This window comes from Pseudomonas sp. SA233 (genome assembly GCF_054792385.1).
The window spans coordinates 2,746,278-2,803,948 of record NZ_CP096449.1 but is presented as its reverse complement, the minus strand read 5'-3'; the positions used below and the strand labels follow the sequence as shown (position 1 = coordinate 2,803,948).

General features: G+C 62.5%; 42 protein-coding genes, 2 pseudogenes and 1 riboswitch (2 of these 45 cut by a window edge). Of the genes and pseudogenes, 15 read left to right on the top strand and 29 right to left on the bottom strand.

Translation table 11 applies throughout. From position 1 onward, the window contains the following. The 7 genes from M1D87_RS13050 to M1D87_RS13020 form a co-directional block, all read right to left on the bottom strand. On the bottom strand, positions 1-529 hold the beginning of the coding sequence (locus M1D87_RS13050; RefSeq protein WP_061302352.1) for an HlyD family efflux transporter periplasmic adaptor subunit. The gene continues 659 nt to the left of window position 1, outside the view; only the first 529 of its 1,188 coding nucleotides appear in the window; it begins with the start codon at positions 527-529; its stop codon lies off the left edge, out of view. Continuing rightward, positions 519-2,681, bottom strand: coding sequence for a type I secretion system permease/ATPase (locus M1D87_RS13045; protein ID WP_123085885.1), 2,163 nt, complete (start codon positions 2,679-2,681; stop codon positions 519-521). Before M1D87_RS13045 ends, M1D87_RS13050 begins: the two co-directional genes overlap by 11 nt. Then, positions 2,671-3,942, bottom strand: a complete 1,272-nt coding sequence (locus M1D87_RS13040) for a TolC family protein (protein ID WP_039613506.1) — start codon at positions 3,940-3,942, stop codon at positions 2,671-2,673. Before M1D87_RS13040 ends, M1D87_RS13045 begins: the two co-directional genes overlap by 11 nt. Next, positions 3,942-13,064 (bottom strand): Ig-like domain-containing protein, encoded by a 9,123-nt coding sequence (locus tag M1D87_RS13035; RefSeq protein WP_461241471.1) that lies wholly within the window; start codon positions 13,062-13,064, stop codon positions 3,942-3,944. Before M1D87_RS13035 ends, M1D87_RS13040 begins: the two co-directional genes overlap by 1 nt. A 382-nt stretch (positions 13,065-13,446) precedes the next feature. After that, the gene (locus M1D87_RS13030; protein WP_123085626.1) at positions 13,447-13,758 is read right to left on the bottom strand and encodes a hypothetical protein; all 312 of its coding nucleotides are present in this window, start codon (positions 13,756-13,758) and stop codon (positions 13,447-13,449) included. 129 nt (positions 13,759-13,887) lie between these two features. Beyond that, on the bottom strand, positions 13,888-14,220 hold the full coding sequence (locus M1D87_RS13025; RefSeq protein ID WP_061302354.1) for a hypothetical protein: 333 nt from the start codon (positions 14,218-14,220) through the stop codon (positions 13,888-13,890). A gap of 298 nt (positions 14,221-14,518) precedes the next feature. Beyond that, the gene (locus tag M1D87_RS13020) at positions 14,519-14,674 is read right to left on the bottom strand and encodes a hypothetical protein (protein WP_158239717.1); all 156 of its coding nucleotides are present in this window, start codon (positions 14,672-14,674) and stop codon (positions 14,519-14,521) included. A 217-nt stretch (positions 14,675-14,891) separates the two neighbouring features. On the opposite strand from M1D87_RS13020, the pseudogene M1D87_RS13015 reads away from it, so the two are divergent. Next, a pseudogene (locus tag M1D87_RS13015) lies at positions 14,892-15,269 on the top strand (IS66 family transposase); the annotation flags it as partial. A 42-nt stretch (positions 15,270-15,311) separates the two neighbouring features. Here M1D87_RS13015 and M1D87_RS13010 read toward each other — a convergent pair. The 7 genes and pseudogenes from M1D87_RS13010 to M1D87_RS12980 form a co-directional block, all read right to left on the bottom strand. Beyond that, on the bottom strand, positions 15,312-15,800 hold the full coding sequence (locus M1D87_RS13010; RefSeq protein WP_123085625.1) for a hypothetical protein: 489 nt from the start codon (positions 15,798-15,800) through the stop codon (positions 15,312-15,314). A gap of 107 nt (positions 15,801-15,907) precedes the next feature. Then, the gene (locus M1D87_RS13005) at positions 15,908-16,177 is read right to left on the bottom strand and encodes a PAAR domain-containing protein (RefSeq protein WP_082044751.1); all 270 of its coding nucleotides are present in this window, start codon (positions 16,175-16,177) and stop codon (positions 15,908-15,910) included. Continuing rightward, entirely contained in the window at positions 16,174-17,862 is a 1,689-nt protein-coding gene (locus M1D87_RS13000) for a type VI lipase adapter Tla3 domain-containing protein (RefSeq protein ID WP_232881739.1), read from the bottom strand. Before M1D87_RS13000 ends, M1D87_RS13005 begins: the two co-directional genes overlap by 4 nt. Continuing rightward, entirely contained in the window at positions 17,859-19,874 is a 2,016-nt protein-coding gene (locus M1D87_RS12995; RefSeq protein ID WP_232881741.1) for a T6SS effector phospholipase Tle3 domain-containing protein, read from the bottom strand. The genes M1D87_RS13000 and M1D87_RS12995 overlap by 4 nt, the downstream gene beginning before the upstream one ends. Further along, positions 19,871-22,427: pseudogene (locus M1D87_RS12990) on the bottom strand (type VI secretion system Vgr family protein). Before M1D87_RS12990 ends, M1D87_RS12995 begins: the two are co-directional and overlap by 4 nt. Before the next feature lie 474 nt (positions 22,428-22,901). Beyond that, a complete protein-coding gene (locus M1D87_RS12985) occupies positions 22,902-24,713 on the bottom strand; it encodes a DAHL domain-containing protein (protein WP_232881743.1) in 1,812 nt (603 codons plus the stop codon). Further along, positions 24,710-25,636: a cytochrome-c peroxidase gene (locus tag M1D87_RS12980; RefSeq protein WP_232881750.1), complete on the bottom strand. Its 927-nt coding sequence runs from the start codon at positions 25,634-25,636 to the stop codon at positions 24,710-24,712. Before M1D87_RS12980 ends, M1D87_RS12985 begins: the two co-directional genes overlap by 4 nt. A gap of 172 nt (positions 25,637-25,808) precedes the next feature. Between M1D87_RS12980 and M1D87_RS12975 the strand changes: the two genes are divergently transcribed. Then, complete coding sequence (locus M1D87_RS12975) at positions 25,809-27,176, top strand: response regulator c-di-GMP phosphodiesterase, NosR family (RefSeq protein ID WP_232881745.1); 1,368 nt, start codon at positions 25,809-25,811, stop codon at positions 27,174-27,176. 130 nt (positions 27,177-27,306) lie between these two features. After that, a complete protein-coding gene (locus M1D87_RS12970; protein WP_123085623.1) occupies positions 27,307-27,972 on the top strand; it encodes an SOS response-associated peptidase in 666 nt (221 codons plus the stop codon). A gap of 131 nt (positions 27,973-28,103) precedes the next feature. On the opposite strand, the gene M1D87_RS12965 is transcribed toward M1D87_RS12970, so the two are convergent. Further along, positions 28,104-28,433, bottom strand: a complete 330-nt coding sequence (locus tag M1D87_RS12965; protein ID WP_232881747.1) for a hypothetical protein — start codon at positions 28,431-28,433, stop codon at positions 28,104-28,106. 531 nt (positions 28,434-28,964) lie between these two features. Then, a complete protein-coding gene (locus M1D87_RS12960) occupies positions 28,965-29,324 on the bottom strand; it encodes a DUF6713 family protein (protein WP_061552408.1) in 360 nt (119 codons plus the stop codon). Positions 29,325-29,522: 198 nt separating this feature from the next. On the opposite strand from M1D87_RS12960, the gene M1D87_RS12955 reads away from it, so the two are divergent. The 3 genes from M1D87_RS12955 to M1D87_RS12945 all read left to right on the top strand — a co-directional run bounded on the left by M1D87_RS12955 (position 29,523) and on the right by M1D87_RS12945 (position 32,835). Beyond that, complete coding sequence (locus M1D87_RS12955) at positions 29,523-29,837, top strand: site-specific integrase (RefSeq protein ID WP_232881749.1); 315 nt, start codon at positions 29,523-29,525, stop codon at positions 29,835-29,837. Between the two features lie 32 nt (positions 29,838-29,869). Next, positions 29,870-31,456 (top strand): ABC-F family ATPase, encoded by a 1,587-nt coding sequence (locus M1D87_RS12950; RefSeq protein ID WP_013972511.1) that lies wholly within the window; start codon positions 29,870-29,872, stop codon positions 31,454-31,456. A gap of 185 nt (positions 31,457-31,641) precedes the next feature. Then, the gene (locus M1D87_RS12945) at positions 31,642-32,835 is read left to right on the top strand and encodes an MFS transporter (protein ID WP_123085621.1); all 1,194 of its coding nucleotides are present in this window, start codon (positions 31,642-31,644) and stop codon (positions 32,833-32,835) included. Here the strand turns inward: M1D87_RS12945 and M1D87_RS12940 are convergent. Further along, positions 32,797-33,843: an alpha/beta hydrolase family protein gene (locus tag M1D87_RS12940; protein WP_123085620.1), complete on the bottom strand. Its 1,047-nt coding sequence runs from the start codon at positions 33,841-33,843 to the stop codon at positions 32,797-32,799. The two genes, M1D87_RS12945 and M1D87_RS12940, sit on opposite strands and share 39 nt — an antisense overlap. Before the next feature lie 200 nt (positions 33,844-34,043). Between M1D87_RS12940 and yghU the strand changes: the two genes are divergently transcribed. Further along, a complete protein-coding gene (gene yghU / locus M1D87_RS12935) occupies positions 34,044-34,886 on the top strand; it encodes a glutathione-dependent disulfide-bond oxidoreductase (RefSeq protein ID WP_013972508.1) in 843 nt (280 codons plus the stop codon). A 124-nt stretch (positions 34,887-35,010) separates the two neighbouring features. Here yghU and M1D87_RS12930 read toward each other — a convergent pair whose 3' ends face one another. Continuing rightward, a complete protein-coding gene (locus tag M1D87_RS12930) occupies positions 35,011-36,336 on the bottom strand; it encodes a sigma-54 dependent transcriptional regulator (RefSeq protein WP_123085618.1) in 1,326 nt (441 codons plus the stop codon). 342 nt (positions 36,337-36,678) lie between these two features. Between M1D87_RS12930 and M1D87_RS12925 the strand changes: the two genes are divergently transcribed. Beyond that, complete coding sequence (locus M1D87_RS12925) at positions 36,679-36,945, top strand: hypothetical protein (protein ID WP_013972506.1); 267 nt, start codon at positions 36,679-36,681, stop codon at positions 36,943-36,945. A 107-nt stretch (positions 36,946-37,052) separates the two neighbouring features. On the opposite strand, the gene M1D87_RS12920 is transcribed toward M1D87_RS12925, so the two are convergent. The 4 genes from M1D87_RS12920 to cobW all read right to left on the bottom strand — a co-directional run bounded on the left by M1D87_RS12920 (position 37,053) and on the right by cobW (position 43,577). Next, positions 37,053-37,619 (bottom strand): vWA domain-containing protein, encoded by a 567-nt coding sequence (locus M1D87_RS12920; protein WP_421091851.1) that lies wholly within the window; start codon positions 37,617-37,619, stop codon positions 37,053-37,055. A 101-nt stretch (positions 37,620-37,720) separates the two neighbouring features. Continuing rightward, positions 37,721-38,743 (bottom strand): ATP-binding protein, encoded by a 1,023-nt coding sequence (locus tag M1D87_RS12915; RefSeq protein WP_123085617.1) that lies wholly within the window; start codon positions 38,741-38,743, stop codon positions 37,721-37,723. A gap of 1 nt (position 38,744) precedes the next feature. Further along, positions 38,745-42,506: a cobaltochelatase subunit CobN gene (gene cobN / locus M1D87_RS12910; RefSeq protein ID WP_123085616.1), complete on the bottom strand. Its 3,762-nt coding sequence runs from the start codon at positions 42,504-42,506 to the stop codon at positions 38,745-38,747. 3 nt (positions 42,507-42,509) lie between these two features. Further along, entirely contained in the window at positions 42,510-43,577 is a 1,068-nt protein-coding gene (gene cobW, locus M1D87_RS12905; RefSeq protein ID WP_421091850.1) for a cobalamin biosynthesis protein CobW, read from the bottom strand. Between the two features lie 100 nt (positions 43,578-43,677). Continuing rightward, a riboswitch (cobalamin riboswitch) is annotated at positions 43,678-43,890 on the bottom strand. Positions 43,891-44,363: 473 nt separating this feature from the next. On the opposite strand from cobW, the gene M1D87_RS12900 reads away from it, so the two are divergent. Beyond that, complete coding sequence (locus M1D87_RS12900) at positions 44,364-45,383, top strand: branched-chain amino acid aminotransferase (protein ID WP_013972500.1); 1,020 nt, start codon at positions 44,364-44,366, stop codon at positions 45,381-45,383. 253 nt (positions 45,384-45,636) lie between these two features. Here M1D87_RS12900 and M1D87_RS12895 read toward each other — a convergent pair whose 3' ends face one another. After that, positions 45,637-46,065 carry a multidrug/biocide efflux PACE transporter gene (locus tag M1D87_RS12895; RefSeq protein WP_024087038.1) on the bottom strand — a complete coding sequence of 143 codons (429 nt, stop codon included), beginning with the start codon at positions 46,063-46,065 and terminating at the stop codon, positions 45,637-45,639. A gap of 92 nt (positions 46,066-46,157) precedes the next feature. Here M1D87_RS12895 and M1D87_RS12890 point away from each other — a divergent pair, with 92 nt between their 5' ends. The 3 genes from M1D87_RS12890 to M1D87_RS12880 all read left to right on the top strand — a co-directional run bounded on the left by M1D87_RS12890 (position 46,158) and on the right by M1D87_RS12880 (position 51,142). After that, the gene (locus M1D87_RS12890) at positions 46,158-47,012 is read left to right on the top strand and encodes a LysR family transcriptional regulator (RefSeq protein ID WP_123085615.1); all 855 of its coding nucleotides are present in this window, start codon (positions 46,158-46,160) and stop codon (positions 47,010-47,012) included. A gap of 180 nt (positions 47,013-47,192) precedes the next feature. Then, on the top strand, positions 47,193-50,375 hold the full coding sequence (locus M1D87_RS12885; protein WP_461241470.1) for a T6SS effector BTH_I2691 family protein: 3,183 nt from the start codon (positions 47,193-47,195) through the stop codon (positions 50,373-50,375). Beyond that, positions 50,372-51,142, top strand: a complete 771-nt coding sequence (locus tag M1D87_RS12880) for a DUF6708 domain-containing protein (RefSeq protein ID WP_232881836.1) — start codon at positions 50,372-50,374, stop codon at positions 51,140-51,142. The genes M1D87_RS12885 and M1D87_RS12880 overlap by 4 nt, the downstream gene beginning before the upstream one ends. A gap of 25 nt (positions 51,143-51,167) precedes the next feature. On the opposite strand, the gene M1D87_RS12875 is transcribed toward M1D87_RS12880, so the two are convergent. From M1D87_RS12875 to M1D87_RS12865, 3 genes are all read right to left on the bottom strand, one after another. Next, complete coding sequence (locus M1D87_RS12875) at positions 51,168-52,061, bottom strand: DUF2950 domain-containing protein (protein WP_123083679.1); 894 nt, start codon at positions 52,059-52,061, stop codon at positions 51,168-51,170. Then, a complete protein-coding gene (locus M1D87_RS12870; protein WP_123083680.1) occupies positions 52,058-53,521 on the bottom strand; it encodes a DUF3300 domain-containing protein in 1,464 nt (487 codons plus the stop codon). Before M1D87_RS12870 ends, M1D87_RS12875 begins: the two co-directional genes overlap by 4 nt. 245 nt (positions 53,522-53,766) lie before the next feature. Beyond that, entirely contained in the window at positions 53,767-54,426 is a 660-nt protein-coding gene (locus M1D87_RS12865; RefSeq protein ID WP_015270197.1) for a VIT1/CCC1 transporter family protein, read from the bottom strand. Between the two features lie 122 nt (positions 54,427-54,548). On the opposite strand from M1D87_RS12865, the gene M1D87_RS12860 reads away from it, so the two are divergent. Together M1D87_RS12860 and M1D87_RS12855 are read left to right on the top strand one after the other, a co-directional pair. Continuing rightward, complete coding sequence (locus M1D87_RS12860) at positions 54,549-54,800, top strand: hypothetical protein (protein ID WP_015270196.1); 252 nt, start codon at positions 54,549-54,551, stop codon at positions 54,798-54,800. A gap of 81 nt (positions 54,801-54,881) precedes the next feature. Next, on the top strand, positions 54,882-55,601 hold the full coding sequence (locus M1D87_RS12855) for a TorF family putative porin (RefSeq protein WP_123083681.1): 720 nt from the start codon (positions 54,882-54,884) through the stop codon (positions 55,599-55,601). Here M1D87_RS12855 and M1D87_RS12850 read toward each other — a convergent pair. Continuing rightward, on the bottom strand, positions 55,598-56,470 hold the full coding sequence (locus tag M1D87_RS12850) for a DMT family transporter (RefSeq protein WP_123083682.1): 873 nt from the start codon (positions 56,468-56,470) through the stop codon (positions 55,598-55,600). The two genes, M1D87_RS12855 and M1D87_RS12850, sit on opposite strands and share 4 nt — an antisense overlap. A gap of 108 nt (positions 56,471-56,578) precedes the next feature. After that, positions 56,579-56,989, bottom strand: a complete 411-nt coding sequence (locus M1D87_RS12845) for a RidA family protein (protein ID WP_123083683.1) — start codon at positions 56,987-56,989, stop codon at positions 56,579-56,581. Positions 56,990-57,200: 211 nt separating this feature from the next. On the opposite strand from M1D87_RS12845, the gene M1D87_RS12840 reads away from it, so the two are divergent. Then, complete coding sequence (locus M1D87_RS12840) at positions 57,201-57,524, top strand: hypothetical protein (RefSeq protein ID WP_123083684.1); 324 nt, start codon at positions 57,201-57,203, stop codon at positions 57,522-57,524. Between the two features lie 44 nt (positions 57,525-57,568). Here the strand turns inward: M1D87_RS12840 and M1D87_RS12835 are convergent, their stop codons facing one another. Beyond that, positions 57,569-57,671, bottom strand: the 3' portion of a protein-coding gene (locus M1D87_RS12835) for a PLDc N-terminal domain-containing protein (protein WP_013972488.1). The gene runs 110 nt beyond the window's last position; 103 of the gene's 213 nt are visible here — the last part of the coding sequence; its start codon lies off the right edge, out of view; its stop codon occupies positions 57,569-57,571.

Genomic DNA, 57,671 nt, shown 5'->3' with positions numbered 1-57,671 from the left:
GCTGGCTCTGGGCCAGGCTGATCTGCCTCTGGATCGCCTGGCTGCCTTCGAGCAGCTTGTCCCGCCGCGACTTGAACAGCTCGCGCTCGGAACGCGCCAGCGGCCCTTGCGGGTCGATGTCCGGCGGGAACTCGATGGCCGCCTTGCCCAGCACCTCGGCGTCCAGCCGGGCGATGGCCGCGCGCAGCACGCCGGCCTGGTTGGCCGACTCCTGGAAATTGGTGAGAAAGCGCGTCTCGTCCAGGCGCAGCAGCGGCTGGCCGACCTCCACCAGGTCACCCTCCTGCACCAGCAGGCGGTCGAGAATACCCCCTTCCAGGCTCTGGATCTTCTGGATGCGGCTGAACGGCACCACACGCCCATCGCCGCGCGTCACTTCATCGAGCTCCGCCCAGGCAGCCCAGGCAACGAACAGCAAGACGCTGCCGAGCAAGGTCCAGAGCAGCGGGCGATAGACCGGGTGAGTGGTCGCCAGCAAGGGATCGGCCAGCTGCCGGCGCAGCACTACAGAACTTTTTTCAGCTGCCATGGCCGGCTCCTTCGGCGACCTGCGGCGCCTGTACCTGGTTGCCCAGCACCACCTGGTTCAGCGGGCCGTCCATGATCACCTGGCCGTTGCGCAGCACCACTGCACGGTCCACCAGCGCCAAGACGCTTTTCTTGTGGGTGGTGATGATCAGGGTGCGCCGGCCCAGCCATTTCTGCAGGTAGTCGATGACCTGCTTCTCGCTGTTCTGGTCGAAGGCCGCGGTCGGCTCGTCAAGCAGCAGGATCGGCGGGTCCTGCAACAGTACGCGGGCCAACCCCACCGCCTGGCGCTGGCCGCCGGAGAGGCTGGCATTGCCCTGGATCGGCATGTCCAGGCCCAACGGGTGGGCGCGCACGAAAGTGCCCAGCCCCACGCCATCGAGGGCTTCCAGCAATTCCTCGTCGCCCAGCGCGGCGTTGGCCAGGTTGAGGTTTTCCCGCAGGCTGCCGTGGAACAGCGCCACATCCTGCGGCAAGTAGCCGATGCCGCGCTGGCGGTCGGCCGGGTCGAGCTGGCTGAGGGCGATGTCGTCCAGCAGCAGCCGGCCGGATTGCGCTTCGAGCAGGCCGCTGAGCAGCCGCAGCAGGGTCGACTTGCCGGCGCCGTTGCCACCGAGCAGCGCTACCCGCTCGCCGGCCTGGATATTCAGCGCCTGCACGTCGACCACCGGTGGGCTGTCGCCATGGGCCAGGCGCAGCGCCTCCAGGCGGTAATGCCCGTGGAGCCGGTCGCGGTGCACGAAGCGCTTGCCGGCGGGCCGCTCCTGCTCGGCGGACATCAGCTGGTCGAGCCCCTCCAGCGCCACCTTGGTATGTTGCCAGCGGCCAAGGATGGCGGCAGCCTGGGACAGTGGTGCGATGGCCCGCGAGGCCAGGATCGAACAGGCCACCAGGGCACCGACGGTCATCGCGCCGTCGCTTATCCGGTAGACGCCGAACACCACCACCCCGACATAGCACAGCTGCTGAACGATACTCGCCGAATAGCTGAGGGTCGAGGCCAATGCATGGGTCTTCATTGCAGTACCGGCCAGTTCCCCGGTGAGCGTCTCCCACTGCTGTTGGCAGCGGCCTTCGGCACGCGCGGCCTTGACCGTCTCCAGGTGTTCGAAGGCTTCCAGCAGCACGCTGTTCTTCAGCGCCCCCTCGCGCAGGTTCTGCCGCGACAGGTGCCCCAGCAGGCGCTGGGTCAGCAGCCCTGGCAGCAGCATCAGCACACAGGCCACCAGCGGCACCCAGACCACATGGCCGCCGATCACGGCAATGATCAACAGGAAGATCGCCACGAACGGCAGGTCGCTGATCAGTGCGGCGCTGGACGAAGTGAAGAACTCTCGGACCGACTCGAACTCACGCACCTGGGTGCTGAACGCGCCCATCGACGCCGGTTTGGCGGCGATCCGGGTGCTCAGCACACGCGCGAACAGCAGGCTCGACAACTGCAGGTCCAGGCGCTTGCCGAGAACGTTCAGCAGGTGCCCGCGAAGGATCCGCAATACCCCGTCGACGATGATCGCCAGGGCCACTCCGCTGGCGAGTATCCAGAGGGTATCGAAGGCCGCGTTGGGTACCACGCGGTCGTACACCTGCATGGCGAACAGCGCCGAGGCGACGGCCAGGACGTTGGCCACCAGGGCCGCCGCCGTGACTTCCGCATAAGAGCGCCAAAGCCGCTTGAGCGGCCCGAAGAACCAGTGCTCCGGCAGGCCGCTGGCGTAGTCGCCCACCCGCCCATCGGGGCGGTAGCGGCACTTGGCGAACACCGCCGTGCCGCTGTAAAGCGCCTCCAGAGCGGGCAGCACCAGGCCCTCACGGCCGCCGTCGCTCTGCGGCACCAGCACCTCGTACTGCTCACCCTCGATGCCAACCAGCAGCAGGCTGCGGCCATCGTCGAGCAACAGCAGGGCCGGCAGCAGGTAGGCGTCCATCTGCCGCAACGGCAGCTCCGCGACCCTGGCAGTGATGTCGGCGCGACGCAGGGCGCGGGCTACCAGGCGCAGCGGCAGGCGTCCGTGCTCCAGTGCCAGGCCGTCGACCAGCTCGGCGTCGCCCAGCGGCCGGCCCAATTGCCGGCACAGCAGCAGCAGGCCCTGGCGCAGCGGGTCGTCGTGGTTCAGGGTCACGACATTATCCGGGGATTGTTCAACTTCCATGATTCAACCGATTCTCCAGTAATGCCCCCAACAACCCGACCTGCGCGGCCGCTCGATACTCGATACGCTTGCGCTCTATGTGCAGATTGATCAACTGCCGCTCGGCCTCGAAGCGTTCGCGCTGCACGTTGAGCAAGTCGATCACGTCGCGTCGGCCGACCTCGAATTGCTCGCGGTACAGCTCGCCAACCTGCTCCGACTCCGTCACCTGCTGGCTCAGGGACTGTTCCCGCCACCGTAGCGTGTCACCGTTGTCGAACAGCGTCTGCAACTGCCGGCGGATGTCACGCTGCATCGCATCGGCCGTCCATTGCGCCGACTCCAGACGCTGTTGCGCAGCAGTCGGCCGACGGAAGTTGGAAAGCCCCTGGAAGGTATCCATACGAAAGCGCAGCGACATCACCGAGTCGCTTTCCGGACGACCGCCGATCTCCCGGCGCAACGCGGAGGCCTCCAGATTCAACTGCGGCAGCAACGAAGCCTTGGCCTCGCGGACTTGCGCCTCGGCGACATTGGCGTCCTCCAGCGCCTTGCGCTGCAACGGCGACTCACGGATCACCCGCGCCACGTCGCTGGCAGCCAGGTAGCGCTGCAGCGACATCGGCTCGGGCTCCACCAGTTCGGAGGGGTCCTGGCCAACCAGGATCGCGTACTGGTTGCGCGCGTCCTGCAGGTTGCCCTTCTCCAGCGACAGCTGTTCCTGGGCACGTGACAGTTCGAGGTTGGCGCGGTCCAGTTCGCTGCGGTCGGCGTATCCATCGCTGCCGCGCGCCTGGGTCATCTCGCGGATGCCGTCGAGGCGCTGGATGTGCTGGCGCACCGTCTCCACCCGGCGCTCCGAGGCAAGCACATCGAGGTAGGTCTCGACGATATCCAGCGCAGCATCGTCGCGCGCCACCAGCACCGCCTCGGACAGTTTGCGCCGGGTGGCGCTGGCGCTGTCGACCTTGCTCGTCACCCTTCCCCAGTCATACAGCATCTGCGATACGGTGACGTCGTAGACGACCTCGCCAACGTCGAACTCCTGCGGCCCCCCGGACATGGTGACGGAGGGGTAGTAACCACCCTTGGCGATCTCTACTTCGGTACCCGCACGGTCCGCTTCGGCCATCGCCGAACGCACCTGCGGGTGGATCGCCAACCCCGCCCGCACCGCCTGGTCGAGAGGGATGGCCGGCGCGGACAGCGGCAGCCCGAAGCACAGGAGCCAAAGGGCTCCCGCGCCACGGCGCCTTCCCTTGAGCACGGACAGGCCGCGCATCAGACCACGACCTGTACCGTGTTGTCCTCGATCAGCAGGGTACTGCTGCCAAAGTTATAGACGTCGTAGGTAATGCCGTTGACCTGCTGGGTGGTTCCTGTGTTCACGGCACCCACCACGTTGAGGGTGTCGTTGCTCTCGCCAGTGATCTGCAGGATGTTGTTGCCATCGGTGATGGCGTCGACCTCCGCCGCCGTCAATGTCAGCACGCTTCCCGAGTCGCCCTTGCCGAGGTCGATGCGCTCGATGTTGGAGAGCGTACCGACGCCGACGGCGTTGTAGTCAAGGTCGATGCCGTCGGCCAGGATCAGGGTGTCGAAGCCTGCACCGCCGTCGATGCTGGTGAAGTCGGTCGAGGTGATCTGGATGGCGTCGTTGCCATCGCCTGCCACTACCTGATCGCCGGTCCCCACGTTGAAGATCAGGTCGCTGCCATCGCCTCCATTGATGTGCTCCGAACTGCCGTCCGCCCCGGACATGACATCGTCCCCCGAGGTGCCGTTGACGTCGATCTGGCCGATATTCAGCGACAGCCCGTTAGGGGCAAGGGTGATGCCGTAGGCCGAGCTGTCATTGCCGTTGGTGTCGGTGGCGACAACGTTGAACGAGATCTGCGAGCCCAGGTTGAGGATATCGGTGATGTTCAACCCCAACTGGGTGAGGACGGTCGGGCTCAACAGGTTCAGCGAGAAGTTGCCAGAGCTGTCCGCCTGAATCGGCAGCAGCTCGACGTTCAGCGCCGGGGTGATGACACGGATCACCACGCTGGAGTCCGGCTCGGTGGTGCCGCTGAAACCGAACCGCGGGTTCAGCGGGTTGAGGCTGACATCGACGCCGAAGTTGCCGATGGTCACTGGCTGCTCGATGCTGCCGCCAACGCCAATGGTCGCCACATTGCTCGGGTTGCCGGCCGGATCCTCGCCGGTCACCGAGACCTGGGCATTGAGCAACTGGTCCAGGGTAAGGTCAATGTCCAGGTCGGTGAGCAGGTTCAGCGAAGCCAGCCCGCTGTTGTCGGCAGTCACCGTGGCGGTGGCGGTGACGCCGCCGATGTCCACTTCGACCGTCAGTTCGGTTCCCGGATCGGTGGAGATGGTCAGGATGCTGCCCACCAGCGACAACACCGGGGTCGAAGGCGGGATGGTGTCGACAGTGAACGGCACCGGGGTCGAGGCAGTACCGCCATTGATGTCTGCGGTGACGGTGGAGGCGCCCTCCGGGAATGGCCCCATGCCGCTGCCCGGAGGAATGGTCACGGTAACGCTGCCGGCCAGGATATCGCCGGCGGTGATGGTGTGCGTTGCCTGCGTCTCGTAGCCGTTCTGCCCGGCGAAGGCGACCGTGATCACCTGGCCGACCTGCATGGTCGGGCGGATCGTCACGTCGACCTGGATGCCGTCGCTGATCTCGGCAGCATTCATCCAGGTATCGGCTGCCTCCGGCACGCTGATCGTCGGCGGCGCCAGGTCCGGCGCATTGATCGTCGCCGGGCCGCTGAGGTTGCCGGCAGCGTCAGCGGTGACCCCGCTGATCAACTCGCCAGTGATAAGCGGTGGCGCGAACGGCAGGCTGAAGTTGCCACTACCGTCGACATTTACCGTGATCGGGTTGGCGGTATCGCCGTCGATCACGAGTCGTACCTGGCTGTTCGGCTCGGCGGTACCAGTCAGCAGCGCACCATCGGCACTGATGCTCAGCAGCGGCGCCGACGGTGCCACCGTGTCGACCGTGGTACTGGCCGGACCGCTGGTGTTACCGGCGGCGTCCTCGGCCACCGCGTTGACCACCGTGCCATTGGCCAGCGGCGTGGCCGGGGTGAAGCTCCAGTCGCCACTGCCGTCGGCGGTCGTCTCGCCGATCGGGTTGCCGCCACCATCGGTGAGGATGACGGTGGCGCCGGGCTCAGCGGTACCCGTGAGGACCACACCATTGCTCGGCTCGATGGTCGGCGCGCCCGGGGCGATGGCGTCAACGGTGACGCTGCTCGGCCCGCTGGCATTGCCGGCCGGGTCCTGGGCCACGGCGTTGACCACTGTGCCGTTGGCCAGCGGGGTCGCAGGCGTAAAGGTCCAGTTGCCACTGCCGTCGGCGGTCGTCTCGCCGATCGGGTTGCCGTTGCCGTCGGTGAGGATCACCTTGGCTCCGGCTTCGGCGGTACCACTGATCTCGGTGCCATTGCTCGGCTCGATCGTCGGCTGGCCTGGGGCTACGGCATCAACCGTGGTGCTGACCTGTGGGGTGCTGGTGTTGCCGGCGGCGTCCTGAGCCACGGCATTGATCACCGTGCCGTTGGCCAGAGGCGCACCAGGCGTGAAGCCCCAGTTGCCACTGCCGTCGGCGGTCGTCTCGCCGATCGGGTTGCCGTTGCCGTCGGTGAGGATCACCTTGGCCCCGGCCTCAGCGGTACCAGTGATCACGGCACCGTTGCTCGGGTCGATCGTCGGCTGGCCAGGTGCGACTGAATCCACCGTGGTGGTGCCCTGCAGGCTGGTATTGCCGGCCACGTCCTGGGCCACGGCGATGATCACTGTACCGTTGGCCAGCGGAGTCGCAGGCGTGAAGGTCCAGTTGCCACTGCCGTCGGCGGTCGTCTCGCCGATCGGATTACCGCTACCGTCAGTGAGAATCACCTTGGCCCCTACTTCGGCGGTACCAGTGATCACCACCCCGTTGCTTGGATTGACGATCGGCGCGGCCGGGGCAATAGCGTCAACGGTGACGCTGGCCGGCCCGCTGGTATTGCCGGCCGGGTCCTGGGCCACGGCGTTGATCACCGTGCCGTTGGCCAGCGGTGTGCCGGGTGTGAACGACCAGTTGCCGCTACCATCGGCGGTCGTCTCGCCGATCGGGTTGCCGTTGCCGTCGGTGAGGATCACCTTGGCTCCGGCTTCGGCGGTACCACTGATCTCGGTGCCATTGCTCGGCTCGATCGTCGGCTGGCCCGGGGCTACGGCATCAACCGTGGTGCTGACCTGTGGAGTGCTGGTGTTGCCGGCGGCGTCCTGAGCCACGGCATTGATCACCGTGCCGTTGGCCAGCGGAGTCGCAGGTGTGAAAGTCCAGTTACCGCTGCCGTCGGCGGTAGTCTGTCCGATCGGGTTGCCGCTGCCGTCGGTGAGGACCACCTTGGCCCCGGCTTCAGCGGTACCAGTGATCACTACCCCGTTGCTTGGGTTGATGATCGGTGCGGCCGGGGCGATGGCATCAACGGTGGCGCTGGTCGGCCCGCTGGTATTGCCGGACGGGTCCTGGGCCACGGCATTGATCACCGTGCCGTTCGCCAGCGGAACTGTAGGCGTGAAGGCCCAGTTGCCACTGCCGTCGGCCGTCGTCTCGCCAATCGGGTTGCCGCTACCGTCAGTGAGAATCACCTTGGCCCCTATTTCGGCGGTACCACTGATCACCACCCCGTTGCTCGGGTTGATGATCGGTGCAGCCGGGGCGATTGCGTCAACAGTGACGCTGGCCGGCCCGCTGGTATTGCCGGCCGGGTCCTGGGCCACGGCGTTGATCACCGTGCCGTTGGCCAGCGGTGTGCCAGGTGTGAACGACCAGTTACCGCTGCCATCGGCGGTAGTCTCGCCGATCGGGTTGCCGCTGCCGTCGGTGAGGATCACCTTGGCCCCGGCTTCGGCGGTACCGCTGATTTCCGCGCCGTTGCTCGGTTCGACCACCGGTGCGGCCGGCGCAACGCCGTCCACGGTAATGACCGCTGGCGCACTATCTGTCCCACCGGGGTTGCGTGCCACAGCGTTGACCACAGTGCCATCTGGCAGCGGTATACCGGGCGTGAACGACCAGTTGCCGCTACCGTCGGCGGTGACCTGGCCGATCGGGTTGCCGTTGCCGTCGGTGAGGGTAATGGTGCTACCCGCATCCGCGGTACCGCTGATCACCGAGCCGTTGCTCGGATCCACCTGCGGAATCGACGGCAGCGACGAGTCCACGGTAGTGCTACCAGGGGCACCAGTATTACCGGCGGCATCAGTCGCCGTAGCGTTGACCACGGTGCCGTTGGGCAGTTGCGTGCTGGGTATGAACGTCCAGTTACCGCTGCCGTCAGCGGTGACCTCGCCAATGGGATCACCGTTGCCGTCGGTGAGGGTCACGGTGCTGTTCGGCTCGGCAGTACCGTTGATCACGGTGCCGTTGCTAGGATTGACCACCGGCGCGGCAGGTGCGATCGAATCCACGGTGGTGGTGCCCTGTGGGCCGGTGTTCCCAGCCGGGTCGGTAGCCGTGGCGTTGACCACTGTGCCGTTGGCCAGCGGCGTACCAGGGGTGAAGCTCCAGTTGCCGCTGCCGTCGGCGGTGGTTTGGCCGATGGGGTTGCCGCTGCCATCGGTCAGGGTGATGGTACTGCCCGGCTCGGCGGTGCCGCTGATTTCGCTACCGTTGCTGGGCTCGACCACGGGAGCCGCCGGGGCTACCGAATCCACCGTGGTGGCGGCCTGCGGACCGGTGTTGCCGGTCGGGTCGGTTGCCGTGGCGATGATTACGGTGCCGTTGGCCAGCGGCGAGCCGGGGGTGAAACTCCAGTTGCCGCTGCCGTCAGCGGTGACCTGGCCGATCGGGTTGCCACTGCCATTGGTGAGTGTGACGGTAGCACCCGCTTCGGCAGTACCGCTGATGGTCGTCCCGTTACTAGGATCGATTACCGGTGCAGCCGGCGCGCTGGAATCGACGGTGACCGTCGCTGCCGGGCTGGTGTTGCCAGCCGGGTCGCTCGCCGTCGCATTGATCACGGTGCCATTGGGCAGTGGTGTGGCTGGGGTGAACGTCCAGTTGCCGCTGCCGTCGGCAGTGGCTTCACCAATCGGGTTACCGCTGCCGTCGGTGAGGGTCACGGTGCTGTTCGGCTCGGCGGTACCGCTGAGGCTGCTGCCGTTGCTGAGATTGATGGTGGGCGTACCCGGCGCCACGCCGTCTACGGTGGTGCTGCCCCGCCCGCTGGTATTGCCGGCCGGGTCGGTCGCCGTGGCGTTGACCACGGTACCGTCGGCCAGCGGCGCACCAGGGCTGTAGCTCCAGTTGCCGCTGCCGTCGGCGGTGGTTTGGCCGATGGGGTTGCCGCTGCCATCGGTCAGGGTGATGGTACTGCCCGGCTCGGCGGTGCCGCTGATTTCGCTACCGTTGCTGGGCTCGACCACGGGAGCCGCCGGGGCTACCGAATCCACCGTGGTGGCGGCCTGCGGACCGGTGTTGCCGGTCGGGTCGGTTGCCGTGGCGATGATTACGGTGCCGTTGGCCAGCGGCGAGCCGGGGGTGAAACTCCAGTTGCCGCTGCCGTCAGCGGTGACCTGGCCGATCGGGTTGCCACTGCCATTGGTGAGTGTGACGGTAGCACCCGCTTCGGCAGTACCGCTGATGGTCGTCCCGTTACTAGGATCGATTACCGGTGCAGCCGGCGCGCTGGAATCGACGGTGACCGTCGCTGCCGGGCTGGTGTTGCCAGCCGGGTCGCTCGCCGTCGCATTGATCACGGTGCCATTGGGCAGTGGTGTGGCTGGGGTGAACGTCCAGTTGCCGCTGCCGTCGGCAGTGGCTTCACCAATCGGGTTACCGCTGCCGTCGGTGAGGGTCACGGTGCTGTTCGGCTCGGCGGTACCGCTGAGGCTGCTGCCGTTGCTGAGATTGATGGTGGGCGTACCCGGCGCCACGCCGTCTACGGTGGTGCTGCCCCGCCCGCTGGTATTGCCGGCCGGGTCGGTCGCCGTGGCGTTGACCACGGTACCGTCGGCCAGCGGCGCACCAGGGCTGTAGCTCCAGTTGCCGCTGCCGTCGGCGGTGGTTTGGCCGATGGGGTTGCCGCTGCCGTCGGTCAGGGTGATGGTACTGCCCGGTTCGGCGGTGCCGCTGATTACGGTGCCGTTGCTCGGTTCGACCACTGGCGCCGCCGGGGCTACCGAATCCACTGTGGTGGAGGCCTGCGGACCGGTGTTGCCGGTCGGGTCGGTTGCCGTGGCGATGATTACGGTGCCGTTGGCCAGCGGCGAGCCGGGGGTGAAGCTCCAGTTGCCGCTGCCGTCAGCGGTGACCTGGCCGATCGGGTTGCCACTGCCATTGGTGAGTGTGACGGTAGCACCCGCTTCGGCAGTACCGCTGATGGTCGTCCCGTTACTAGGATCGATTACCGGTGCAGCCGGCGCGCTGGAGTCGACCGTGACCGTCGCTGCCGGGCTGGTGTTGTCAGCCGGGTCGCTCGCCGTCGCATTGACCACGGTGCCATTGGGCAGCGGTGTGGCTGGGGTGAACGTCCAGTTGCCGCTGCCGTCGGCAGTGGCTTCACCAATCGGGTTACCGCTGCCGTCGGTGAGGGTCACAGTGCTGTTCGGCTCGGCGGTACCGCTGAGGCTGCTGCCGTTGCTGAGATTGATGGTGGGCGTACCCGGCGCCACGCCGTCTACGGTGGTGCTGCCCTGCCCGCTGGTATTGCCAGCCGGGTCCGTCGCCGTGGCGTTGACCACGGTACCGTCGGCCAGCGGCGTACCAAGGCTGTAGCTCCAGTTGCCGCTGCCGTCGGCGGTGGTTTGGCCGATGGGGTTGCCGCTGCCATCGGTCAGGGTGATGGTACTGCCCGGTTCGGCGGTGCCGCTGATCTCGCTGCCGTTGCTGGGCTCGACCACTGGAGCCGCCGGGGCTACCGAATCCACCGTGGTGGAGGCCTGCGGACCGGTGTTGCCGGTCGGGTCGGTTGCCGTGGCGATGATTACGGTGCCGTTGGCCAGCGGCGAGCCGGGGGTGAAACTCCAGTTGCCGCTGCCGTCGGCGGTGACCTGGCCGATCGGGTTGCCGCTGCCATCAGTCAGGGTGACGGTGGCGCCCGCTTCAGCAGTACCACTGATGGTCGCGCCGTTGGTGGGATTGATTACCGGTGCAGCCGGCGCGCTGGAATCGACGGTGAGCGTCGCTGCCGGGCTGGTATTGCCAGCCGGGTCGCTCGATGTGGCATTGACCACGGTACCATTGGGTAGCGGTGTGGCTGGGGTGAACGTCCAGTTACCGCTGCCGTCGGCGGTGACCTCGCCAATGGGGTTACCGCTGCCGTCGGTGAGGGTCACGGTGCTGTTCGGCTCGGCGGTACCGCTGAGGCTGCTGCCGTTGCTGAGATTGATGGTGGGCGTACCCGGCGCCACGCCGTCTACGGTGGTGCTGCCCTGCCCGCTGGTATTGCCAGCCGGGTCGGTCGCCGTGGCGTTGACCACGGTACCGTCGGCCAGCGGCGTACCAGGGCTGTAGCTCCAGTTGCCGCTGCCGTCGGCGGTGGTCTGCCCAATCGGGTTACCGCTGCCATCGGTCAGGGTGATGGTACTGCCCGGTTCGGCGGTGCCGCTGATTTCGTTGCCGTTGCTGGGCCCGACCAATGGCGCGGCCGGGGCTACCGAATCCACTGTGGTGGTCGATGGAGCACTGGTGTTGCCGGCTGCGTCCCGCGCAACCACGTTGACCACAGTCCCGTTTGCCAGCGGCGTGGTCGGGACATAGGTCCAGTTGCCACTGCCATCGGCTACTACCTGGCCGATCGGATTACCGCTGCCGTCGGTGAGGGTCACGGTGCTGTTCGGCTCGGCAGTACCGTTGATCACGGTGCCGTTGCTCGGATTGATCGTGGGTGCCGAAGGTGCCACGCCATCGATCACGGTGCTGGCGGGCGGGCTGCTGTTGCCGGCGGCATCCGTGACCACCGCATTGACCACTGTTCCATCAGGCAGTTGGTTATCCGTGGGATATGACCAGTTGCCATTGCCATCGGCTGTAGCGTGGCCGATTGGGTTGCCGTTGCCGTCGGTGAGGACCACGGTACTGCCTGGCTCGGCTGTACCGCTGAGGCTGCTGCCGTCGCTCAGGTTGATGGTGGGCGCGCCCGGCGCCACGCTATCCACGGTGGTGCTGCCCTGCCCGCTGGTATTACCGGCCGCATCGGTCGCGGTGGCGTTGACCACGGTACCGTCTGGCAGCGGTGTCGCCGGGGTGTAGCTCCAGTTGCCGTTGCCATCGGCAGTCACCTGGCCGATCGGGTTACCGCTGCCATCGGTGATGGTCACGACGCTGTTCGGCTCGGCGGTACCGCTAAGCTCGGTACCGTTGCTCGGATTGATCACGGGTGCCGCTGGCGCCACACCATCAATAATGGTGCTGGCGGGCGGGCCGCTGTTACCGGCGGCATCCACGACCACCGCTTTGACCACCGTGCCATCGGGCAGTGGGCTATCGGGTGTGTACGACCAGTTGCCGTTGCCGTCGGCGATAGTCTGGCCGATGGGGTTGCCGTTGCCGTCGGTAAGCAGCACGGTGCTGCCCGGCTCGGCGGTACCGCTGAGGCTGGAGCCGTTGCTCGGGTTGATGTGCGGCGCATCAGGGAAGTCAGGGGCCTGCACGGTAGCGGGCGGGCTGCTATTGCCGGACGGATCGGTCACCACCACGGAAACCGTTTCGCCGTTGGTCAGTGGCGGATTCAGCGGAATCTGGAATTTGCCGTCGGGGCCGACGACCACGCTGACGTCGGTTTGTCCATCGCCATTGCTGTCGATACCCACGGTGGCGCCCGGCTCGGCCGTGCCGCTGATGCTGCTGCCATCCGGGGCAATTTGCAACCCGCTGGCCGGCGCCGGGGCCGAGGTATCGGGCGGCACACTGCTGTCACCGCCACCACCACCGCCACCACCGCCATTGCTGTTGGCGATCGCGACGCCGCCACCAATGATCGCAGCGCCAGCCAGAAGTGCAGCACCGGGGCTGAGCCCGCCAATGGTGCTGTCGGCGCCAGTGAGCGACTCGAACCCGGCCGGCGTTTCCTGGGGTACATAACCCGCCACCAGCGGCCCATCGGCAGCGACCGGCGGCAAGTCGACGGCCAGCAGCTTGTCCCGGTCTACCAGGTACAACTGGCTTGCAGGCTGCCCCTCGACATAGAAGTTGGCAATGCGCAGGCTTTCGCCAGTCTTCAGCTGTACGATCAGATCGGCACCGCTCTTCGTGTAGCCCGACACACCTTCCGGAGCAATGTCCAGAACAATGTTGCTGCTCTGGGTAAGAGTCAGGATTCCGTTGTCGGGGATTGCGATGGGGGCGGCAGAAGTGACACTTTGAGCGAGGGGAGATACCTTGGCCTGAATCGACATACCTGACAGTCCTTTTGTCTACAGCACGACTGAGCGGTCGCGCTCATATCTCCAGAAATAGCACGCTGCTCATAAAACGCCAGCCGGTTTTTTTACAAATAACTTGCGAGCCCTCCCAACTTTGACGAGAACGCCAGTCGCAATTGATTTCTTGATCGAAAGTAGAATCTTGTTTGGATTAATACGAATGGAGAGTAACTTACCCATTTTGATAGATGCGATTGGATGACACTCCACTGCCGACCCATCCAATTGAACATGGGCATGTAAACTCGCCGGCAATGGAGATGAGAAAATCGCGATGAACGACTTGGAAACCGAGCCGCCCCGAGACGAGATACCGGCATGTACCACTCATCGAGCGGCTTGTTCAGTATTTGCTCTAGTTGAACTTGAGCTTGGCCACCTTGCTCAGTGCCCACCCACTGAACACGTAGAACGCATCCAGGTAGAAGCGCCCTTCGTAGTTGGGCAGCGGCTCACGATTCAATAACAGCTCGGGCATGTCGGGCGAAGGGGGAAACAGCGCATAGAAACCGTTGGGCAACACCGCCAACGCAATGAGCAGCAGGTAGGTCACGGCCCGCAGCACGCTGGCGTGGCTATCGGACTGTTCGGCCCATTTCAGGCCGAACCAGGCGATCAGGCCGGCAACGGGCAAAACCCAGAAATGCGTGGGCATCCCAATGAACATCTCAGCAACAACGCTTCTTGTTTCCAACTTGGTGTTCTCCGTTCAAATGAGCGGATTATTGCGGCTGGGGGTGGCAAATGCAAAAAGCCCGCTCTCGAGGGCGGGCCTTTTGCATCAAGGGTCAGATGATCATGCTTTCGAACACATCAGCGCGGCGTCCAGCAGCCTGCCATGGTCGTACCAGGCATCACGTTGATAGGCCGCGAACTGGCGCTGGGCTCCCGTGCCCCGCACCTCGACCAGGCCACCCGCCGTGTCGGGGTCGGTGCTATCGACAAACAGCCTGACCGAGTTATCGCCATCGACCTGGTAGGTTTTCACATTCCCTTGAAGCTCGCTTTTGACGCACCCCAGGTACGCCGGCGTACTTCTTTCCGTGGCCCCGGCTGCATACCCATGGCCTTGACGCACATCGGGGTCATGCGCACAGCCTGTCATGAACAGTGTGGCGAAGGTGGACATCAGTATTGCACCTGCTACCGATCTTGAACTTTTCACGCGACACGCTCCTGCCACCCCATCGAGTAACTTGGGAAGTGTTGCCGAACTGCATGCCCCTTTTTTGTTTTAGTTTGACCATGTTACTGCTCAATTTTAGCCGGGCAATATGCTTGTTTGCTATATCGGCTCCAGGGCGGGGTTTATCCGCGAAGTTAAACTTCGTTCATGGATCAGCGGGCAAGTTGCAGGCAAGCCAGCCTGGGCGAGCATGCGTTGTCTTGCAGTGTGTTCGCACAGGCGTGGCCGCAAGCGGAAGGCATCAATAGCGGCGGTAGTCCTGACCACCATGGTAGCCGTCGTTGAAATGCCGGTGATGGCCGCCGCCGTGATGCCCACCGTGGTGCCAATATGGCCAGCAACCACCGAGCAGCAGCAACCCTGACAACACTACGACCCATACAGTCTTGCGTTTCATGTGCGTACCTCCGGCCAGGTGAAACCAGGCCTTGCTTTCGTTGGACCGCACCAAGGTGGGATGTTCAGGCAGAGGTACGCCACTGGACTGCTATCTGAATGAGACTAACAATTAACTGAACGCAACTCATTGATTTTATTGGATATTATCCAGCCAACTTTTTCATCCAAGCTAAGAGATGCTTACCATGGACACGGACGCATTTGCCGAACCGTCGATCCTCAAAAAAATGCATGACTGGATGTTGGCCCAGCGCGACTTGGTGCCCAACGGATCAGCCACGACCAAAGCCCTCGATTACAGCCTGAAACGCTGGGTAGCGCCGACGCGCTACCCAGACGATGGAGCTGTACCCATCGACAACAATCAGGTCGAAAACCAGATACGGCCATGGGCACTCGGGCGCTCGAACTGGCTGTTTGCCGGGTCGCTGCGCAGTGGTAAACGGGCGGCTGCAATCATGAGCTTGATCCAGTCGCCGCGTATGAACGGGCATGATCCGTATGCCTATCTCAAAGATGTGCTGACGTGGTTGCCAACACAGCTGGCCAGTGAGATCGGGCAACTGTTGCCGCATCAGTGGGTGCCTGCCTAACTTACGCAAGGTGAGTTGGGCGGACGCTTACCCTAGGCGGGCTTAATCCTCTGTTCTAACTCGGTATAGTCCAGTTTCCCCAGCGGCAACTCCCCCGTTGACGACCATAATATAAGGGGTCTTTTGCGGGTACTTGGAACGGTTGCGGCTTTTGCTCTCAGAAGGATTGTCTGGGCTACCGGTCGGAAACTGCCAGAGTAAAACCTCGTCAGCTGATAATGCGCACGTTAGCGGTATCATTTTTTTTCCATCCGCGAGCATCTCTTTCTGTACATCTTCGGGTACGCCAACCTTCAGCGGCACGCGCTCCCAGTCGTCAGGTGAGTCACCTTGGAAAAACATTGCAAAGCCGTTGCCATCTTTAACGATTTTCAAGGCTGCTTCATTATCGGGACGATTGGCGAAGCTACCGACAAATCCGTCACAGGAGTAATCAGCCGCCGTTACTGTCGTGCCAAAGGTCAGTGCAATGAGCGAAAAAAGCGTAATACGGGTTACTTTCGAGACTGGCAAACGGAGAAATTTACGCATGAAAAGTCCTTTATGGATGTGATTTGACTCGGGGCATAAGCCATCACCTTTAGCACTCTGGCGATCAGCTGATGAGGTTTGCGGTTGAGGGGGGCCGAAGCTCGTGACTACACGACGCTCACATTCAGCGCATTATTGGCCACACCATGACACCCGCATGCCAGCCGATGGCCTTGCAGCACCACAGGCTTACCGTTCATGCGTCGGCTTGGATGCCCTTCGATAAAAGCAAAAACCCCTAGGTGAAGCGGACAACTGGCCTTGTCGCCCAGTACTGCTGGCGTTTTGCCGTTGACGGTGTGGGTGCCAGCCAGTTGGCATGACAGCACGCTACCCCCACTGCTGGTGGGGTCGCCCAGGCAGATGGGATGGCTCATGACTTGGATCGTCCGGCACTTGGCAAGCCATACTTGAAGGGGTCAGCGCCGCGGTTCTGCTGGTTCTTCGCTTTGCGTGCCTCATCCGGCGGGCTGATCATCTGCACGGTGAGACTACCGTCGCTGCCGGCGTACACCACGGCACTGGCACCGCCGTCGTGGTAGCTGGCGATGGTGGCTAGGTTGATTTCCACCAGCGCGCTGCTGACGCCGGTATTACCCAGGCGTCGACCGATGTCATAGCCCTCGTCGACATTGCCCACATCCAGGCCTTGGCCATCGGTGTTGAGGCTGTGCAAGGCGTTGGTCAGGGCGATTTCTGCTTCAGCGTTGTCAGTGGTGTCGTAGAACACGCGCACCGGTTTTTGCCCATCGGGCAGGGTGTCGAGGGCCTTGAGCCAACCCGCCTGCAAGGCTTTGGCCTGCAACGCGGGTTTGAGGCGCTTGCCGTGTTCGTCCTGCATCGAGACCTTGATCGGACGGTGTAGGTAGCCCAGCACTGGCGCTGCGTCGAACTCTTTAAGCTGGTGTTCGGCCCAACGCACGGGCAGCCAGGGGGACGGTTCGAAATGGCCTGGGCCGCGGTTGCTGATGGTTTTCCACAAGTTAGGTAGTTGCGATTGCCAGTAGAAGGTGGACATGGTGCTCGGGTCTGTCGAGACTTCAGCGCCTTTGGCGTGCTCGGCGGCCACATACCAGTCTGTAAATGCCCTGTCCCGTTCCCAGTAAAACGCCCACAATTTCCCGAGGTCCGTTTTTTTGTCCTGATTGTCCTCGGCGTCACGGGTGACGAAGGGGCGAATGTAGCGGTCCACTCGGTCCGAGCGCGTGACCAGCAGGCCAGTCGCATTTTCGTAGATCGTCGGAACCACGTGGCCATTTTGCAATCCCGGTGTGCCCGGTTTGCGATAAGGGTCACGCGCCACGTCACCATCCTGGCTCGCGATCAAGGCCTGTGGCACCTTGGGGTTATCGTCAAAAAACCTGAACAATCGCTCGACCATGCCTTGAGCATGGGTAGTGTTTTCATCGTCTTGCCACAGAAACTGGGTAACGCCCAAAGTCGCAGCATTACGCCCTTCATTGATCAGGCCTTCTGCTCTGTACCCTTTAGCGTAGGGATCGGGTGGACCTAGCGCAAACACCGGGATTGGCCAGTATGCCACTGCTTCACCTGCCGAATTTTTGAATGCGATACGGGCTTTGATGTCTGCGGAGTTTCTCCTGGAAGTTAATGACGGGTCGTAGTCTTTCGCGTCCTGCGGGTAGATCGAAGCGAAGTTGTCGTTTTTCTTTTTGATGAATTGCCAAATTTTGGACTGGCCATCTGTGTAAATTCCAAGTCCGACTCCCCGAATTTCCAGGGCGTAGGTCCGCGCTTGCATGGCCTGCTGTTTAGCTTTGCCGGCCTCTATCTGGTTTCGATAGTTGGCAAGCTCTGCCTTCTCACTTGCCAGGGCATTGCCCCACCAGTGCGTGCCAAAGATTACCAGCAGCGAGCCGACAATAGTGGCAATGCCCCAGGCCATGACAGGTTTCATGTCGCGAAGTACCATATCGGTTTCCTGTGCTTTGAGTTGGACAATCCAGATGAAGCTAAGCCAGAGCACAATGAGCACCCCGGCGATCAACTGATAAGGTTTCAGGTTGGGCCGTGACCTAGGGAAGGGGGATAAGTCCTTCATCGGCCATCTCCTTTTACAGGTGCATTGGCTAACAAGGACGGTGGCGTTAGCGAGACCAGTTCAGAAGACGGGAACACACCCCGTTGATAATACTTACTACTGGCAGTCACCAATGCTTGAGCTTCCCTACTCAGTCGCGACCAAGCCGGTAACTCTTTGATTATCTCAAAGTGCTTTTTATCCATCTTCCAATCCGCAATCGCAACCAACAGCTCCCGCATAGCCGGGTCATCGAGGCTATGCGCCTGGCCAATAGCAATGTCCATTGCCGTTACCCAACGTTGGTTCTCCGGACTGCGTAGAACGGCCGAGTGGTAGCTGTTAGACTCCCGTTCTTTCGGATCTACAGGCATCCGGGCCTGAATTTCATTAGGCGTTTCTTCGCGGTAAATGACGTACTCTTTCACCTCTGAGCCTTGACGCACGGCTACTTGGTTTATGGCTGAAGTTTGATCACCGGGCTCTTTGCCTGTGTTCCACCGGGCCCGTTCTTCATTCGAGTTCACGCGATGAGGGCTGGTACGCACCTTGAACCATTTGAAACTGGCTTTCGGGTTGCCCAGCGCGGAGCGGATACTCACGTCATCGGGGCTGTCCAGGCCTGCCTGGGTGGGTGTGCCGGTTACTGCCTCGCCGCCAAACAGCTGTGGAGCATGGGGTGGGCTTAAAGGTTCGGCATTGATCAGGAGTTCCTCACCTTTTGCTATTGGCGCTCGCGAGGCCACGGCGGCGGCTGACCACCCGCCAGGGTAGCGGGGTTCTCCCTTGGCACGCAGCACCGTTTGTTGTATGGCGGCGCCGACCAGTACCGGCGCACCGTCGCGGTGACGCTTGGTCCACAGGCGCTGGTAAAACCGCAAGGACTGCAACGCCGCCATCGCCGGTTTGCCGTCCGGCAAGGCATTGGGTACCCCGTACGTACCGATGCCATGAACGTCGTCCAGGGCGACCGTGGTGTCGTCCGGACAGAAGTACAGGTAAACCTTGCCGCGGTTGTCACGTTCGGGGAAAACGGTCAGGTTGCCGACCTTGTCCGCGCGCGAGCCCTGCGTGGGTGACCACCTGGGGCCCGTGCGACCGCCGTAGGTCTTGCTGTCCCTGAGCGCAGACAGTGGCGGCTGGGCATGGGGTGCCTGGGTGACTGCGGTGGCGATGTTGATCAATGTCGCGAGTGTGTCATGGCCTTTGGGTGTGGCCTTGGGCAGTACACTGTAAGGCGTGTCCACCATGATGACGGTGTCGGCACAGCGTTGGCCCTTGTCGATCAACATGGCTTGAGCAAGCAGGGTAATCAAGGTGCCTTGGCTGTGGCCCATGATGGTGATGGTTTCATCAGGCGATACACGGCGGATCTCACTGACCAGCATGGCCAAACGCGTTGCTGCGAACACAAAGTAACGCCGGTGTGGCCCTTTTCCCATGTACTGAGTGTTGGATAGCGTGACTTGTGCGAAATGCCGGATAGCCTTGGCAAAGCCCGGGCTGTACATCTCCAGCAGGTTGTTGGTGGCATTGGCGAAGAACCCGCCGCCTTTGGCGAAGTGCCGGTCCAGACGGTTTCCGAATACGTCCTGGTATTGGTCGCGCAGTTTGGTCGGGTCGTTATTTTCATCGCGCTTTATCTCGCCGGGCTCAGCGCGATAGCCCCAATAAAACGGGATCATCAGGCTGCGGGTTTGGGGGTCGTCCGCGTCTCGCTGATAAAGGAACGTATCTGGATCGTCGAGTGTGGCTTTGTGATCCTCACCGAGCTCCTCAATCGGGATTTTTTCTGCAGCACTGTAGGCAGCCCCATAACGCCCCGCCTTCAGATCAGGCCGATCCAGACGCTCATTCACCCCCTGGCACAACCCCGTCTCCACCGACTCGTATGAAGCCCCCGGGTCATTAACGCCGTGCAAGAAGATCACCACCCCTGGCAGGTCGGCGGGCACCTCCATTTTGCGTTCGGTACTGAAGTTGGGTACCAGCCGGGTGACGCTTTCAGCCACCGCATATTGATCGCCACTCATTGGCTGCCTCCTTTGCTGCCGGTGCTGCGCAAGGCAGCCACTTGCGCCTGGTGCATCGCTTCGCGCTCGACGTGTTCGGTGCGCCCGCTGGCGTCGGTCAGGCCTTGCACGGTGCTACCGTCTTCGAGTTTGATCTGGTAGGCGTGGTCAACGGCCATTCGCACGCTGTCGTCGGCGTGCCCCGGGTAGTGGAAAGCCAGGCGTTGCGCCGCCGGGTCGCGGGTGAAGGCCGGTATCTGCGCGCTGTCGGTGTTGGGGCCGACCCAGTCATGCTCGCTGGCATGGACGATCACCTTGCCTTGGCTGCCGATTTCGACACCGCCGCCGATCTTGATATAGCTGCCATCATCAGCCACCAGGCGGATGGTTGGCGCGGTGATGACCACCTCGCCTTCGGCGGCCGACAGGTGCAGGTTCTTCTGGGCGTTGAGGATGATGTCGTCTTCCTGGGCCTGGACCAGCACTTTGCCGCGGTTGGCAATGGCACTGATGCCCTCATCCTGGGCGAAGGCACTGATGCCCTTGCCGGCTTGCAGGCGCATGGCGGCGCCGCTGGTCAACTGCAGATGGTCCTGGGCGGTGGTGTCGTGGTTTGCACCGGCATAGTGGATTTGCGAGCGCGGTGTGGCACTGGCAATACCCGCCTCGGCCGCAACGGCCATCACGGGTTCGCCCGGGCTGTCGCTGTCGGGCGCTGGCCACTGTTTCAGGGCCTGGCTCAAGGCATCGATGCCCTCGCTGTCCACCGCTGACCCGCCTCGCGCGGCGGCGGTTTGCCCAAGGCTCTTGAACAGCTCCCCACACTCGGCCAGCAGCTTGAGCAGCTCTTCACGGTCCAACTGCGCCCCCATGGCGTCCTGGCGGGCATAGGTGGTCAGCAACAGGCCTTGGGCGGCGCGCAGGGCAATCGCCGCGTCGGTGCGCAATTCGGCACCGTTGCCTCGGGCCTTGGCCTGGCCGTCGGTACGTGGCTCGGTGAGTTTGCCCAAGATTGAGCGCTGTGGCCTGGTGCGTGGTGCCGACGCGGGCACGCAAGGCGCCCGGTGTGTCGTCGAACAACAGCTCGTTGAAACCGCGGCCCTTGTGCTCCTGGGTCTGGATGCCGGAAAGTGCGCGGTTGCCTGGCAGGCCTGAAGCTTTGCTGAAGCGCGGCGGGATCTGCTCGGCGTTGTACAGCACCGAGGTGACCACGGGGCGGTCGATATCGCCGGCCAGGAAGGTCACCAGCACTTCCTGACCGATACGCGGCAAGAACTGATGACCGAAGCCATTGCCAGCGCTGGGCATCGCCACCCGCACCCAGGTGGTACCCTGTGGCAGGCTGTCGCCGCGCTGCCAGTGGAACCGGACCTGGATCCGCGCCAGTTCGTCAGTAAAGACTTCTTCGCCCTCCGGCCCGACCACGATCGCACTGAGCGGCCCATTGATGGTGGGGCGAGGCACGGTGATCGGGTGGCGGTAAGGGATGCTCTGGCGAATGCAGACAAACTGATTGTCGTAACCTGCGGGCTCGTCCGAAAAGTAGTTGTTGCGCCCCCGGTGCTCGACCGACACCAGCAGGAACTGGCGAGCTTCTGCCGCACCGTCCTCATGGTCGAAGTGCTGGGTCAGTTCGAAGGTGTAGCCCGCACGCATGGCCCGGCAGTTGCTGCTGCCGCTGAAGGTCTTGGCCTGGGCTTCAATGACCTCCAGGTGGCGACGGACCAGCGCCTCGCCCTCGTCAGGCAGGCGATGACTGTAGGCACCGAGAAAATCGTACACCTCGTAGGGTGCGACATCGCCCTGTTCATTGAGGCTGCCCATGTGGATGGGCAACGGGTTTCTTGGCTGCTTGTAATCGAACGTCTGGATGGCCATCTTGCCCGATTGCAATACCCGGTGGCTGCGCCATTGGGTGATCGAGTCACTGGTCTCGGTGACAAAGGCGCTGTGGTAGCGGATTTGCGGTTGTTCGGGCAACGCATGCAGAGCCTGGGATTCATCCGTGATGATCAGGCTGTGGCCGTCCGTGCCGTGATCGAAGTAGAAGAACAGGCCGTCCTGCTCCAGCAGGCGCAACACGAAATCCAGGTCGGTTTCGCGATACTGGGTTATGTAGCTGTGGGATTTGAGAGGTTTCAGCAGGCGAAACTCGAAAGTGCCCAGCCCGCCGTAATGATCGAAAACTGTGCGGATGACCGTTTCAATGGTCTGCTCTTGAAAGATCCGCGAATCAATGCGTCGCGTCAGCATCCACAGCCAGGGGCTCAGTGTCGCGCTGTAACGCGCCAGGCCACCGTCGCTGCCCAGCAGGTTGAACCGGGTGATATGACCATGTATATGGCGTACGCCGCCGTCGGCCAGTTCGATGTCCAGGCGGGCAGGTTGGCCGATCAATGATTTGAGTTCGAGCCTGGCATCCTGGCTGATCAACGATAGCTCGAAGCTGAACAGCGTGGATAACCCCTCATTGCCGCTGAATTGCTCCAGCAACAACGCCTGCTCATCTCGGATGGGGGTGGTGAATTTGATCAGTCGGCGGTTCTGTGGTGCAAAGATGCTCGTCAATTCCATCGACGTTATATCCCTGAGCAAAACAAGTCGCGGAAGGTATCACAGGTTTTGACAGGACCGGACCGATCAGGGTGAGTCAGAGTTTGACAAACTGTGACGATCGTTCCATTGCCGGAACTTTTCTCTTTCCACCGACCGCTTCACCGACTTGGGTGGGGGCGTTGCTGGCGGTCGACTCAGGGCCTGCGGTGCCGTGCGGTCGTGAACCAGACAGGGGCGGACAAAACTTGTCCCAAACCGGGTAGTCACTCTGCAGATGACCCCGATTTCGGGTACAACCAGGCCCACAAATGGGGGTCAGGCGATGGCCTTGAGAAACACAAATGTCGCTGCCAGATCCAGGACCAGCACAGCAACCACAACGAAGATCATGTAGTAGCGGTCATTCTGAGTCATTTCTGCGTACTCCGCATGATCGATGCCCCAGGGTCGCAGCAATTTGCATTCCACTTCCCTGTTGCGCTCGGAGCGGGCTCAGGCCGACCGGGCCTGATGGATGGGCAGTTCGACCCTGAATGTCGTACCGACGCCCACCTCGCTGTCTACGCGGATCTCGCCACCATGACGCTTGATGATTCCGTACGAAAGTGACAATCCCAGCCCGGTGCCCTGGCCGATGGGCTTCGTCGTGTAGAACGGATCGAAGATCTTTTGCAGGCTTTCGCCAGGAATGCCACAACCATTGTCTGCGACTTCGATCCATACCCACTTGTCACTGGCACCGGTTCGCAGGGTAACTCTGCCACGCTCGGCCCCCATCGCCTGGGTGGCATTGACCAGCAGATTCATGATTACCTGATTGATCTGCGAAGGCAGGCATTCGACCGGCGGCAATGGGCTGTAATCCTTGACAAGGTCCGCCTTGTGCCTGAGTTCGCTGGCAACAATGTTCAGCGTTGACTCTATGCCTTGATGCAAGTCTGCCACTTGCCAGTCATGGCTGGTCTCTACTCGCGAAAAGTCCTTGAGGTCCTTGACGATCCGCGCAACGCGGCTGATACCGTCCTTGGATTCGCGGATCAGCGCCGGAATATCCTCCAGCAAGTAATCCAGCTCGATTTCCGTGCGCAACTTCGCCAGCTCCGCGCCGAGCGCGTTCGGAAGCAGGGTATTTTCCGCGTCAGCATATGCCTTCAGCATGTCCTGCAAACGGCCGAAATAGTCGTCCAGTGCACCGAGGTTGGAAGAGACAAAACCAATCGGGTTGTTGACTTCATGGGCTACGCCGGCTGCCAGTTGACCGAGCGAGGCGAGCTTTTCGGACTGGACCAACTGGTTCTCGAGCAACCGGCGTTCATCCACCTCGCGCTGCAGTGCTGCGCTGGCTTGGGTAAGTGCCTGGGTACGCCGTTCGACCCGCTGTTCCAATTCGTCGTTGGCACTCACCAGCGCTCGGTTTACACGGTTTATTTCGGCGTAGCTACGCGTTAGCCACATCCCCATGTACAGCAATAGCAATACCAGCAGGGTGGAAAACACCAACAGGTAGAAATGGTATCGCTGAGCCGCCAGCGCTGCTGCTTGCTCGTCGCGGTCCAGCATCAGCGCAATGGCGTCCAGACTCTCGGCGATCGGAACCGCCTCGATCGCTTCGAGCAGTTGATCGACCTTGGGTTGCTCACGAAGAATCAACTCTATGTGTTTGCTGATGGTATCGATGGGCACCTGAAAATTGACAGGCAAGCGCTCCTTGTTGACCGAAAGATTGTTCAGTCCGACAAGGATGTCGGCAGCTTTTTCATCTGTTGTGGTATGGGCAAACTCAAGGCTGCTCAACATCAAGTCGTAGGTATCGCTGGTGATTCTGCGCAGACGCAGTGTATCGGCATCGACCAATTGACGAAGGTGCACCTGTATTACATCGGCCGCAGCCGGGAGAAAAGCCAGGGAATTTCGCAGGATCGCATTGTGCGTCTTGAAGCGCGAGACCAACAGGACCTTGTCGTCAAAGGCCTGTTGGTAATCGCGAAAAGCCTTCTGCCAAGCGAGCATTTCTGTTTTTTGATGACGCCCTTCCAGCGTGCCGAACTCCCGCCATAGGCGCTTCATTTCGATCAACGGCAGCACCAGCGGGTCGTAGTTGTAATTGGTGGTGGTGCGCGCCTTGAGCACTGCCCCCTCCCACTGTGCATCGTACTGCTTGATCTGGCGAATCAGATCGCGCGCCTGGGCGTAGTTGCCACTTTCATCGGACCTGGACATCCAGTACAGGTAGACCAGCACGGAAGCCAGCGACATGGCGCACGCAGCCAACAGCAGCAGACTGCGCCGAGCGTTCAACCTCATAGCGGTTTACCCTCCCATTGGCCGGTGAGGGTCTGGAGAAACTTGATGATCAGCGCTTTATCATCGTCGCTCGGCGTACGTCCCAACTGATAATGAAACATGGCATCGACGGCTGCTTCCAAGGTGGGCGCCGAACCGTCATGAAAGTAGGGGGCAGTCACCTCCACGTTTCGCAGGCTTGGAACTTTGAACAGGTGGAGGTCGTCCGGGTCACCTGTCACGTTGTAGCGCCCCTGATCTGCCACGGTAACATTGCCACGGTTGGTGAAATAATCATCGAAAACACCGAACTTCTGCAGCATGTTGCCGCCGATATTCACACCCTGGTGGCAGGCTATACAACCGTACTCCTGGAAGCGCTGATAGCCATGCTTCTCTTCCAGGCTGAGGCTGCTGGTGTCTCCTTTCAGATAGCGATCGAAGCGTGAATCGGGTGTGAGCAGCGTGCGCTGGTACGTAACCAGGGCATCTTTGACATCAATGGTGGTCACCGGCTTGCCATAGGCTTCGGCAAACCCCGTCTGGTAAGCCGGATCGTCAGCAATTCGTTGAAGCACGGTAGCCCAGCCATCTTCTTTGCCGTCCGTATTACCGGTTGCCAGGTGCACCAGGCCGTCAAACGATTGCGCGCGCCCATCCCAGAACTGCAGGAAGTTCAGGCTGGCGTTGAAGACGCTGGGTGTGTGAACTGGCAAGGGTTTGCCATCTGCACCAGGCGAGCGCGCCTGCCCGTCTGCGCCACCACGATCCAGGCGATGGCAATCGGCGCAGGACTGGCTGTTATCGAGGGACAAACGCGAGTCATTGAACAGTTTGCGCCCCAGTTCCACCCGGGCAGGGTCAAGCTCAGGCACCGCCGGCAATGGCGTGAGCGGCCCACCAATGCTCTGTGCCAGCCCCCATGCCGGCAAAACCACAAGTATCGAGGCAACGATGCGAACCTGCAGACAAGTCGGCACAGCACAACCCTCCCTGGCGAGATGCACCTGCCTCCGAGCATAGTGAGGCCAACAGACAAAAGCTAACGGCGGGGGCAAATATCATCTAGGCTGTGGCCAGGGAGTAGTCTGGCCGAGACCGGCAGGGAGGGACCCCATGGAGCTACCCGTTACCGATGGCGCAGCAGACAAGCCGGTGATACTTCTGGTTGACGACGAGCCCTCGATTCTCAGCAGCCTTCGTCGTCTACTTCGCAACCAACCCTACGAACTCCTCCTTGCCGAAAGCGGTGCCGACGCCCTGCAACTGCTCCAACAACGCCCGATCAATCTGGTGATGAGTGATGCGCGCATGCCAAACATGGACGGGGCAACACTGTTGGCCCACGTACATGAGCGTTTTCCCGACACGTTGCGCATTCTGCTTACGGGGTACGCTGACACGGACACCATCGCAAAAGCCATCAATGATGGGCACATCTATCGTTACATCAGCAAACCCTGGAATGATGAAGAGCTGTTGGTCACCTTGCGCCAGGCATTGGCCCACCAACATTCGGAAAGCGAGCGAAAGCGCCTGGAACAGCTGACTCAGGTTCAGATCACGCAACTCAAGGCGCTTAACGAAAGCCTTGAACAGCGTGTAGCGGCGCGCACCGCCGAGTTGCAGCAAACTGCCGACATGCTTGACCTTGCCTACGAAGAACTCAAGCGCAGTTACGTGACCAGCACCGAGTTCTTTTCGCAGTTAGGCAACATGCGTCTGCCCAAGGCCAAGCAGACCAACCGGCAAGTCATAGAATTGATACGGGTGTATTGCACCAGCCATGGACTGGACGAAGGTACCTGTCGCAACCTGACCATGGCTGCAGCCCTCTACAACATCGGCAAGATGAGCTGGACCGACAGCATGCTCACCTGCCCCGCCGATCTCATACCTCCACAAGAGCGCGAACTGTACCGGTCGTACCCGAAACAGAGCGAAGCGCTGGTCATGACCCTGGAGCCAATAAAAGAGGCTGCACAGCTCATACTTCACCACCAGGAACGCTGGGATGGCAGCGGTTTTCCGGGCCACCTGAAGGGCGCGGCAATTCCACTGGGCGCCCGCTGGTTGAAAATGGCCGTGGATTTCATCGAATTGCAGCGCGGACTGATCCTGGATCGCCAGCTCAATAGCGATGAGGCACTGCTCTACATACGCAAGTATGCTGGAAAGCTGTATGACCCAGACTTGGTGGAAGACTTCGTCAACGTCTGTGCCGAGTATATGCGCGACATTACCTTGACCGACCCGGCGATCAAGGTATTGAGCACGCACGAACTGGCGGATGGCATGATACTGGCGCGCAACCTCAACGCCGACAACGGCATGCTGCTATTGAATGCCGGCAAGGTACTGAACGGTGCGCTGGTGAAAAAACTGATTGCCTTCGAAGAAATGGAAGGTGGCAGATACAGCGTGTTCGTCAGGGTTCCCGAGCAGGCAGGCAGCCTGCAGCCATCGCCCGCAACGGCAGGCTGACCCCGTTGCGGGCAGGTGCTGAAATCCGTTCGTCGTGCATCGTGGCAAGCGGGGTGCCTGGCCGTCCCCGTATGACTGCCGGCACTACTACCAGCCAACGGCTATCCTTCAGGTTTCGGTAGGAGGGCGTATGTGCGGAAGGCTCAGCCAGTACCGTGGCATACATGACTTCGTTGAAACCCTGAGCCTGCCAGAGGCCTGGCGGAACAACGTCGGCGACCAGCCGCTTGGCCGGTACAACATCGCGCCGACCACGCCGGTGGCAGTACTGCGGATGGATGATGCAGGCCCACGAGCGGACCTGGTGAACTGGGGATGGCGGCCGCACTGGGCGACCGATCGCGCTGCGCCGATCAACGCCCGCGTCGAGAAGGTGGCGCATGGCCCATTCTTCCGGGAGATCTGGCCGCACCGGGCCATCACCCCAATCGACGGCTGGTACGAATGGGTTGATGAAGGTGGGCCGAAGAAGCAGCCGTACTACATCCGCCGCCAGGATGGGCGCCCTGCCCTTTGCGCCTCGATCGGCCAATTCACCGGCACAGAGCGCGACGGGTTCGTCATCATTACCGCCGACGCTCAAGGCGGAATGGTCGATGTTCACGACCGCCGGCCTGTCGTGTTGTCGCCAGAACTGGCGTACGAGTGGATCGCGGCAACAATGCCGAGCGAGCGCGCAGAACAACTGGTGCTCAACCTGGGTGAGCCGGCCGAAGCCTTCGACTGGTACCGGGTGGGTATCGCCGTGGGGAATGTGCGTAACCAAGGTGCCGAGCTGATGAACCCGCTTCAGTGAATGGAGGCAAATCCTTTCCGCGCGCTTTGGTATCAGAAATCGACCTGTACGGAACCCGTTTGAACAGCTTGGACAGATACCACGGGCCGATCACCACTTTTGGGCTACTGCTCATTCCCCCAGCACCAACGTCAATCCCGCTCGGCTCTTTGGCTGGCCTCCGGAGGGGAGTACGCCATGCGATACTCGCCAAGTCGACGAAAAGGTGACTGCTTTATCCAGGGCTGAGCCTTGTGCAAAATAAACAGCTGTAAAGCCCAGAAGCCAAGGCAGAACGTTGTTCTTCCGCCACTCTCCAATGGCATTTCATAAGACAGTGCCACGCCAGCGAACATGATGCTGACAAAGAAGAAACCGCTGGCCAGGGCATTCGCCAGAAAATTGAGCCTGGGCCACTTTTCTGGCAGCAGCTCCAGCGGCCCCAGCGCAATCAGAGCAATGCCGAAAGGCACCGAATACATGATAAATGACGCGGATGGGTCCCCGTATCGCAAGATCGCTATCCAAATTGCAAGCCATACGAACGCTGCCGTTGGAGATCTAGTCGGCTTTACTCGTAAGCCAAACGCCCTGAACCTTCGCAAAAAATCCATTACCAATCTCCCTGTTTGGTAAGCGGGGGGAGAATATCACCCCCTTTCAAACAATGACGCCTCCCCGATGAGGCCAACGCTTGGAGCATCCATGACGATGGAATGGCCTGCGCGCTCCAACGGTGTGCTCAGGGGCAAAGCGCATTTCACCGAATTGCCGTCTATCTTCCCGTCCGGGAAGAATGGAGAGCACGTAAAACCTGCACCACCAGTGGCGCACCGTGTGCTGCATCGACGCGCTGAGCCGCTACTACCCATCGGTGGCCGCTTAGTAGCCCGAACAACCAGCATCACTTCAGCCTGACGTTAACTGCCCGATGCCCTGCTCCCCATCGCAGGCTGCACCGGAGTGTTATTTAAATGTGCAGCGATGCAGGATCGTAAGCGCGGCGCCTGCGATCATTGCGATGAGGATCGTATCCCTGCCATCAGCCATACAGAGCTGGCCAAGCACAGAATGAGGATGGAGATCGAAGCAGGCAGGTGAAACTGGTGATATCCAGCCAATCCGAAGCCGGCATGGACAAGGAACGTGATCAGGCCTAGGCCAACACAAACTTTGGCGAAAAACACCGCGTTGACCGTACCCAGCAACACGCTTCGATAACCAACCAGCAACACTGGTATTGCCAAGATATTGAACAGGAGAAAGCCCTGTACCCCACCAGGTAGGAAAAACATCTCCCACTCGTGCCAATACGCGGCATCTATTTGATGAAGAATCAGTGCAAGCATCGTTACGAAATAGCTTCTTTCCATGTAAGCAATCCCTTCAGCTAGTGGTGATCATCCCTGAGCAAAGCGCTGACGATGATATCTCGCGCCTCTATGCGACGCTTAGAAATATTCGCAGATCATTGCTGCTCAACGAGCGCGCTGAATGCCATCCAGCAGGCCCAGAGGATGGCAACGCTCCGGCGCGTGGTATCCAGGTCAGCGCACCCGGTCAGCCCATTTGTGTTCCAACCGAGCAAAGGTGGGCTGTGGATCAACGAGCCAAGTGTTACAATCCGCCACTTCAAATCGGCGCTCAAGGCGCTGAACATCCGTGAACGCCGTCAGTACGACACCCGCCACACCTACGCCACCATGTGCCTGATGTCTGGGATGAACCCCGCGTTCATCGCGAACCAGCCTGGTCACAGCGTTGAGATGTTGCTTTCTACCTACGCGAAATGGATCAGCTCCTCCTCGGACTGGAGGGAGCTGGAGAAGCTGCCGCCCCGAGTCGAATTGGCCCAAAATTGGCCCAAAACTGACGAGAGGGCCTAAATACACCTCTGGAACCCCCGCAGGACAAGCACTTGATTTCTACCGCCAACATCACCATGCAGTTCGGCTCCAAGCCGCTGTTCGAAAACGTTTCCGTCAAATTCAACAACGGCAACCGCTACGGCCTGATCGGCGCCAACGGTTGCGGCAAGTCGACCTTCATGAAGATCCTCGGCGGTGACCTGGAGCCGTCCGGCGGCCAGGTCATGCTCGAGCCGAACACGCGCCTGGGCAAGCTGCGCCAGGACCAGTTCGCCTATGAGGAATTCACCGTGATCGACACGGTGATCATGGGCCACGGCCAACTGTGGAAGGTCAAGGCCGAGCGCGATCGCATCTACTCGCTGCCGGAAATGACCGAGGAAGACGGCATGGCCGTCGCCGAACTGGAAACCGAATTCGCCGAGATGGACGGCTACACCGCCGAATCACGCGCCGGTGAACTGCTGCTGGGCCTGGGTATTCCGCTGGAACAGCACTTCGGCCCGATGAGCGAGGTGGCTCCGGGCTGGAAGCTGCGTGTCCTGCTGGCCCAGGCGCTGTTCTCGGACCCGGACGTACTGCTGCTCGACGAGCCGACCAACCACCTGGACATCAACACCATCCGCTGGCTGGAAAACATCCTCACCGCGCGCAACAGCACCATGGTGATCATTTCCCACGACCGGCACTTCCTCAACAGTGTCTGCACCCACATGGCCGACCTGGACTACGGCGAGCTGCGCGTGTTCCCGGGCAACTACGACGAGTACATGACCGCTGCCACCCAGGCCCGCGAGCAGCTGCTGTCGGACAACGCCAAGAAGAAAGCCCAGATCGCCGAACTGCAGACCTTCGTCAGCCGCTTCTCGGCCAACGCCTCCAAGGCCAAGCAGGCCACCTCGCGGGCCAAGCAGATCGACAAGATCCAGCTGGCCGAGGTCAAGCCGTCGAGCCGGGTGAGCCCGTTCATCCGCTTCGAGCAGACCAAGAAACTGCACCGCCAGGCTGTTACCGTCGAAAAAATGGCCAAGGCGTTCGACGACAAGGTGCTGTTCAAGGACCTGGGCTTTACCATCGAGGCTGGCGAGCGCGTGGCGATCATCGGCCCAAACGGTATCGGCAAGACCACCCTGCTGCGCACCCTGGTCGGTGAAATGACCCCGGACAAGGGTGAAGTGAAGTGGACCGACAGCGCCGAAGTGGGCTACTACGCCCAGGACCACGCCCACGACTTCGAAGACGACATGACCCTGTTCGACTGGATGGGCCAGTGGACCTCCGGCGAGCAGGTGATCCGCGGCACCCTCGGGCGCATGCTGTTCTCCAACGACGAGATTCTCAAGTCGGTGAAGGTGATTTCCGGTGGTGAGCAAGGCCGCATGCTGTTCGGCAAGCTGATCCTGCAGAAACCGAACGTGCTGGTGATGGACGAGCCGACCAACCACCTGGACATGGAATCGATCGAAGCGCTGAACCTGGCGCTGGAGAACTACCCGGGCACCCTGCTGTTCGTCAGCCATGACCGTGAGTTCGTGTCTTCGCTGGCTACGCGCATCATCGAGCTGTCGGCTGATGGCGTGGTGGACTTCAGCGGTACCTACGACGATTACCTGCGTAGCCAGGGTGTGCTGGTCTGATTGATGCGGCGGCCTGGCCATCTTGTATGGCTGGGCCGGCCTCTTCGCGGGCACGCCCGCGAAGAATTCACCGCCGATCCCACGGGCTGGCACTGCCCGACGAATAATTCGTTAGCCTGCTTTCATTTCCTTCGCGCAACGGCCATGATGGGGCCACGCCCAACCGCCCGCCCGCGAACGAGCCCATGACCGCGCAACAACCTGCCCCCGCCAGTAACACGCTGCAAATCACCCTGCAGATCCTGTCGATCGTTTACTACACCTTCATCGCCTTCCTCTGCATCGGCCTGCCGATCGCCGTGCTGCCCAGCCATGTGCACGACCAGCTGGGGTTTGGCGCGGTGGTCGCCGGGCTGACCATTGGCCTGCAATACCTGGCCACGCTACTCAGCCGCCCGTTTGCCGGGCGCGTGGCCGATACCCTGGGGGGCAAGCAGGCCATTCGCTTCGGCTTGCTGGGGATTGCCGGCTGCGGGGTGTTGACCCTGCTCTCGGCCTGGACCCTGACGCTACCGCTGCTGAGCCTGGCGCTGTTGCTCGGCGGGCGCCTGCTGCTGGGCATCGCCCAAGGGCTGATCGGCGTGGCCACGCTGAGCTGGGGCATCAGCCAGGTCGGGCCCGAACACACCGCCAGGGTGATTTCGTGGAACGGTATCGCCTCCTATGGCGCCATCGCCATTGGTGCCCCCTTGGGTGTACTGGCCGTCGACGGGCTGGACTTCAGCGTGCTGGGGCCGGCATTGCTGGTGCTGGCGGTATCTGCCCTGCTGGTACTGCGCAAGCGGCCGGACGTGGTGGTGGTGCGTGGCGAGCGCCTGCCCTTCTGGTCGGCCTTCGGCCGGGTCGCACCGTGCGGTCTGGGCCTGACCCTTGCCTCTATCGGCTACGGTACCCTGACCACCTTCGTCACCCTGTATTACCTGGAGCGCGGCTGGGTGGGCGCAGCCTGGTGCCTGAGTGCCTTTGGCGTGTGTTTCATCATTTCCCGGCTGCTGTTCGTCAATGCGGTCAACCGCTTTGGTGGCTACAACGTGGCGGTCGCGTGCATGGCCACCGAAGTGCTCGGCCTGAGCCTGCTGTGGCTGGCACCGTCGCCGCCGTGGGCGCTGATCGGTGCCGGGCTTACCGGTTTCGGGCTATCGCTGGTCTACCCGGCGCTGGGGGTTGAAGCAATCAAGCAGGTACCCAGCAGCAGCCGTGGTGCAGGGCTGGGAGCCTACGCCGTGTTCTTCGACATGGCCCTGGCCATCGCCGGGCCGGTGATGGGCGCAGTGGCCGCACATCTGGGCTATGCCTCGATCTTCTGTGTGGCCGCGTTGCTCGCCCTGGCCGGTGTCGGCCTAACGCTGTTGCTGGCGCGGCGCGCCACTCACCGCTGAACGCTCGGCCGGCTCCGGCGCGCCCAACGCCTGGCTGAAGAACACCGCGGCTTCCTGCTGCAGGGAATGGTGGATGTGCCGACGATCCACACCTGCGGCGTCCTTGCACAACGCCGGCATCCGCACGGACTGCTCGGCATCGCAATGGGCCATGAACACGAAGTGCCCGGCGCCGGCCAGCAGGCGATAGTCCGGTGTGACCGGCAACTTGCGGGCCAGGGCTTCGGCATTGCGGTCCACCGCCACCAGCTGGTCGCTGTCGCCACTGTAGATCAGCGCCGGCACCTGCACCCCGGCCAGGGCATGGCGCCCAAACAGCAGGCTGAGCGGCGCCATGAGCATCACGGCCCCCACCCGCTGGTCGGCCTCTGGCACCAGCTCGCTGCGGTCGGCAATCAGTACACCGTGGGTCTTGCAGGCGTCGGCGTCGTCAGGGCGCTCCAGGCAGTACTTGCGCAGGCGGTCCAGGTCCGGGCGCGCGCCTGAGAGGATCAAGGCAGTTTCACCACCGGCCGAGTAGCCGATCACCCCAACCTTGCCACCGTTCAGGTAAGGCCCCAGCAAGGCATCATCGCGGGCGGCCGTAATTGCGGCACTCACTTGCAGCGGCCGGCCGTACAGGTTGCTCAGGGTGCCCAGGCGGCTGTGGTCGCGGGCGTTGTCGCCGGGGTGCACCACCGCCACCACGATAAAACCCTGGCGCGCCAGCGACGTTGCCAGGTAGTGCAAGGCCAGCGGGCTGCCGGTATTGCCGTGGGACAGCACCAGCAACGGGAACTGGCCCAATGCTACCGGCGCCTCTTCACTCACATCGACCGGGTAGCCGTCTATCCGGCTGCTGCGGGTCTTGCCAATGGCCGGGTAGAACGCCAGCGCCTGCATGGGCCGGGCGTCGACCGGGTCGGCCAACGTCATGTGATGCAGGCCGGCAACCCAGGGTGCGGCCTCGGCATGGGCCAGAAGGCTACCGAGCAGGGCCAGCGCCAGCATGCAGCGAGAAAGAGTCATCGGCCGGCGGTTCCTTGCAGGGCGAAGAGATAGCCCAGCATAGAACCGGCCTGGGCTGCACAGGATGAAACCTGAATGAAACCGAAGTCATGCACTTCACGCCCGCGCCCTATGCATTTGCGCTTTTCGTCGAACCCGTGGCATAGATGCAGGTCCACGTCTCTACGTGACCGTTTCGCGCCATTTAAGGAGATTCACGCATGAGCAAGCCCGCCTACGTGCCACCCAAGGTCTGGCGCAACGACGCCGCGTCCGGTGGCCAGTTCGCCAGCATCAACCGCCCGGTTGCCGGCCCGACTCACGACAAGGACCTGCCGCAGGGCAAGCACCCGCTGCAGCTGTACTCCCTGGCCACGCCCAATGGCGTGAAGGTCACCATCGCCCTCGAAGAGCTGCTTGCCCTGGGCCATCTTGGGGCCGAGTACGATGCCTGGTTGATCCGCATTGGCGAGGGTGACCAATTCTCCAGCGGCTTTGTCCAGGTAAACCCCAACTCGAAGATCCCTGCCCTGCTCGACCGCAGCGTCGAGCCGCCGGTGCGGGTGTTCGAGTCGGGTTCGATCCTGCTGTACCTGGCGGAAAAGTTCGGTGCCTTGCTGCCGAAAGCGCCAGCTGCTCGCACCGAAAGCCTGAACTGGCTGTTCTGGCAAATGGGCGCGGCGCCATACCTGGGCGGCGGCTTTGGCCACTTCTATGTGTATGCGCCAGAAAAGTTCGAGTACGCGATCAACCGCTTCACCATGGAAGCCAAGCGTCAGCTGGATGTGCTCGACCGGCGCCTGGCCGAAAGCCGCTACCTGGGCGGCGAGGAATACAGCATCGCCGACATTGCCGTGTGGCCTTGGTATGGCCAGCTGGTACGCGGCAACCTGTATGGCGCGGCGGAGTTCCTGGCGGTGGACGAGTACAAGCATGTGCAGCGCTGGGCCGAGGAGATTGCCTTGCGCCCGGCGGTGCAGCGTGGCACACGGGTGAACCGGACCTGGGGGGATGAGGCCAGCCAGGTGCCAGAGCGGCATGCAGCGGCAGACCTGGACGAATAACACGGCCTCTTGTGGGAGCGGGTTTACCCGCGAATACCAGCGTAGCCCGGTGCCATCCACCGCAGCGCCTGCTTCGCGGGCATGCCTGCTCCCACAAGGCTCGAGCACAGCCGAGGGCTGCTGCTCAGCGAATCTGGTGCTTGTGCAGCAACCGATAGAAAGTCGGCCGCGATATACCTAGCACCTTGGCCGCCACACTCATGTTGTCACTGTGCCGGCTGAGTACATCGCACAGCGCCTGGCGCTCGGCTTGGTGCTTGTACTCTTCCAGCGTGCCCAGCGGTTGCTGTACCTGGTCCAGGGGCTGCAAACCAAGGTCCTGTGCCTCGATTTGCCGGCCTTCTGCGAGCACCAGCCCGCGCCTTACCCGGTTGGCCAACTCGCGGACATTGCCCGGCCAGTCATGCCGGCCCATGGCCGCCAGGGCATGCTCGCTGAACGAGCGCGGTCGACGCCCGGTTTCAAGGCTGTAGAAATGGGCAAAATGACTGGCCAGCATCGCCAGGTCGCCATGCCGGTCTCGCAATGGTGCGGTCACTACCTGCAACACGTTCAGGCGATAATACAGGTCTTCGCGAAAGCGCCCTTGCTCGATGGCCCTTTCCAGGTCCACATGGGTAGCCGCCAGCACCCTGACATCCACCGGGATCGGCTGGCTGCCCCCCACGCGCTCGATGTGCTTTTCCTGCAGAAAGCGCAGCAGGTTGGCCTGCAACTCCAGCGGCAAATCGCCAATTTCGTCGAGAAACAGCGTGCCACCATGAGCCGCTTCGATGCGCCCGGCCTTGCGCTGATGAGCACCCGTGAAAGCGCCCTTTTCATGGCCGAACAGTTCCGACTGGATCAGGTGCTCGGGGATTGCCCCGCAGTTGATGGCAATGAACGGTTGCTCGCTGCGTTGCGACTGGCGATGCAGGGTGCGGGCCACCAGTTCCTTGCCGGTGCCGCTTTCACCACAGATCAGCACCGGCGATTCAGTGGGCGCCAGCTTGCCCAGCAGCTTGCGCAGTTCGCGGATCGGGCGGCTATCACCGAGCAGTTCGTGGCTTGTTTCATCCACCCTCGCCATCCCTTTGCCGCGCAGGCGCGCCATTCCGAAGGCCCGGCCCAGCGTGACTTGAACGCGGGAAACGTCGAACGGCAAGGTGTGGAAGTCAAAGAACCATTCACAAACAAAATCGCCGACGGCCGGCATGCGCAATTGTTCGGCGCTGAGCACGGCAATCCATTCGGTGTTGCTGCGTTTGATCAAGTCCTTGACCCCGTCCGGGCGCCTCAGGTGCGATGCCTGTAAGCGCAACAGGCCCACATCGCAGGGATGATCCAACGCGGCGCCGAGCATGCAGCTGTGCACATCCCAGCCTGCGCTGCGCAATCCGGGTAACAAACGATGGCAGTCATCGCAGGGGTCGACGATGAGCAAACGGCGTTGGGCGGCAGGCTGCTGCATGACCAATCCTTGGCGCCAGTTTTCAGTTTTTTGAAATAAAACAGTAAGTTGTGGCGCCCGATTAACAGTAGCAACTAAGTTGACGGTTCCCAGTACCGTCTGTCTGCCGAATCATTTTTTTACAATGCGTGACGGGAATTTTCGCACTTTATCGACATCACATGGCGGCATGGGCAAGAACGGATTCGACCCTGGCAAAATTTTTTACAACCAATGTGTGACTCGCCCCCGGACAACGAGCATCAGTACACATAACCCCGCGCTGCACTTCGCGATAACCGAGGCGACTTCGAAGCAACGCGGACTTTATCTGGATGTTTGGGACCATAGAGAGACCGAACCATGAATGCCCCGCTCCGTGTCAACGAAGCACTGCTGATTGCCGACCACGCCTTCGAACCTTTCCAGTGCGTAGCCTGGGATGCACCCAACGGTACTGGTGAACTGAGCCTGGCAGTGATCGACCGGACCAGCACCCGCATCGGCAGCAAGCAAGTGTCTTCACGCATCTATTCCGACCCGGCCCAGTGGGCCAGCCTGATCGAGGAAGTGCGCGCTGAACTGTGCGAAAAAGGTTACGACCTGCAACCGTGGTCAATGCCGAAATAATATCGGCCGGCAAACCAAGTGCGTGCGTCGCCACGCACTTGTACAACTTCCGGGTTGCTGTTCTGGCAACTTTTCTTATTGCGGCATAGTGTCGCACCGGTGCTTTTTCAATCCACCAACCTGAACTGTTGCAGGTGCTGGTAATCCGCCTGAAGTTGCTGCGCCAGGCGCTGCGCACGGCCCAGGCGCACCGGCGCCAGTTCCATGTCCACCAACAGAGTGGCGCAAGGCATCGGCTGCACGGTATTCCAGTGTTGCAGGCGACCGTCGGTGAACACCAGGCAGCGTAACGCTTCTTCGGGGTGGGCCCGTTGCCGATCCTGCAACCAGTGCCGAGCCTGCTCCAGTGCAGCGATCAACGGCGTGCCACCACCAGCTCCCAAGGCTTGCAGCCACGGTTGCAAGGCGGCCGAGGCCTTCAGGCCGTGGCGCTGCCACTGCGGTGAGCGCCCGCTGGCGGTAAGCAGGGCCAACCGGGCACGTTGGCGGTAGGCTTGGTCGAACAGCGCCGCCAGCAGCCCTTTGGTTTGCGCCAACGCCTGGTGGCGACGGGTCGAGGCCGAAGCATCGACGATTACCAGCCACAGTTCTGCGGGCCTGGCCTGGCGTTGCTGCCAGCACAGGTCCTGGCGCTGGCGTGGCTGGCCCTTGAGCAGGGTCGGCAGCCAGGCCACCCGCCCGGCCGCAGCACTGCGCGCCCGGCCTCGGCTGGCACCGTATTGCTTACCTGCGCCTGCTTTGGCATCCGCCCCTTTGGCAGGTGACTGGGGGATGCTCAGGGCTTTTTTGCCCAGTTCGGCACCTCGCGGCGCGCGCCGCTGGCCACAGGCTGCGCCGGCATTGCGCCCCAGTCGCCCTGCCCGCCCTGTTCGCCAGGGTTGCCCGCGTCTTGTCGACCGGGTTGCTGTTCAGGCTGCTGCGGCGCCGCAGGCGGGTTGGCCTGGGGCGAAACGCGGCGGCGATGGCGCAAGGCGAACTCGGCCACTGCATCGACATCGGCCTCCTCGATGGCCTCGCCACCACGCCACGCACAGTGGGCGCGTGCGGCGCGCAGCCAGACCAGATCGGCGCGCAGCCCGTCGACCCCAGCGGCATAGCAGCGTTCGGTGATCCAGGCCAGCGCCTGGTCGTCCAGGGCAATGCCGGCCAGGGCCTGACGCGCCGCCTGGCAGCGCTCGCGCAATTGCGCCTGGGCCTCGGCCCATTGCGCGCAAAAGGCCAGCGGGTCGCTGTCGAAGGCCAGACGGCGGCGAATGATCTGTTGGCGCGCCTCAGGTTCGGGCAAGCCTTCCAGGGCCACATTGAGGCCAAAGCGGTCGAGCAACTGCGGGCGGAGTTCGCCCTCCTCCGGGTTCATGGTGCCGATCAGTACGAAGCGGGCACTATGCCGGTGCGAGATGCCGTCGCGCTCGATACGGTTGGTGCCACTGGCCGCCACATCGAGCAACAGGTCGACAAGCGTGTCGGGCAGCAGGTTCACCTCATCGACGTACAGCACGCCACCATCGGCCTGGGCCAGTACCCCAGGGGAGAACTGCGCCTTGCCCTGCCCCAGTGCGGCATCCAGGTCGAGGGTGCCGACCAACCGCTCTTCGCTGGCGCCCAGTGGCAGGGTCACGAACGGGCCCTCACCGAGCAGGTAGGCCAAGCCACGGGCCAGAGTACTCTTGGCCATGCCACGTGGCCCCTCGATCAGCACGCCGCCGATCTTCGGGTCGATTGCGGTCAGGCACAGCGCCAGTTTCAGGTCATCGGCACCGACCACGGCTGCCAGTGGAAATTGCACGGGTTCACTCATTTCAAGCCTGTTCCTCGCCGTCGAGCAGTTGTTCCTCGAGGGCTTCGCGGTAGTCACCCGGTGCCTGCCACAGACCGCGCTGCTGGGCCTCCAGCAAACGCTCGGTAAGGTCGCGCAGGGCCTCGGGGTTGTGCTCGCGCATGAAGTCGCGGGTCGCCGGGTCGAGCACGTAGGCATCGGCCAGCGCCTGGTAATGATGGTCGTCGATCAGCTGCGTGGTGGCGTCGAAGGCGAACAGGTTGTCGACCGTCGCCGCCATCTCGAAGGCGCCCTTGTAGCCGTGGCGCTTGGCCCCGTCGATCCATTTCGGGTTCAGCGCCCGGGCGCGGATGACCCTGTTCAGCTCTTCCTTGAGGGTGCGGATGCGCGGCCGGTTGGCCTGGCTATGGTCGCCGTGATAACTGGCAACTGCCGCACCGGACAAGGTTTCCGACGCCGCCAGCATGCCACCCTGGAACTGGTAATAGTCGTTGGAATCGAGCAGGTCGTGTTCGTGGTTGTCCTGGTTCTGCAGCACCGCCTGCACCTTGGCCAGGCGCTGGGCGAACTGTGCTCGGGCCGGGGTTCCGTCGTCGCTGGCGCCGTAGGCATAGCCGCCGTGGTTGAGGTAGACCTCTGCCAGGTCGTCGCGGCTGTGCCACAGGCGCCCGTCGATGGCGTTCTGCACCCCGGCGCCGTAGGCCCCGGGCTTGGCACCGAACACCCGCCAACCCGCCTGGCGCGCAGCCTGCTCGGGGTCCACGCCCTGCGCCTGCAGCGCGGCACGCTCGCTACGCACGCGGGCGGCCAGGGGGTTGAGATCGTCGGGCTCATCCAGCGCGGCCACGGCCTGCACTGCGGCATCGAACAGGCGGATGAGGTTGCCAAAGGCATCACGGAAAAAGCCGGAAACGCGCAAGGTCACGTCCACCCGCGGGCGGTCGAGCAGGCTGAGTGGCAGGATCTCGAAATCGTCGACCCGCTGGCTGCCGGTGGCCCACACCGGTCGGACGCCCATCAGCGCCATGGCCTGGGCGATGTCATCACCGCCGGTACGCATGGTTGCCGTGCCCCACACCGAAAGACCGAGCTGGCGCAGGTGATCGCCGTGGTCCTGCAGATGGCGCTCCAGGATCAGGTTGGCGGAGGCGAAGCCCAGGCGCCAGGCGGTGGTGGTGGGCAGGTTGCGCACGTCCACGGTATAGAAGTTACGACCGGTGGGCAGCACGTCCAGGCGACCACGACTGGGTGCGCCACTGGGGCCGGCGGGCACGAAACGCCCGGCCAGCGCCGCCAGCAGGCCATCCATTTCGGCGCTGCCGCAGGCGTCCAGGCTGGGTGCCACCGATTCTCGCAGCGTCCGTACCACATCGTGCACCGGCTGCCATTCGCTCTGGGCAGGTAAATGCACGGTGCCGCACAGCGCCTGGTCGATCAACTGCAGCGCCAACAGTTCGAGGCGTTCGCGGGTATCGCCACAGGTGCGCCAAGGCTCGCTGCTCATGGCCTGCAGTTGTTCCGGACGTGGCCCTTGCCACGGCTGGCCAAGTTCGCAATCGAGTGGATCGAAGCCTGGCACCAGCGCCTTGGCCAGGGCCCGCAACAGGCTGGCATTGCCACCGCGACCGTCGCCACGCTCGACCCGTAACAGCGCCAGCAAGGTATCCAGCCGCAGCCGGCCTTCCGGGGACTGGCCGAACACATGCAGGCCATCGCGAATCTGCGATTCCTTCAGGTCGCACAGGTAGGTATCCAGGCGTGGCAGCCACACGGCGGCATCGTCCAGTTGGCCTTCCAGCTGCAGTTCGCGGTCGATGTGGTTGGCCTTGACCAGTTCGAGAATGTCGCGCTGCAACTCGCGGGCGCGCCGCGGGTCGAGCAGCTGCGCTTCGTAGAACTCGTCGGCCAATTGCTCCAGGTGGCGCAACGGGCCATAGGTTTCGGCACGGGTCAGCGGCGGCATCAGGTGGTCGATGATCACCGCCTGGGTGCGGCGCTTGGCCTGGGCGCCCTCGCCCGGGTCGTTGACGATGAACGGATAGATGTTCGGCAGCGGGCCGAGCAAGGCGTCCGGCCAGCACTGCGCCGACAACCCGACGCCCTTGCCGGGCAGCCATTCTAGGTTGCCGTGCTTGCCGACATGGATCACCGCATCGGCGGCAAAGGCGTGGCGCAACCAGAAGTGAAATGCCAGGTAGCCGTGCGGTGGCACCAGGTCCGGGTCGTGGTACACCGCGCTGGGGTCCACCTGGTAACCGCGCGCCGGCTGGATGCCGACAAAGGTCAAGCCAAAGCGCAGGCCGGCCACCATCAGCCGGCCACTGCGGTACATCGGGTCCTGCTGCGGCGGCCCCCAGCGTTCCAGCACGGCCTGGCGGTTTGCCTCTGGCAGGCGCTCGAAGGCGGCCTGGTAGTCGACCAGGCTCAGGCTCTGCGCGCAGGGGCGCAGGTCCAGCTGGTCGAGGTCGTTGGTCACGCCACCGAGCAACTGATGGATCAGCTGCGTGCCGCTGCCCGGCAAGTCGGCCAGCGGATAGCCTTCGGCCTGCAGGGCCTTGAGTATGTTCAGCGCGGCCGCTGGCGTGTCCAGGCCAACGCCGTTGCCAATGCGGCCGTCCCGAGTCGGATAGTTGGCCAGCACCAGGGCCACGCGCTTTTGCGCATTCGGCAGGCGCGCCAGTTCGACCCAGCGGCGGGCCAGTTCGGCGACAAAATCCATGCGCTCGGGGTGGGCGCGGTAGCAGACCACATCGGACTGGCTGCGCTCGCTGCGCCAGGCCATGTCCTTGAAACTGACCGGGCGGGTGATGATGCGCCCGTCCAGTTCTGGCAAGGCAATGTGCATGGCCAGGTCACGCGCCCCCAGGCCCTGCTCGCTGGCTTCCCAGCCGGGCTGGTTGTCTTGCGCGCAGATGGCCTGCAGCACCGGGATGTCGCGACGGAACGGGCGCAGGTTTGGGCGTTCCGGGCTGGACAGGGCAAAGCCGGTGGTGTTGAGCAGCACCTCGGCACCTACTTCGTCCAACCAGGCTTCGACCTGCTCCAGGCAGGCGCTTTCCTTGAGGCTGGCCACGGCGATCGGCAACGGGTTGAGCCCGGCGGCCTGCAGGCGCTGGCAGAACACATCGATGAACGCGGTGTTGGCCGCCTGCAGGTGCGAGCGGTAGAACAGCAGTGGCGCCACCGGCTGTTCGGGATGCCACTGCGGGTACCAGTCCTCCAGGGTGGCGCTGCCCTTGGCCGGATGATACACGGCGGTGCGCGGCAAAGGCTGCGGCTCGTCCCAGGCATAGTCGCGGCCCAGCCACTGGCTGGCCAGGCAGTTGAACAGGTTGATGGCATTGGCCTTGCCGCCCTGGCGCAAGTAGTGCCAGAGGCGTTCGGCCTGCTCGCCGCTGACACTGCCCAGGCTGGTCAGCTCCGGGTCCGGGCGGTCGTCACCCGGCACCAGGATCAGCTGCACGCCACGGCCGGCCAACTCGACCAACTGCTCGACGCCATAGCGCCAGTAGCCGACGCCACCGTGCAGCGATACCAGGATGACCTTGGCATGGCGCAGCACCTGGTCGACGTACAGGTCGACCGAGGCATGGTTCTGTACCTGCATCGGGTTGGCCAGGCGCAGGCTGGGGTAATCCTCGGGCAATTGCTCGGCGGTATCGGCGAGCAATGCCAGGTGCGAATCGCCGCTGCAGAGAATCACCAGCTCGGCGGGCGTCTGGCCGAGGTCGGCAATGCTGTCATCCGGCACGAAGCCGCCGGGCTGGGTCCGCAGCAGGTGCATGGGTCAGGCGCCCAGTGCCTGGCGCAGGCGCGCTTCCAGCTGGGCGGCGTCGAGGTCCTGGCCGATCAGCACCAGGCGGGTGATGCGCGGCTCGTCGACGCGCCAGGCGCGGTCGAAGTGCTTGTCGAAACGGGTGCCCACGCCTTGTACCAGCAGGCGCATCGGCTTGCCCGGGATGGCAGCGAAGCCTTTGGCACGCAGGATGCCGAATTCCACCACCAGCTGGGTCAGGGCGTCGAGCAGCAGGCTTTCGTCGGCCTCGGGCAGGTCGATGGAGATGGAGTCGAAGGCGTCGTGGTCATGATCGTCATGGTCATCACCGTCATGGTGGGAATCATGGTGGGTACGGCGACCATCGATGTGCGCCTCGGACTCGGCGCCCACACCCAGCAGCACCTCCAGCGGCAGCTTGCCGCTGCTGGCCTCGACAACCTTGACCGCCGGAGGCAGTTCTTCGGCCACCTCGGCGCGCACCTTGGCCAGGCCTTCGGCGTCGATCAGGTCGGCCTTGTTCAGCACCACCAGGTCGGCGCTGGCCAGCTGGTCGGCGAACAGTTCGTGCAGCGGCGACTCGTGGTCCAGGTTGGGGTCGAGCTTGCGCTGGGCATCGACCTGGTCCGGGTAGGCGGCAAAGGTGCCGGCGGCCACGGCCGGGCTGTCGACGACCGTGATCACCGCGTCGACGGTGCAGGCATTGCGGATTTCCGGCCACTGGAAGGCTTGCACCAGCGGTTTGGGCAGAGCCAGGCCGCTGGTTTCGATGAGGATATGGTCCAGGTCGCCACGGCGTGCCACCAGCTCGCGCATCACCGGGAAGAACTCTTCCTGCACGGTGCAGCACAGGCAGCCGTTGGCCAGCTCGTAGACGCGGCCGGTGGCTTCTTCCTCGGTGCAACCGATGCTGCACTGCTTGAGGATTTCGCCGTCGATGCCCAGCTCGCCGAACTCGTTGACGATTACCGCAATGCGGCGGCCCTGGGCGTTGTCGAGCATGTGGCGCAGCAAGGTAGTCTTGCCCGAGCCGAGGAAGCCGGTGACGATGGTGACGGGGAGCTTGGCCAGTGTTTTCATGTCGCATTGCCCTTGGCAGATTGGCGCGGGCATGCAGGACGACAACCGCAGGCCAGGCCGGCCGGGCTTGTTCGCCACCGGATCACCCCGCCCGGTTGAAAGTCGAAAACGTGACGAGGCAGGTCTCCTGGCTTGCACCGTTCCATGTGCCCGCTGGTGCAGCGGTCTGGCGGGATGACGCCTTCCCGCGCGCGGGCGCAGTGGCTGTGTCGATCCGTTGTCGGTGCTTACAGTTGCGGGGGCAGCCGCGGCTTGTACCGCGTTCCCGTCTTAGCTTCGGCCTGGCCGAAGAACCTCGAAGTGGCAAGGCTACGCAGTGGCTGGCGGGTGGTCAACCATTGGCTCGCCTCGATTCTTGTAGCGCCTGTGAGATCGAGCGCCGCCCGCGCGGCGCTTCGCAGCACAAGGCTGCTCCTACATCTGTTTCGGGCCAATTATTCCTGAGGCAAAGGCGCGCGGTCCCTTGGTGTCCACCTCGATATCGTGCCGGACAAACAAGGCGGTCGCGCGCATTGGTACAGGCGTTACTGGCCCGAAACAGATGTAGGAGCAGCCTTGTGCTGCGAAGCGCCGCGCGGGCGGCGCGCGCTCTCACAGGCACTGAAAATGTTGTGGCGAGCACCTCGCAGCCCCGCTGCAATACCTGCGCCGTGCCGCAATAAATGCATTGCAGGCTATCAATTCGTGACTGGCCGTTCCCGATCTGCCACGGATGTATTATGGTGGCGTGGTGCGCATATAACAGCAGCCCGAGCAATCGGGCACTTGCAAGACAATGAGGGTGTCATGAGCAACGAAAGCATTAATTGGGACAAGCTGGGTTTCGACTACATCAAGACCGACAAACGCTACCTGTCCGTATGGCGCAATGGCGAGTGGGACAAGGGCACCCTGACCGAAGACAACGTACTGCACATCAGTGAAGGCTCCACTGCCCTGCACTACGGCCAGCAGTGCTTCGAGGGCCTCAAGGCCTACCGTTGCAAGGACGGTTCGATCAACCTGTTCCGCCCGGACCAGAACGCCGCCCGCATGCAGCGCAGCTGCGCCCGCCTGCTGATGCCGCAGGTGCCGACCGATGTATTCATCGAGGCGTGCAAGCAAGTGGTCAAGGCCAACGAGAAGTTCGTGCCACCGCATGGTAAAGGCGCCCTCTACCTGCGCCCGTTCGTGATCGGCACCGGTGACAACATTGGCGTGCGCACCGCCCCCGAGTTCATCTTCTCGATCTTCGCCATCCCGGTTGGCTCGTACTTCAAGGGCGGCATGAAGCCGCACAACTTCCAGATCTCCAGCTTCGACCGCGCAGCCCCGCAAGGCACCGGCGCGGCCAAGGTCGGTGGCAACTACGCCGCCAGCCTGCAGCCGGGTGCAGAAGCGAAGAAAGCCAACTTCGCCGACGCCATCTACCTCGACCCGCTGACCCACACCAAGATCGAGGAAGTCGGTTCGGCCAACTTCTTCGGCATTACCGCCAACAACGAGTTCGTCACCCCGAAATCGGCTTCGGTGCTGCCAGGCATCACCCGCCTGTCGCTGATGGAACTGGCGCAATCGCGCCTGGGCCTGACCGTGATCGAAGGCGATGTGGAAATCAACAAGCTTGACCGTTTCATCGAAGCCGGCGCCTGCGGTACCGCTGCGGTGATCACTCCGATCGGCGGCATCGAGTACAACGGCAAGCTGCACGTGTTCCACGACCTGGAAAAGGTCGGCCCGGTTACCCAGAAGCTCTACAACGAGCTGACCGGTATCCAGAGCGGTGACGTGGAAGCACCGGCTGGCTGGATCGTCAAGGTTGCCTGAGGCACTTTAACGGTTTGAAAAACGGGGCATGCCAGCGATGGCATGCCCCGTTTTTTTATGGGCTGACGCGGTCAACTATAGATGGCACCGGCTGCGCCGGTGTTCGCGGCTAAAGCCGCTCCCACAGGTACAGCGCAAGCCTGAAGCCTGCGCCGTCCCTGTAGGAGCGGCCTTGTGTCGCGAAAGGGCTGCGAAGCAGCCCCAGGATATCCGCACAATGCACAAATCGAGGAGCAGCGCAGGCTGGTAGTTTTCATGCAAGGCGACGCTGCATCAGCAGGTGCCGGGCTTTGTCGAAGGCCCAGTTGTACAGCACGGTGTAGGGCAGGATGATCACGAAGAAGCCCAACTCCACCATGAACGCCTGCAGCAACGAAATTTCCAGCATCCACGCCGCCACCGGCAGGCACCACACCACCAGCCCGGCTTCGAAGCCCAGGCCGTGTGCAAAGCGTGCGCTGGCCTTCCAGTGGATGCGCTCGACCCGCACGTAGCGATCGACCAGCGCGTTGTAGACCATGTTCCACAGCATGGCGATCACCGACAGGGTCACCGCCAGCGCCCCCGCCGTCGCCAGCGACTTGCCCATGATCCAGGACAACAGAGGCGCACACAGCAGCACGGCGAACACTTCATAGCCGACGGCGTGAACCAGGCGTTCGGTGAAAGAGACATTTTTCATTGCAGATTCCATCCAGTGCGTGAGTCGTGCTTCCTATTTTCTTTGATAGAACTGATACTCGCGACATAGCTACCATCGGTTTTATCAATACCATGCGCTACTCACCCGAAGCTCTGGTCGCCTTTGTCGAAGCCGCATCGCTGGGTTCGTTTTCCGCTGCGGCGCGCAAGTTGCGCAAGAGCCAGTCCACCATCAGCATTGCTATCGCCAATTTCGAGGCCGATGTGGGTTGCCCGTTGTTCGAGCGTGGCGGTCGCCACCCCACGCTGAACGAAGCTGGGCGGCAGGTGCTGAGCCATGTCGAGGCGATACTCGATGCCAGCGCCCGGCTTGACGCCCTGGCAGTGCGGCTGGCGGAAAACGTCGAGGCACTGGTCTCGGTGGTGATGTCGGACAGCTACAGCGTGACCTTCCAGGGCGCGGTGATGGCCCGCTTCGCCCAGCACTACCCGCATACCGAGCTGCGCTGCGGCCCGTCGGAAGATGCCGATGTGATCGAGCTGATCCAGCAGGGCCTGGCACACGTCGGCATTCTTGCTACCCAGCCCAGCTACCCCGCTGACGTTGCCGTGGCACGCTTGCCCGAGCAGGCAGAGTTTGGGGTGTACGTGGCCAGCGAGCATCCGCTGGCGGCTTTGCCCCAGGTGCAGACGCAGCACCTGGAGAACGTCCGGCAGCTGTATATCAAGACCTATGCTCCCAGCCTGCACCACGGTCGTGGCCAAGCCTGGTCGGCACCTGACTACCTCACCTTGCTGGAGTTTGCCGTGCGCGGGTTCGGCTGGGCCGAGCTGCCCAGGGCACTGGTGGCACGGTTTGGCAGTGGGCTGGTGGAGTTGCAGGTGGCCGGGTATCCGCGACGGGTAGACATGGACGTGGCCTGGTCGAGCCGGCGCGCGCTCGGGCCGGCAGGGCAGTGGCTAGTGCGGCAGATGTTGGGGCAATAGACTTTTATTGCCGGCAAGATCCTGGGGCTCCTGCGCAGCCCGTCGCGACACAAGGCCGCTCCTACAGAGGGACTAAAGCGAAAAATCCTACAACGTTTTAGGAAGCCCATTGCTCCCCCGCGAAGGCGTTCCTCGCTAGTGTTTTGGCCGTTGCGTCAAATCACTGGAAAGGAACTCCTGATGAGCATCAGCAAAGCCATCCACATCGCCATGCAGGAAGAGATCCCCAACACCTACGGCACCTGCAATGCCTGCGAACGCTCCGGCCTGCCAATTCTACTGCTGCGCGAGGCCTACGCCCCGCGCCCGGATACAGGGCGCCCCTATCGCCTGGCAGACGACAGCGAAATCATCTTCCACCCGATGCACACCGACCAGTTGCGCCTCCTGCGCCAGGGTTATGTCTACGTACTGCTCGACCAGGAAATCTGGCAGGCCTACGAGGTAGCGGCGGAAGGTACCTTGCAGCGCTTTCCGGTGTCGCAGATGCCCTTCGGGCCACCCAGGCCGTTACCCAAGGTATGCGCCACCGAAGGCCACGATGTGATTGCCTCGTTCATCAACATCGATACCCTGCTCTACCGCAAGGCCTGGATCGCCTTCGCCAACGACCCTTGGCCCCGTGCGGTACTCGACCGCTATCGGCAAGGCATCGTCGACAGTGACCCGGGCACCTTCGCCCGCTTCGTCGAAGTGGACCTGAACACCGCACGCAACGACCCTGCCAGCCTCGGCATCGCCATGACCGACAGCTTCCGCTTCGGCCTGGAACAGGTGCTGGAGTTCTCCACCTTTTCCTCTGCCAGGTTTACCAGCGTCCATGGCCTTTACAGCCGCCTGGGCCGCTGGCATGAAACCCGTACTCATGTGCGCAATGTCATCCAGCAGGAACAACTGCCCAATGGCGTGTTGGCGCTGACATTGCCCGACCCGGTCGGCATGGTCATGGAGCTCAACGCGCAACGCGCTGGCTGGGTGCAGGCCCTGCAGGAATGGCGGGCGCAGCCGCAGCGGCACTTCGAATACTTCACCTCGCAAGCACTACTGGGCATCCGCGAATTGCACGCTGCCATGGCGGCCGTGCAAGGTGCCGAGGACGCGCAGCGGGAAGCCCGGCAGATCGAGCAGTGGAACGACAGCCCGATCGCGGCCAAGGCGTATCTGCCGCCGGTGGACATCGACGCGCAGACCGAACGCAACACCGCGCGCAAGCAGCAGGACGCCCGCGAGCGGCTGGAAGAGCGTTACGACGAAAGCGCCCGCGCGGCGTTCCAGGCCGATTACGACCGCGAACTGAAAAACTGGCAGTCGATGATCGACCAGGTTGGCGATCTGTATGCGCGGCACTATGCCAAGCGGGCGTTTCAACAGATCGGCTACTACGACTATGACGCGACCTCCCCTGTTTCGGTGGAGTACTTCATCCAGATGATGGCCGCCTGCCTGGCCGGCGGGCCCACTGAAACCTTGCCGCAGGAGGGTCAGCCGCTCGGGATCACCCAGCATATCTGGCAGCAGCTGCTGGAAGACGACCGCAGTCTGTTGTACCAGGCACTACTGGCCAAGAACCAGAAGCTGATGCAGCAGGTGGCCAGCGCGCTGTCCGGAGACGACTTCGGCAAGGTGTACGACATCATCAAGGGCATCGCCGGTACCGCCGATGGCCAACTGCTGATGATCAAGCCGATACAGGATGCCGTTGGCCAGTTGCTGGCAGCGACCAACAGCGCCGGGAATGCGCTCAGCCAGCACCTGAGTGAACGGACCAAGACCCTGATCGGCCATGTGCATCGCTCGGCGTTTGCCCTGTTTGCCGGGCAGCAGGTGACGCCGCTGCGGGTGTCGCTGACGGTAGGCGAGTACATGAGGCTGCTCAATGAAGCCCTGGAGGCGCGGACCGATGCGTTTCTGCAGCAGGTAGACAAGCAGTTCCGTGATCCCCTGGGTCGCAAGGTGCGGGCCATGGTGCTGAGTGGCGCGATCAATATTGCGGCAACGGGTAACCGTAGCCAGATGATCGAGGTGATGCTCTGGACGTTGGAAAGCGCCGAGAGTTTGCAGGCGCGGCTGGTGCAGTTGCGCGAGGGTGCAGCCGGCGGCGTCGGGGCGCTGGTACGCAATGTTGCGATTGGTGCGGGTACGCTGCGTGCGCAGGTTACGGGTGGTTTGAAGATCAGTTCTACGGCCGCGCAAAGCCTGGCAAGCGATGCGATGCGCAGCCTGCGGGATGCTGCAGCGAGTAGCGGAAGCGTCGGGCTGCTATTTGCCTTGGGCAGCATGTGGTTCCATCAGGACAGCCTGGGCAAGAACTATCGAGCGTTGCAAGAGACGCATCAGGACAACCCGGAGGCGCTTGCGGCGATCTGGTCTTCTTCGCTTGGGTTGTTGGGTGCCAGCGTCGAAGCGGCGGGACTGGTTGTTGCGCTTGTGCGTCCGAAGATACCGTGGCCGGGGACGGTGACAACAGTCTCATTGGGGACCGGTATTGCCAGATTCGGCGCGGGGATTTCTGCGCTTGCTGGTGTCATGGATGCGGCTCAGTACAGGTATGCAAACCTTAGATCCGAGAGAGTGGGAGATGGCTCTGCAGCTCGCCTCTACCGGTTCGCAAGTGCTTCATTCGGGGCCGCAGCATTTGGCGTCTGGGCCGCATTTGGCTCCAGCGCTTTACTTGGGCCGATAGGCATAAGCATCACCTTGGGCATGGCAGCCTATCTGCTTGCAACTTCAGCCAAGCACAAAGAATCATCAGCAACGCAGATTTGGGCCAGAAATGCCAAGTGGGGGTTACCGGAATCACATCGCCAATGGGTGACCAACACCGATATGGACGCGGCCATTGCCGCTCTCAATGCATCCCTCCTCGGTTTGGAGGCGGAGGTCTCGATTCAAATCCAATTCGAAATCAATCACTCCATCCACAAAGAAAATGCGTCAACGATATTTACCAGTGATGGTAATGCGGTCCCGGCAAGCGTCGGCCTGATTTTCTTTATTCGCATTCCAAACTTCAATCAGCACCTGTCGCATTACGAGTGGAGCTTAAGCCTGTACCACGGACCTAGAGGTAGTGAATTAGCTGTACTGTCCGCAGACAATTCGTCGCCGTTGAAACTGCAAGCTCAAGACAGAGCGACCAATAAGCTCTTCTCAAGACCACCCGATATGCAGCCATTCACAAAGGTCGACCCAATGACTAACGCCCTCACCATTCAAGGAGCGTTGCCATTGTCCGACCACCACACCATCCAGGCAATAGAATTCACCCTAAACTTCTGGCCTGACAAAGACGACAAAACAACACTCGCTCAGATTGTATTAATAGAGAATGAGATACGCACCAACAAGAGCAAAAATCAATGAGCCGCCCAAAACTGATCCCACCCTGCACTGGCTGGCAAGAAGACTTGCCATCGCCCTTCGATGCACCGATTCTAGAACCTGGCTTGGCTCCCCATACGCCGAACTTTCAAGATGATATTTACCTCGAGATTTGTCGCTCAGCAATGGCGTATCGTGGGATCGTTTCGATATTGGCACTTATCTTTCTGATTTCGATCATGGTTGACCTTCCTTGGGTGATCAGGCACACGGACCCAACGGACATCGAAAGTGTTCTTCAGGAAATTATCATGCTCTCATTGTCAGCATGGTGCACCGTTGTCCTGTTCCGGGCAGACCTCTCAGCGCCCCGAGACCTGCCCATTCGATTCAACCGGGCCCGTAATAAAATCTACGCCTACAACTTCAAGCATCAATGGTGGAACCCATTCGACAAGGGCAAGGTCGTACCGGTCAGTTACGACTGGCCACAAGTCCGCGCCGAGCGCTGGTCCCAGACCGGCGCACTGCCAAACGGTGGGTTAATTTTCAAATGGGGTGTCACACTCTCCATCGTTGCACCAGGCACAAACAATGTCATCGACCGTTTTCCTCTGGTCACGATGGGCGCCAATGAGCATGCCTGGGCCTACATCTGCACCTACATGCAGGAAGGCCCCTCAGCCCTGCCGCCGCCTGGGGAACCCAAGGATCACAATGATGTGCTCTGGTGTGAGTTCGCCCTGCGCCTGGCACCCAAAGTGAGCTGGCCAGCTGATATGGACCTTGAATCGCGAACCGCACCTTGAACCGGCCACGGCGGATGCGCCCCACTCAATCTCCCGCCGGTACATCCACCACCTTCCAACTGTCATCCGGATCGAAGCGTTTCATCTCCTTGGCCAGCTTGTCACCGTGCGGCCCGAGGTCTTTCTCGAACACCTCGCCGTCATGGCTGATCATGAAACTCATCACCCCGGTGTCATCGTACCTGGCCGGCCAGGCGACCATGGCGAAGCCACGGCTCATCTGGTTGCCGATCAGGTAACTGTAGGCACCGCCAGGGGCGGATGGGCCCTGTGCATCGAGGATACGAAAGTGGTAGCCATACCAGTCGTCGCCAACCCGGTCCTGGCCGAACAGCGGGCCCAGCGGGCTGACCTGGCCATCGCCATCGTCGTCCCAGTACAGCCCGTCATGCTTGCCGGGCTCGCTGAATATCTTCTGCGCGTATTCCAGCGCACCGTTGCCGTTGTGGTCCTGGGTGGCGTACTCCATTTGCGCATCGTGATAGGCCAGCATCGACTGCATGGCACCCAGCTCGTTGCGGCCAATGCGCCGGGCGCGGATTTCGGCGCTGCCGGCCTTGAGGTCGAAACGCCAACCCTGGTCGCCTTTGGTCAACGGAATAGGCAACGTCCAGTGATCACTGCCCACCGCAAGGATGGCCTTGTTTGCACCCGACAGGTTGATGCTGTGCTGCGCGCGGTACTGCGCAAGGAACGTGTCCACATCACTGCGTTGCACACCACCGCGCGGTATGTAGGTACGCCAGTCATCACCCAGCAACCGGGCCAGGCGGGCTTCATCAGGTTTCTCCTCACCCAGCGCCGCAACAAAGGATTCCACCGCCTTCTCCGGTGTCGGGAAGGCTTCCTGCGCAGCGGCCAGGGATGACCATGTCATACCGGCTGCGATTACCAGTGCCGCTATCATTTGTCGGTTCATCGACGGCCACCTCCCCCGCGGCGTGCGGGCGCACTGGGCCGGGAAATCTGGTGCCCGGCGGCACGTGATGCGCTCGGTCGCTGGGCGAACGACTGGCTGGTGCGGCCACGGCTGGCCTGCGCGCTGGTGCGCGAGGGTGAACGCACGCCGTCGAAGGCATTGTTACGCGCCCGGCCGGCGGTATTGGAAGGCCGGTTTTGCGCCAGTTGCCGCCCCTGGCCTTCGCCCTGCCTGCGCTGGTTCACCTGGCTGTTCTGCTGGCGAGCCTGGGTGTTGCGGGTTTCCTGTCGACGGTCGGTTGCCCTGGGGTTGTCGCTACGAGGCTGCATGCGGTTGCCGACCGAATTGCCTGCCTGCGCCTCGCGCATCTGCTGGCGTGCCTGGCGGTTGCTGGTGGCCGGACGTTCGATGCCGGCCCGGTCCATCGACGCCCTGGCCTTGTCCCGCGCCTGGGCGCGCTGGGCGTCATCGCCGCGGAAGGCAGTACGCTGGGTGGCACCGTCCAGCTGGCGACCGTACTGCTGGCGGCTGCGGGAGTCGCGGTACGGCACGCCGTCGCGGTTGGCGGCGTTGTGCTGCCATTTGTTCTGGTTGTTGGTGATGCGGTTGTTGGCGTTGATGTTGTTGTAGCGGTTGACGTCGATGTCGATGTCGTTGTTGCCCCAGTCGCAGTCACCCCACAGCGAGGCAACGATCGCCACGCCGGTACCGAAGGCTAGGCCCGCCACCAGCGCTGAACCGGGGTAGTACATGGGCGGTGGCGGGTAGTACGCCGGCGGCGAAGCCGGGTAGGCCCAGGTGCCGTAGGTGGTGGTCGGGTTGTAAGTGGGCACATACACCACTTGCGGGTCGGACGGCTCGATGATGATGGTGGTGGGCGGGCTGCTGGCCGTAACCACCTGGGTGCTGCTACCGCTGGAGGCCGGTGCCGGTGCCGGGGCGGTCTGCACGGTCACGTTCTGGTACTGGTTGCTCTGCAGGTTGCCGGCGGCCTGGGCCTGGTGACGCAGGCGCTGCACGCCGCCCATGACATCATCGGGCTGTGCGAGGAAGGCGTCGCCCAGCCGCTGCACCCAGACCGGGTCCTGCCCCAGGGTCGCCAGCACCTGCGGGAAGGCCACCAGCGCTTGTACACTTGGGTCCCAGGGCTGGTTCGCCACCTTCTTGACGGCATCGTCGCCGGTGGCCTTGGGGTTGGCCTTGGACCAGGTCACAGCTTCGCTCACCTGCCCCGGGTAAGTGGAGGCCATCAATACCTGTGCCAGCAGCGCATCGGGGTACAGCGCGATGGGTGCCAGCATCTGATCCAGTTGCTCCTGGGTGAACACCGGGTCCTTGGCCGCGACCGAGTCGGTTTGTGGTGCCGGGTCGGGGGCCGGTACATCCTCTGCCAGCACCAGGCCGGGCGTGGCACTCAGATACAGGATCACCGACAGGACCGCTGACAATGGCATGCGCATCGCATCTCTCCGTGAGATCAGGCCGCGTGGGTTAAGGGTAGCAATGGCGCTGCTTTTGGCCAGATACGGGGGCGCAAACTTTTCGCGCTCTAAGGGTGCGGTGGTTGCTGCTTTTGAATCTATATCAGGGCTGGGCTGAGATCTGTAATTGACTGTGCCCGCGAAGAGGCCGGCGCATGCACAAGGCCGTATCCACAGCAAGGCCGTGAGCGCTCCCGCGACATAAAATACTGAGCGGGCAGTGCTCAACCGCCCAAGGCGATGATCGCCACGATCAGTGACGCCCCGACTACCGCCAGAACCACGCCGGTCAACAGGGTGCGGCCACCGGAATAGCGTGCCAGCAGCCAGCCCGCAAGGAAGAGCATGGCCAGGGCGACCAGGTTCGATACACGGATGGCCGTACCGGTGGTCTCGATCAGCAGGAACGGAATGACCATCGGGAAAGTTGCCAGTACCACCAGCAGGAAAGTGGCCAGGGCAGCCTTGAAATCATCCAGCCCCAGGCGTGCCGGCAGCGGGCGGCCAGCATCACGCAGCATGCGCCCGCGCAGCATCTCCAGCCCGTCTTCATCCAGTGCCAGGCCGATGCGCTCTGGCAGCGTATCGGCAATCAGCCTGCGCCCCTGGTTGATATCACCTGCTTGCAGGCGGGCCAGCAAGGTCCGGCTGCGGGTGCGTTCGGTCCAGGTACGCAGCAGGTAGATTACGGCATCGGCCAGGCCCCAGGCCAGGTTGCAGCCGAGCGCGGCAATCAGCATCAGCCGCGCGTCTTCGCGCCCTGCCGTAGCCACGCTCAGCGAGCCGATGAAGGTCATCGCCATCAACAGGCCGAAGATGACTTCGGTGATCCGGTCGATTGGTTCCAGCACGCCCCATTTTCGCGGTTGCTCGTCTTGCCCCATCGCACCCTCCCAGGAACCATCGATAGTCACTATCGAGAATGGCAATTTCTGCCGAACGACATGGCCGAATAACCTAGCTCCATCGACTCGCCGCCCACCACACCGGCCCCTGGAGCTACCTGATGAACACCTTGGCCCGCCTGCTGTCCGCCACCCTTGCCGTCATTGCCATCGCCATCACCAGCGGCTGTGCCAGCCACCCCGAACTGCGTCCCTACACCGCCGAAGAAACCCGTCAACTGCAATTGGAAGCCTTGCAACGCCGTGGCCTGTCGCTGGACGACTACGAGCAGCAACGGCGGGTAATCCAGCGTGCAGGCAACCTGCCCGTGGTGACCGAAGCTGCAGACGCCGACCGTTCGACCAAAGGCTGAATGGGCTAGCCGGCGGTTCCCTCACGTTACCTGCACAGGTATGCTTTACCGCTCAACCGCAAGCCTTCCAGGACGGAGACCATGACCAGGCCCCTTCTGTTGCTGAGTGCTGCACTGCTGTTCAGCCCCATGCTGCTGGCCCAACAGATCAAACGCGAACTGGGCGACTTCGACTTTACACTCGGCACCACCCCCTCACGCAGTATGGCCCAGGGGCTGATATCGCCCAGCGCCATCGGTGCGTTCCACGGTGGCCTCGACTTCAGCCACCCCAGCGGCTGGTACCTTGGCCAGTACGCCCCGAGCATGGGCGTGACGCCCGACTCCACCCTGCGGCTGGACAGTTACCTGGGCTACAAGCACCGGTTCGACAGTAGCCTGGGCTACGAGGTGGGGTTGATCCATTATAGTCAGCCAAACATTGCGGGCCCCGACAGCTATGCCCTGTACGGCGGTGTTTCGGTGCTGGGCAGCCATTTCGGTGGAGCGCTGCGCGACAATCCCGACAACCGCACCGCCACGCTATTCGCCGACTTCGGCCAACTGCCGCTGTTTGATGTCGACCTGAGCGTCAAGCTCGCCCATCACCGCCTGGGTACGCCATTCACCATTGGTGATGGCAGCGAGGTGAATGCCTTTTCCGATTGGTCGCTGGAACTTTCCCGGCCTTGGCTCGGCATCGACCTGAACCTGGTCTACAGCAACTCAAACCTCAGTGGTGGCGGGTGTGATGCGTATTCGGGCATCAACACCTATTGCGACAGCATGGTCACGCTCAAGGCGCAACGCCGTTTCTTTTAACGGCGCGACGCCAGCGCCAGGGCGATACCGCCCAGCACCACCACGCAGGCCACCAGCAAGCGCAACGACAATGGCTCGCCGATCAGGCCAACCCCGCCCAACGCCGCGATCACCGGGACGCTGAGCTGCATGGTCGCCGCCTGCTGCGCGCTGACTTGCCTGACCACGCCGTACCACACGGCATAGCCAGCACCGGACGCCAGCACACCAGAACCCAGCGCATACAGCACGCCGAGCGGGCTCAGGTGCAAGTCGGCGCCCAGCAGCAGCATCGGCGCCAGCAGCACCAGGCACGGCAGGCTCCGGGTGAAATTGCCGGCAGTGTCGGCCAGCGGCCTGGGTGAACCTTTGCCCAGCAGCGTGTAAACGCCCCAGGCCACGCCAGACAGGGCCATCAGCAAGGCACTGGCAAAAGGTGGCGCCGCAGTACCGGGCAACAGCAGCACCAGCAGGCCGACGAAGGCGATCAGCATGCCCAGCAGCATCCGCGCGGTGATTTGTTCGCCTTTGTACCAGGCGAAGCCAAACATGGTGATCTGCACCGCGCCGAACAGCAGCAACGCACCCGCGCCTGCGCCCAGTTGCAGATATGCCGCAGAAAACAGGAACGCGTACAGGAACAGTGCCAGGCCGCCGCGCCAGCTGCCCCCCATGGCAAGCGCGGGTTTGCGCAGGCGGAGCAACAGCAGCAGGAACAATGCGCCACTGGCCAGGCGCACTACGGTGAAGGAGGCTGGGTCGATGGCCCCATCCTTCAGCGCGAGCCGGCAGAATACCGAGTTGGCAGCGAAGGCCACCAGGCTGAAAAGTGCGGGCCAGACCCAGGCCCGGGCCTTGGGGTCGGCAAGCGTGGTGGTGCCGGTGCTCATGGTGTGGTCACCTTTGAGGTCAATTGTTGTTATAGCGGCCATGCTGGTTGGGCCAGCACCGATATACAACATAGTGTTTATCTGCCGCCACCACCGAATCGCCCGGACCTATACAGCCGCCACTGCCTCGATCTCCACCAGCATGCCGTCCAGCGCCAACCGGGGTACCGGTATCAGCGTGCAGGTCGGTTTCATGCTGCGGCCCCAGGCCCTGTCAGCCTCGGCTACCCATTCATGCAGTCGCGTTTCGGAATGCTCGACGATCAGCAGGGTCAGCTTGAACACATGGGCCAAGCTGGCGCCTTTCGACGCCAGGGCAATCTCAAGGTTGGTCAGTGCCTGGCGCGCCTGCTCGGCGAACAGCGGCGACAGCTGCCCGTTGCGGTCCTCCCCGCCCTGGCCGGCGATGAACAACAGGCGGCTGTCGGCATGAACCTCGGCGACATGAGAGTAGGCATTGCCGCTGGGGTCGTACAGGCCTTCGGGGTTGCTCAGCTGGAACGCGGTTGAATGGCTCACGGTAAACCCTCGATCAGTTGGAAGAGGGACGGAGTATCGAACCTTGAGTTAACTCGAGGTCAAGCATGCATCGTAAAAACGGGCTTGCCTGCGTAGGACGTTTCGCACAGCGCGCTGGCTTGCGTGAACCACGCGTTTGTATGCGCGGTGGCTGCCAGGCGCTAGATTGCGAGGCCCGGCATGGAGGCCTGCACGTATCAAGGATAAAGCGATGAGCAAATATGATTTTCAGCTGGCTTATACCATCAAGCCCAAAACCGCACGAGATGAAGACGATGCGGCAAAGGCGCGCCTGCACCTGCGCGAAAAAATTGGCCTGGACACCGTCGAACACATTGAAACCACCTTGCTCGGGTTGATCACTCTCAGCAGCACCACGCTCGCAGACCGCAGGCGCGATGCCGAAAAGCTGCTTCACGATTACATCCATGAAGCGCTCAAGCATCTGTGTGTGCTGTCGACCGTGAAGTTCTACGGTTGCCTGATGGTGGACGGGCTGGGGTCAGCCATTCGCTTCGATATCCTGCCCAAGTGAACATCGACGGCCTCAGGCGCCCCCGCGCCTGAGGCCGTTCTCCATCATTTTTCCTGCAGTACCGCCCTGCCCTTCACCGCCCGAGGCCCGCGCCAGGCCCAGAACAGCAAGCCGGGGAACGGTGCGTAGACCACGAAGACGATCCAC

Excerpts from the sequence above, each read along its gene's own strand:
- M1D87_RS13010 (WP_123085625.1), bottom strand. The coding sequence starts at position 15,800 with ATGCGTAAATTTCTCCGTTTGCCAGTCTCGAAAGTAACCCGTATTACG.
- M1D87_RS12945 (WP_123085621.1), top strand. The coding sequence starts at position 31,642 with ATGACCGCGCAACAACCTGCCCCCGCCAGTAACACGCTGCAAATCACC.
- M1D87_RS12960 (WP_061552408.1), bottom strand. The coding sequence starts at position 29,324 with ATGGAAAGAAGCTATTTCGTAACGATGCTTGCACTGATTCTTCATCAA.
- M1D87_RS13045 (WP_123085885.1), bottom strand. The coding sequence starts at position 2,681 with ATGGAAGTTGAACAATCCCCGGATAATGTCGTGACCCTGAACCACGAC.
- M1D87_RS12985 (WP_232881743.1), bottom strand. The coding sequence starts at position 24,713 with ATGAGGTTGAACGCTCGGCGCAGTCTGCTGCTGTTGGCTGCGTGCGCC.
- M1D87_RS13040 (WP_039613506.1), bottom strand. The coding sequence starts at position 3,942 with ATGCGCGGCCTGTCCGTGCTCAAGGGAAGGCGCCGTGGCGCGGGAGCC.
- M1D87_RS12860 (WP_015270196.1), top strand. The coding sequence starts at position 54,549 with ATGAACACCTTGGCCCGCCTGCTGTCCGCCACCCTTGCCGTCATTGCC.
- M1D87_RS13030 (WP_123085626.1), bottom strand. The coding sequence starts at position 13,758 with ATGTTCATTGGGATGCCCACGCATTTCTGGGTTTTGCCCGTTGCCGGC.
- M1D87_RS12895 (WP_024087038.1), bottom strand. The coding sequence starts at position 46,065 with ATGAAAAATGTCTCTTTCACCGAACGCCTGGTTCACGCCGTCGGCTAT.
- M1D87_RS12995 (WP_232881741.1), bottom strand. The coding sequence starts at position 19,874 with ATGAGTGGCGATCAATATGCGGTGGCTGAAAGCGTCACCCGGCTGGTA.
- M1D87_RS13035 (WP_461241471.1), bottom strand. The coding sequence starts at position 13,064 with ATGTCGATTCAGGCCAAGGTATCTCCCCTCGCTCAAAGTGTCACTTCT.
- M1D87_RS12880 (WP_232881836.1), top strand. The coding sequence starts at position 50,372 with ATGAGCCGCCCAAAACTGATCCCACCCTGCACTGGCTGGCAAGAAGAC.
- M1D87_RS12890 (WP_123085615.1), top strand. The coding sequence starts at position 46,158 with ATGCGCTACTCACCCGAAGCTCTGGTCGCCTTTGTCGAAGCCGCATCG.
- M1D87_RS12900 (WP_013972500.1), top strand. The coding sequence starts at position 44,364 with ATGAGCAACGAAAGCATTAATTGGGACAAGCTGGGTTTCGACTACATC.
- M1D87_RS12965 (WP_232881747.1), bottom strand. The coding sequence starts at position 28,433 with ATGTATTCGGTGCCTTTCGGCATTGCTCTGATTGCGCTGGGGCCGCTG.
- M1D87_RS12875 (WP_123083679.1), bottom strand. The coding sequence starts at position 52,061 with ATGAACCGACAAATGATAGCGGCACTGGTAATCGCAGCCGGTATGACA.
- yghU (WP_013972508.1), top strand. The coding sequence starts at position 34,044 with ATGAGCAAGCCCGCCTACGTGCCACCCAAGGTCTGGCGCAACGACGCC.
- M1D87_RS12855 (WP_123083681.1), top strand. The coding sequence starts at position 54,882 with ATGACCAGGCCCCTTCTGTTGCTGAGTGCTGCACTGCTGTTCAGCCCC.
- M1D87_RS12930 (WP_123085618.1), bottom strand. The coding sequence starts at position 36,336 with ATGCAGCAGCCTGCCGCCCAACGCCGTTTGCTCATCGTCGACCCCTGC.
- cobN (WP_123085616.1), bottom strand. The coding sequence starts at position 42,506 with ATGCACCTGCTGCGGACCCAGCCCGGCGGCTTCGTGCCGGATGACAGC.
- M1D87_RS13025 (WP_061302354.1), bottom strand. The coding sequence starts at position 14,220 with ATGTCCACCTTCGCCACACTGTTCATGACAGGCTGTGCGCATGACCCC.
- M1D87_RS13000 (WP_232881739.1), bottom strand. The coding sequence starts at position 17,862 with ATGAAGGACTTATCCCCCTTCCCTAGGTCACGGCCCAACCTGAAACCT.
- cobW (WP_421091850.1), bottom strand. The coding sequence starts at position 43,577 with ATGAAAACACTGGCCAAGCTCCCCGTCACCATCGTCACCGGCTTCCTC.
- M1D87_RS12940 (WP_123085620.1), bottom strand. The coding sequence starts at position 33,843 with ATGACTCTTTCTCGCTGCATGCTGGCGCTGGCCCTGCTCGGTAGCCTT.
- M1D87_RS12870 (WP_123083680.1), bottom strand. The coding sequence starts at position 53,521 with ATGCGCATGCCATTGTCAGCGGTCCTGTCGGTGATCCTGTATCTGAGT.
- M1D87_RS12885 (WP_461241470.1), top strand. The coding sequence starts at position 47,193 with ATGAGCATCAGCAAAGCCATCCACATCGCCATGCAGGAAGAGATCCCC.
- M1D87_RS12975 (WP_232881745.1), top strand. The coding sequence starts at position 25,809 with ATGGAGCTACCCGTTACCGATGGCGCAGCAGACAAGCCGGTGATACTT.
- M1D87_RS13020 (WP_158239717.1), bottom strand. The coding sequence starts at position 14,674 with ATGAAACGCAAGACTGTATGGGTCGTAGTGTTGTCAGGGTTGCTGCTG.
- M1D87_RS13005 (WP_082044751.1), bottom strand. The coding sequence starts at position 16,177 with ATGAGCCATCCCATCTGCCTGGGCGACCCCACCAGCAGTGGGGGTAGC.
- M1D87_RS12970 (WP_123085623.1), top strand. The coding sequence starts at position 27,307 with ATGTGCGGAAGGCTCAGCCAGTACCGTGGCATACATGACTTCGTTGAA.
- M1D87_RS12865 (WP_015270197.1), bottom strand. The coding sequence starts at position 54,426 with ATGGGGCAAGACGAGCAACCGCGAAAATGGGGCGTGCTGGAACCAATC.
- M1D87_RS12915 (WP_123085617.1), bottom strand. The coding sequence starts at position 38,743 with ATGAGTGAACCCGTGCAATTTCCACTGGCAGCCGTGGTCGGTGCCGAT.
- M1D87_RS12850 (WP_123083682.1), bottom strand. The coding sequence starts at position 56,470 with ATGAGCACCGGCACCACCACGCTTGCCGACCCCAAGGCCCGGGCCTGG.
- M1D87_RS12840 (WP_123083684.1), top strand. The coding sequence starts at position 57,201 with ATGAGCAAATATGATTTTCAGCTGGCTTATACCATCAAGCCCAAAACC.
- M1D87_RS12925 (WP_013972506.1), top strand. The coding sequence starts at position 36,679 with ATGAATGCCCCGCTCCGTGTCAACGAAGCACTGCTGATTGCCGACCAC.